The 56071-nt window shown below is 58.3% G+C and carries 55 protein-coding genes and 1 pseudogene (1 of these 56 cut by a window edge); 22 read left to right on the top strand and 34 right to left on the bottom strand.

All coding sequences use genetic code 11. The features are described 5' to 3' along the window. Window positions 1–108: 108 nt before the first annotated feature. Window positions 109–999, bottom strand: a complete 891-nt coding sequence (locus KF707C_RS14300; RefSeq protein ID WP_003452286.1) for a LysR family transcriptional regulator — start codon at window positions 997–999, stop codon at window positions 109–111. 108 nt (window positions 1000–1107) lie between these two features. Here KF707C_RS14300 and KF707C_RS14295 point away from each other — a divergent pair, with 108 nt between their 5' ends. Both KF707C_RS14295 and KF707C_RS14290 read left to right on the top strand, forming a co-directional pair. Then, entirely contained in the window at window positions 1108–1878 is a 771-nt protein-coding gene (locus KF707C_RS14295; RefSeq protein ID WP_003452289.1) for an SDR family NAD(P)-dependent oxidoreductase, read from the top strand. 16 nt (window positions 1879–1894) lie between these two features. Then, complete coding sequence (locus KF707C_RS14290; RefSeq protein WP_003452290.1) at window positions 1895–2653, top strand: SDR family NAD(P)-dependent oxidoreductase; 759 nt, start codon at window positions 1895–1897, stop codon at window positions 2651–2653. A gap of 217 nt (window positions 2654–2870) precedes the next feature. Here KF707C_RS14290 and KF707C_RS14285 read toward each other — a convergent pair whose 3' ends face one another. Then, a complete protein-coding gene (locus KF707C_RS14285; RefSeq protein WP_003452292.1) occupies window positions 2871–3404 on the bottom strand; it encodes an RrF2 family transcriptional regulator in 534 nt (177 codons plus the stop codon). A 329-nt stretch (window positions 3405–3733) separates the two neighbouring features. On the opposite strand from KF707C_RS14285, the gene KF707C_RS14280 reads away from it, so the two are divergent. Further along, window positions 3734–4936: an NAD(P)/FAD-dependent oxidoreductase gene (locus KF707C_RS14280; protein ID WP_003452294.1), complete on the top strand. Its 1203-nt coding sequence runs from the start codon at window positions 3734–3736 to the stop codon at window positions 4934–4936. Between the two features lie 65 nt (window positions 4937–5001). Continuing rightward, window positions 5002–5238: a hypothetical protein gene (locus KF707C_RS14275; protein ID WP_003452295.1), complete on the top strand. Its 237-nt coding sequence runs from the start codon at window positions 5002–5004 to the stop codon at window positions 5236–5238. Window positions 5239–5294: 56 nt separating this feature from the next. On the opposite strand, the gene KF707C_RS14270 is transcribed toward KF707C_RS14275, so the two are convergent. The 4 genes from KF707C_RS14270 to KF707C_RS14255 form a co-directional block, all read right to left on the bottom strand. Further along, entirely contained in the window at window positions 5295–7775 is a 2481-nt protein-coding gene (locus tag KF707C_RS14270; protein ID WP_036992908.1) for a putative bifunctional diguanylate cyclase/phosphodiesterase, read from the bottom strand. Window positions 7776–7960: 185 nt separating this feature from the next. Further along, complete coding sequence (locus tag KF707C_RS14265) at window positions 7961–9253, bottom strand: tyrosine-type recombinase/integrase (RefSeq protein WP_003452297.1); 1293 nt, start codon at window positions 9251–9253, stop codon at window positions 7961–7963. Between the two features lie 1038 nt (window positions 9254–10291). Continuing rightward, entirely contained in the window at window positions 10292–11188 is an 897-nt protein-coding gene (locus KF707C_RS14260; protein ID WP_228846183.1) for a sterol desaturase family protein, read from the bottom strand. A gap of 71 nt (window positions 11189–11259) precedes the next feature. After that, on the bottom strand, window positions 11260–11988 hold the full coding sequence (locus tag KF707C_RS14255; RefSeq protein ID WP_036992910.1) for an AraC family transcriptional regulator: 729 nt from the start codon (window positions 11986–11988) through the stop codon (window positions 11260–11262). Between the two features lie 583 nt (window positions 11989–12571). On the opposite strand from KF707C_RS14255, the gene KF707C_RS14245 reads away from it, so the two are divergent. The 5 genes from KF707C_RS14245 to KF707C_RS14225 all read left to right on the top strand — a co-directional run bounded on the left by KF707C_RS14245 (window position 12572) and on the right by KF707C_RS14225 (window position 20397). Beyond that, the gene (locus KF707C_RS14245) at window positions 12572–13834 is read left to right on the top strand and encodes a TolC family protein (protein ID WP_003139513.1); all 1263 of its coding nucleotides are present in this window, start codon (window positions 12572–12574) and stop codon (window positions 13832–13834) included. Further along, window positions 13831–15291 carry an efflux RND transporter periplasmic adaptor subunit gene (locus KF707C_RS14240; protein WP_003452298.1) on the top strand — a complete coding sequence of 487 codons (1461 nt, stop codon included), beginning with the start codon at window positions 13831–13833 and terminating at the stop codon, window positions 15289–15291. The genes KF707C_RS14245 and KF707C_RS14240 overlap by 4 nt, the downstream gene beginning before the upstream one ends. After that, window positions 15288–18437, top strand: a complete 3150-nt coding sequence (locus tag KF707C_RS14235) for an efflux RND transporter permease subunit (RefSeq protein ID WP_003452300.1) — start codon at window positions 15288–15290, stop codon at window positions 18435–18437. Before KF707C_RS14240 ends, KF707C_RS14235 begins: the two co-directional genes overlap by 4 nt. A 145-nt stretch (window positions 18438–18582) precedes the next feature. Continuing rightward, window positions 18583–18915: a DUF2790 domain-containing protein gene (locus KF707C_RS14230; RefSeq protein WP_003452302.1), complete on the top strand. Its 333-nt coding sequence runs from the start codon at window positions 18583–18585 to the stop codon at window positions 18913–18915. Between the two features lie 156 nt (window positions 18916–19071). Next, window positions 19072–20397, top strand: a complete 1326-nt coding sequence (locus tag KF707C_RS14225) for an OprD family porin (protein ID WP_003452303.1) — start codon at window positions 19072–19074, stop codon at window positions 20395–20397. Between the two features lie 177 nt (window positions 20398–20574). Here the strand turns inward: KF707C_RS14225 and KF707C_RS14220 are convergent, their stop codons facing one another. The 6 genes from KF707C_RS14220 to KF707C_RS14195 all read right to left on the bottom strand — a co-directional run bounded on the left by KF707C_RS14220 (window position 20575) and on the right by KF707C_RS14195 (window position 25590). Further along, on the bottom strand, window positions 20575–21018 hold the full coding sequence (locus tag KF707C_RS14220; RefSeq protein ID WP_009686151.1) for a DUF411 domain-containing protein: 444 nt from the start codon (window positions 21016–21018) through the stop codon (window positions 20575–20577). Continuing rightward, the gene (locus KF707C_RS14215) at window positions 21008–21850 is read right to left on the bottom strand and encodes a c-type cytochrome (RefSeq protein ID WP_003139525.1); all 843 of its coding nucleotides are present in this window, start codon (window positions 21848–21850) and stop codon (window positions 21008–21010) included. The genes KF707C_RS14220 and KF707C_RS14215 overlap by 11 nt, the downstream gene beginning before the upstream one ends. Before the next feature lie 9 nt (window positions 21851–21859). Next, window positions 21860–23059, bottom strand: coding sequence for a copper resistance protein B (locus KF707C_RS14210; protein ID WP_047149788.1), 1200 nt, complete (start codon window positions 23057–23059; stop codon window positions 21860–21862). Beyond that, on the bottom strand, window positions 23049–23363 hold the full coding sequence (locus tag KF707C_RS14205) for a hypothetical protein (RefSeq protein WP_009686150.1): 315 nt from the start codon (window positions 23361–23363) through the stop codon (window positions 23049–23051). The genes KF707C_RS14210 and KF707C_RS14205 overlap by 11 nt, the downstream gene beginning before the upstream one ends. 12 nt (window positions 23364–23375) lie before the next feature. Continuing rightward, the gene (locus tag KF707C_RS14200; protein ID WP_003452314.1) at window positions 23376–25190 is read right to left on the bottom strand and encodes a copper resistance system multicopper oxidase; all 1815 of its coding nucleotides are present in this window, start codon (window positions 25188–25190) and stop codon (window positions 23376–23378) included. Between the two features lie 193 nt (window positions 25191–25383). After that, window positions 25384–25590, bottom strand: a complete 207-nt coding sequence (locus KF707C_RS14195; protein WP_003139535.1) for a co-regulatory protein PtrA N-terminal domain-containing protein — start codon at window positions 25588–25590, stop codon at window positions 25384–25386. 290 nt (window positions 25591–25880) lie between these two features. Between KF707C_RS14195 and bufA2 the strand changes: the two genes are divergently transcribed. The 4 genes from bufA2 to KF707C_RS14175 are packed head-to-tail and all read left to right on the top strand — an operon-like array spanning window position 25881 to window position 28178. Next, window positions 25881–26141 (top strand): BufA2 family periplasmic bufferin-type metallophore, encoded by a 261-nt coding sequence (bufA2, locus tag KF707C_RS14190; RefSeq protein ID WP_004577564.1) that lies wholly within the window; start codon window positions 25881–25883, stop codon window positions 26139–26141. Window positions 26142–26185: 44 nt separating this feature from the next. Next, the gene (gene bufB / locus KF707C_RS14185) at window positions 26186–27022 is read left to right on the top strand and encodes an MNIO family bufferin maturase (RefSeq protein ID WP_003452318.1); all 837 of its coding nucleotides are present in this window, start codon (window positions 26186–26188) and stop codon (window positions 27020–27022) included. Next, window positions 27019–27813, top strand: coding sequence for an HvfC/BufC N-terminal domain-containing protein (locus tag KF707C_RS14180; RefSeq protein WP_009686147.1), 795 nt, complete (start codon window positions 27019–27021; stop codon window positions 27811–27813). The genes bufB and KF707C_RS14180 overlap by 4 nt, the downstream gene beginning before the upstream one ends. 50 nt (window positions 27814–27863) lie before the next feature. Continuing rightward, entirely contained in the window at window positions 27864–28178 is a 315-nt protein-coding gene (locus tag KF707C_RS14175; protein ID WP_036992927.1) for a hypothetical protein, read from the top strand. A gap of 19 nt (window positions 28179–28197) precedes the next feature. On the opposite strand, the gene KF707C_RS14170 is transcribed toward KF707C_RS14175, so the two are convergent. From KF707C_RS14170 to cadR, 8 genes are all read right to left on the bottom strand, one after another. After that, window positions 28198–28398 (bottom strand): heavy-metal-associated domain-containing protein, encoded by a 201-nt coding sequence (locus KF707C_RS14170; protein WP_003246756.1) that lies wholly within the window; start codon window positions 28396–28398, stop codon window positions 28198–28200. Window positions 28399–28495: 97 nt separating this feature from the next. Next, window positions 28496–29923 carry a UvrD-helicase domain-containing protein gene (locus KF707C_RS14165; protein ID WP_003452322.1) on the bottom strand — a complete coding sequence of 476 codons (1428 nt, stop codon included), beginning with the start codon at window positions 29921–29923 and terminating at the stop codon, window positions 28496–28498. Further along, the gene (locus KF707C_RS14160; RefSeq protein WP_003452323.1) at window positions 29913–31640 is read right to left on the bottom strand and encodes an ATP-dependent nuclease; all 1728 of its coding nucleotides are present in this window, start codon (window positions 31638–31640) and stop codon (window positions 29913–29915) included. The genes KF707C_RS14165 and KF707C_RS14160 overlap by 11 nt, the downstream gene beginning before the upstream one ends. Before the next feature lie 346 nt (window positions 31641–31986). Then, complete coding sequence (locus tag KF707C_RS14155; RefSeq protein WP_036992931.1) at window positions 31987–32853, bottom strand: sterol desaturase family protein; 867 nt, start codon at window positions 32851–32853, stop codon at window positions 31987–31989. 68 nt (window positions 32854–32921) lie between these two features. Further along, window positions 32922–33668: a helix-turn-helix transcriptional regulator gene (locus KF707C_RS14150; RefSeq protein WP_036992934.1), complete on the bottom strand. Its 747-nt coding sequence runs from the start codon at window positions 33666–33668 to the stop codon at window positions 32922–32924. Then, window positions 33668–34177 (bottom strand): signal peptidase II, encoded by a 510-nt coding sequence (gene lspA, locus KF707C_RS14145; protein WP_003452327.1) that lies wholly within the window; start codon window positions 34175–34177, stop codon window positions 33668–33670. Before lspA ends, KF707C_RS14150 begins: the two co-directional genes overlap by 1 nt. Further along, complete coding sequence (locus KF707C_RS14140; protein ID WP_024015047.1) at window positions 34174–34521, bottom strand: DUF3703 domain-containing protein; 348 nt, start codon at window positions 34519–34521, stop codon at window positions 34174–34176. Before KF707C_RS14140 ends, lspA begins: the two co-directional genes overlap by 4 nt. Window positions 34522–34651: 130 nt before the next feature. Further along, window positions 34652–35059 (bottom strand): Cd(II)/Pb(II)-responsive transcriptional regulator, encoded by a 408-nt coding sequence (cadR, locus tag KF707C_RS14135; protein ID WP_024015046.1) that lies wholly within the window; start codon window positions 35057–35059, stop codon window positions 34652–34654. Window positions 35060–35159: 100 nt separating this feature from the next. Between cadR and KF707C_RS14130 the strand changes: the two genes are divergently transcribed. Continuing rightward, window positions 35160–36053 carry a cation transporter gene (locus KF707C_RS14130; protein WP_033902376.1) on the top strand — a complete coding sequence of 298 codons (894 nt, stop codon included), beginning with the start codon at window positions 35160–35162 and terminating at the stop codon, window positions 36051–36053. A gap of 279 nt (window positions 36054–36332) precedes the next feature. Here the strand turns inward: KF707C_RS14130 and KF707C_RS14125 are convergent, their stop codons facing one another. The 5 genes from KF707C_RS14125 to KF707C_RS14105 all read right to left on the bottom strand — a co-directional run bounded on the left by KF707C_RS14125 (window position 36333) and on the right by KF707C_RS14105 (window position 40794). After that, window positions 36333–38702: a heavy metal translocating P-type ATPase gene (locus KF707C_RS14125; protein WP_081608086.1), complete on the bottom strand. Its 2370-nt coding sequence runs from the start codon at window positions 38700–38702 to the stop codon at window positions 36333–36335. A 5-nt stretch (window positions 38703–38707) separates the two neighbouring features. Next, entirely contained in the window at window positions 38708–38956 is a 249-nt protein-coding gene (locus KF707C_RS14120) for a DUF2933 domain-containing protein (RefSeq protein WP_009686142.1), read from the bottom strand. Between the two features lie 79 nt (window positions 38957–39035). After that, the gene (locus KF707C_RS14115; protein WP_003452333.1) at window positions 39036–39569 is read right to left on the bottom strand and encodes a cupredoxin domain-containing protein; all 534 of its coding nucleotides are present in this window, start codon (window positions 39567–39569) and stop codon (window positions 39036–39038) included. 147 nt (window positions 39570–39716) lie between these two features. Further along, window positions 39717–40268 (bottom strand): cupredoxin domain-containing protein, encoded by a 552-nt coding sequence (locus tag KF707C_RS14110; RefSeq protein WP_003452336.1) that lies wholly within the window; start codon window positions 40266–40268, stop codon window positions 39717–39719. Window positions 40269–40434: 166 nt separating this feature from the next. Continuing rightward, complete coding sequence (locus KF707C_RS14105; RefSeq protein WP_003452338.1) at window positions 40435–40794, bottom strand: co-regulatory protein PtrA N-terminal domain-containing protein; 360 nt, start codon at window positions 40792–40794, stop codon at window positions 40435–40437. Window positions 40795–41001: 207 nt separating this feature from the next. On the opposite strand from KF707C_RS14105, the gene KF707C_RS14100 reads away from it, so the two are divergent. Further along, window positions 41002–41679 (top strand): heavy metal response regulator transcription factor, encoded by a 678-nt coding sequence (locus KF707C_RS14100; protein WP_003452340.1) that lies wholly within the window; start codon window positions 41002–41004, stop codon window positions 41677–41679. Window positions 41680–41681: 2 nt separating this feature from the next. Further along, window positions 41682–43058: a heavy metal sensor histidine kinase gene (locus tag KF707C_RS14095; RefSeq protein WP_192817701.1), complete on the top strand. Its 1377-nt coding sequence runs from the start codon at window positions 41682–41684 to the stop codon at window positions 43056–43058. Window positions 43059–43117: 59 nt separating this feature from the next. On the opposite strand, the gene KF707C_RS29775 is transcribed toward KF707C_RS14095, so the two are convergent. Continuing rightward, window positions 43118–43474, bottom strand: a complete 357-nt coding sequence (locus KF707C_RS29775) for a DUF6088 family protein (RefSeq protein WP_228846182.1) — start codon at window positions 43472–43474, stop codon at window positions 43118–43120. Between the two features lie 29 nt (window positions 43475–43503). Continuing rightward, a complete protein-coding gene (locus KF707C_RS14085) occupies window positions 43504–43800 on the bottom strand; it encodes a BPSL0761 family protein (protein ID WP_074971673.1) in 297 nt (98 codons plus the stop codon). Between the two features lie 211 nt (window positions 43801–44011). On the opposite strand from KF707C_RS14085, the pseudogene KF707C_RS14080 reads away from it, so the two are divergent. Then, window positions 44012–45162 (top strand): annotated as a pseudogene (locus KF707C_RS14080) (IS3 family transposase). An 85-nt stretch (window positions 45163–45247) separates the two neighbouring features. Then, a complete protein-coding gene (locus KF707C_RS29770; RefSeq protein WP_074971674.1) occupies window positions 45248–45895 on the top strand; it encodes a DUF6088 family protein in 648 nt (215 codons plus the stop codon). Between the two features lie 81 nt (window positions 45896–45976). Here the strand turns inward: KF707C_RS29770 and KF707C_RS14070 are convergent, their stop codons facing one another. Further along, window positions 45977–46267 (bottom strand): helix-turn-helix domain-containing protein, encoded by a 291-nt coding sequence (locus KF707C_RS14070; protein ID WP_003452348.1) that lies wholly within the window; start codon window positions 46265–46267, stop codon window positions 45977–45979. Window positions 46268–46387: 120 nt separating this feature from the next. Here KF707C_RS14070 and KF707C_RS14065 point away from each other — a divergent pair, with 120 nt between their 5' ends. After that, the gene (locus KF707C_RS14065; RefSeq protein ID WP_228846181.1) at window positions 46388–46813 is read left to right on the top strand and encodes a hypothetical protein; all 426 of its coding nucleotides are present in this window, start codon (window positions 46388–46390) and stop codon (window positions 46811–46813) included. 71 nt (window positions 46814–46884) lie between these two features. Further along, window positions 46885–47112 (top strand): AbrB/MazE/SpoVT family DNA-binding domain-containing protein, encoded by a 228-nt coding sequence (locus KF707C_RS29765; protein WP_036992951.1) that lies wholly within the window; start codon window positions 46885–46887, stop codon window positions 47110–47112. Between the two features lie 35 nt (window positions 47113–47147). Here the strand turns inward: KF707C_RS29765 and KF707C_RS14055 are convergent, their stop codons facing one another. Next, window positions 47148–48038, bottom strand: a complete 891-nt coding sequence (locus tag KF707C_RS14055) for a DNA-binding protein (protein WP_036992954.1) — start codon at window positions 48036–48038, stop codon at window positions 47148–47150. 78 nt (window positions 48039–48116) lie between these two features. On the opposite strand from KF707C_RS14055, the gene KF707C_RS14050 reads away from it, so the two are divergent. Beyond that, window positions 48117–49250 carry a site-specific integrase gene (locus KF707C_RS14050; RefSeq protein ID WP_003452352.1) on the top strand — a complete coding sequence of 378 codons (1134 nt, stop codon included), beginning with the start codon at window positions 48117–48119 and terminating at the stop codon, window positions 49248–49250. Between the two features lie 262 nt (window positions 49251–49512). On the opposite strand, the gene KF707C_RS14045 is transcribed toward KF707C_RS14050, so the two are convergent. The 5 genes from KF707C_RS14045 to KF707C_RS29105 form a co-directional block, all read right to left on the bottom strand. Beyond that, window positions 49513–50016: a DNA-binding protein gene (locus tag KF707C_RS14045; RefSeq protein WP_081608087.1), complete on the bottom strand. Its 504-nt coding sequence runs from the start codon at window positions 50014–50016 to the stop codon at window positions 49513–49515. Between the two features lie 34 nt (window positions 50017–50050). Then, window positions 50051–50965 (bottom strand): hypothetical protein, encoded by a 915-nt coding sequence (locus KF707C_RS29115; RefSeq protein ID WP_131679677.1) that lies wholly within the window; start codon window positions 50963–50965, stop codon window positions 50051–50053. Between the two features lie 380 nt (window positions 50966–51345). Further along, entirely contained in the window at window positions 51346–52335 is a 990-nt protein-coding gene (locus KF707C_RS14035) for an ATP-binding protein (RefSeq protein ID WP_036992958.1), read from the bottom strand. Beyond that, the gene (locus KF707C_RS29110) at window positions 52292–54250 is read right to left on the bottom strand and encodes a hypothetical protein (protein ID WP_145959069.1); all 1959 of its coding nucleotides are present in this window, start codon (window positions 54248–54250) and stop codon (window positions 52292–52294) included. Before KF707C_RS29110 ends, KF707C_RS14035 begins: the two co-directional genes overlap by 44 nt. Then, window positions 54235–54885 carry a hypothetical protein gene (locus tag KF707C_RS29105; RefSeq protein WP_131679678.1) on the bottom strand — a complete coding sequence of 217 codons (651 nt, stop codon included), beginning with the start codon at window positions 54883–54885 and terminating at the stop codon, window positions 54235–54237. Before KF707C_RS29105 ends, KF707C_RS29110 begins: the two co-directional genes overlap by 16 nt. A 762-nt stretch (window positions 54886–55647) precedes the next feature. Between KF707C_RS29105 and KF707C_RS14030 the strand changes: the two genes are divergently transcribed. Beyond that, on the top strand, window positions 55648–56071 hold the 5' end (the start) of the coding sequence (locus KF707C_RS14030; protein WP_003452359.1) for a multiheme c-type cytochrome. 1091 nt of this gene lie beyond the right edge of the window; only the first 424 of its 1515 coding nucleotides appear in the window; it begins with the start codon at window positions 55648–55650; the stop codon falls past the right edge of the window.

Raw genomic sequence — 56071 nt, 5'->3', positions numbered from 1 at the left:
TACCCGTGGTGGGTTACCCCATCGACGTGATTACCTGCCGTTCTGCGGCTCGCCATACGTCGACTCGTCGCCTCATTTCGGTCGGCGCGTGGGCAGCCCCCATTCTGGTCATCCGCGCCGGGGTTCCTCGGGATTCCAGGCCCGGATCAGTTCCAGGTAGCGCCGTGCCGCCAACCCCGGCGGCCGGCTTTTCAGCCAGAGGATGTCCACCCAGAGACGCAGGCGGCTGGCCATGTTGTCGAAGCGCACCTCCGCCAGGGCACCAGAGGCCATCAGCGGCTGGACCAGGGGAGCGGGCAGGTAGGCCCAGCCAAGTCCGGCCTGCACCAGGTCCAGGGTCGCCAGGTAGCTGTCGGTGAGCCAGATTCGGTGGGACAGCACCATTTGCGGGTCGGAGCCGGTCGCTTCGCCGCTGGCGACGATGATCTGGCGGACCTCCGCACGCAGCCGCTCATCCAGCAGGCGGTTCCCCAGCACCGGGCTGGCCACCGCCACCAGCAACTGGCTGCCGGCTTCGAGGAAGCTTTCCCGTTCGTCGATGCCCGGGCGCTCGAACACCAGCGCCAATTGCACCTCGCCGTCGTGGAGCTGGCGTACCGCTTCCGCCTGGGTCGCGGATCGCAGCTCGATTTCCAGAGTGGGGAACTCGTCCGCGAGGGTCGCCAGCGGCCGGCTCCAGGGCCCGGCCTGAAGCTCAGGCGCCATGGCCAGGACCAGCCGGGGCTCCAACCCCTGGTGCAGTTGCAGGGCTTGGGCGTCGAGCAGGTTGAACTGCGCCGCCACCTGCCGGGCCTGGGGCTCCAGGGCGCGGGCGGCGGCGGTGGGGAGCGCATTGCGGCTGCTGCGATCGAAGAGGGTCAGGTCCAGCTCGGCTTCGAGCTGGGCGATGGCCATGCTGACGGCCGAAGGCACTCGGCCCAGGCGCCGCGCGGCGGCCGAGAAGGAGCCGCACTCCAGTACGGCGAGAAACATCTGCAGGGAATCACGGGAGAAGCTCATGGGCTGGTTTTCAATTTTTCTGATAGCTGTCGTCTTTTTCTATCAGCGATCAAGGTCTAGTTTCCACTCCATCGATGAACAACGGGGGGGTCAGTGGAAATGTCCAGCATGTCGTGGGAGGGCCAGGTGGCCCTGGTCAGCGGCGCCGGCAGCGAGGCGGGCATCGGCATGGCGATCGCGCGTCGCCTGGGCGCGAACGGCGTCAGGCTCATCGTCACCGCCAGCAGCGCGCGTATCACGGAACGGGTCGCGGAATTGCGCGCCATGGGTTTTGCAGCGGAGGGCAGGGCGGTCGACCTGACCGATGAGGCGCAGGTGCGCAGCTTCGCCGCCTGGGCCGAGTCGCTCTGGGGACGCGTCGACATCCTGGTGAACAACGCCGGCATGGCCATGCAGGGCAGTCCGGAGCCTTTCGCCGACGTGGCGGATATGGACCTGGCCACCTGGGAGCTGTCCATCGCCCGCAACCTGACCACCGCCTTCCTGCTCACCCGGGCACTGCTGCCCGGCATGAAGACGCGGGGCTATGGCCGCATCGTGCAGATCAGTTCCACCACCGGCACCCGAGGCGGCAACCCCGGGGAGGCGGCCTACAGCGCGGCCAAGGCGGGCATGGTGGGCCTGAACATGGGCCTGGCGCCGGAGGTGGCCAAGCAGGGCATCACCGTCAACTCGGTGGCGCCGGGCTGGATCGCCACCGGCTCCAGCACGCCGGAGGAAGTGGAAGCGGCGCGCTACGTGCCCGTCGGCCGGGCAGGGCGGCCGGAGGAGGTGGCCAGTGCCGTGGCCTTCCTCGCATCGCCGGAAGCCAGCTACATCACCGGCGAGTTGCTGGTGGTGGACGGTGGCAATTGCCTGGTGGAAAACAAGGCCCCCTGAGGCAAGGAGCAGGAGCATGAACGAATCCGTGGTACTGATCACCGGCGCCGCAGGTGGCCTGGGACGGGCGCTGGTGCGCCGCTTCAGCGAAGGGGGCTGGCGCGTCCTGGCCACCGATCTGGATGCCGCCGGACTGGCGGAGGTGCAGGCAATTCACCCCGCCTGCGCCATTTACGCCGGGGATATCCGCCAGCCCGCTACCTGCCGGGCGGCGGTGGCGGCGGCCGTCTCGGCCTACGGGCGCCTGGACGCCCTGGTCAACGCCGCAGGGGTCTGGCGCGAGGGGCCGGTGGAGCGCTTCAGCGAGGAGGATTTCGACCTGGTGCTGGGGGTGAACCTCAAGGCGGCCTTCTTCATGTGTTCCGCCGCCATCCCTCACCTGAAGGCCAGCGCGGGCGCCATCGTCAATATCTCCAGCGATGCGGGGCGCCAGGGCAACCGCAATGCGGCGGCCTATTGCGCGAGCAAGGGCGGGCTGGCCCTGCTGACCCGGACGCTGGCCCTGGACCTGGCCCCGGACGGGGTGCGCTGCAATGCCGTTTCCCCCGGCGATATCGAGACTCCGATGCTGAAGTTCCAGGCCGAGCGCTATGGCAACGGCGACCCGCAAGGCTACTACCGAGACCTGCTGGCGAAGTACCCGCAGCAGCAGCGCGCCCGCTTCATCCAGCCGGAAGAGGTGGCCGAACTGGCGTACTTCCTCTGCCAGCCGAGCGCCCGTTCCATCACCGGCGCGGACATGGCCATCGACTGCGGGCTGTCGGCGGGGATCTGAGCCGGCCGGCTTTGCGTGGGCACGGTGATGGGTTTCGCTGCGCTCTACGCCATCCTACGGGCGCTCGTCGGCACGCTATGGGTGGGTCACGCTTCACCGACCCACCATCGGGGCCGGGCGTGGGCACGGTGATGGGTTTCGCTGCGCGCTACGCCATCCTACGGGCGCGGGCTGGCTCTCGTAGCTTCACCGACCGATAGATGAATTCCCTGGTCCCCTACAGCGGGCCGACTTCCGCCTTGCCGTCGTGGCGCTCGTTCATCCAGCGCAGGACCTGCTCGCCGAACTCCGCTGGCGCCTTGCGCGAGACACGACGCACCAGGTCCAGCACCGTCTGCTGGGCCAGGGCCTCTTCCATGCGCTGCTGGGCCTGGAGCATCACCGCGTGGATGGTGCAGGGGCCGAGCTTGCTCCAGTCCGGCTCCGGGCAGCCTTCCGCGAACAGGGCGCAGCGCTGGCGCACCTCTCGGCATTCGAAGATCTGCTTGTCGCCATCGATGGCGCGCACGATATCCAGCACCGAAATCTCATCGGCCGGACGCGCCAGGCGGAATCCTCCCCGAACACCTTCGGTGGCCGTCACCAGTCCGGCCTTGGCCAGGCGCGTGAAGACCTTGGCCAGCAGTTCCGGGGGAACGCCCTGGAGTTCGGCCAGATTACGCACGCTGGCCTCGCGCCCATCGCCTTTCTCGTCCGCCAGGTAGAGGAGGCAGTGGATTCCGTACTCAACGCCCGCGCTGTACAACGCCATCTTTAACTCCGACTATTAATGTCGCCATTACTTCAGAACCATTGGGGCTGCATTCCACACCATGGAGACGCCCTAACCTCGCTGGAGCCTATCCCCACAGTGCTTATGGTAGAAAGTCGACGCCCTCAATAACAGAGGCTGCGCGCCTTTGTGGGGATAATGGCGACGAGCGGCAGGGGGGAGCAAGCAAAAAAAGCTTGCCTCAAAATACTACGACAAATAAAGTCGCAGTTAGCCGGTTCAGTTCGAAACTACGAGTCTTCGGGTCCGGCACGACACTAGCGGGTGCCGTCACCCATCCCTCGCATCACGACTTTCTGGAGATAGACATGACTCAACGCATCCTGATCCTCGGCGCCGGTTTCGGTGGCATGTGGAGCGCCCTCAGCGCCACTCGACTGCTGGATCTGCACGATCGCTATAACGTTCAGGTGGCGGTGCTCGCCCCCCAGGCCGAACTGCGCATTCGCCCGCGCTTCTATGAACCGGACGTGCAGCGAATGACCGCACCGCTGGGCGAACTGTTCGCCGCCGTCGGCGTGACCTTCATCCAGGGCAGCGCCGAGCGCATCGACGTGGCGAACCGCGTCGTCGGCTACCGGAATGGCGCAGGAGAGCCCGGCGAGCTGTCCTATGACCGACTGATCCTGGCCACTGGAAGCCAGGTGGTGCGACCCTCAGCGGCGGGCATGGAGCACGCCTTCGATGTGGATCAACTGGAAGAAGCCGTGCGCCTGGAGCGTCATCTCCACGCCCTGGCCGAGCGCCCCGCGTCCGCTGGCCGCAACACCGTGGTGGTGGCGGGTGGCGGTTTCACCGGCATCGAGACCGCCACTGAAATGCCGGAGCGCCTGCGCGCCGTGCTCGGCCAGGATGCTCCGGTCCGGGTGATCGTGATCGACCGGGGCAGTGAGATCGGCGCTGCCCTGGGCGCGGGCCCGCGTGCCGCCATAGTCGAAGCCAGCCAGGAGCTGGGGGTGGAATGGCGCCTGAACAGCAGCGTGAGCGCGGTGGACGCCAGCGGCGTGATCCTGGCCAGCGGCGAGCGCATCGAGGCGGATACCGTGATCTGGACGGTCGGCGTGCGGGCCAGCGGCCTGGCCGGCCAGGTGCCCGGCGAGCGCGACGCCCACGGTCGCCTGCATGTGGACGACAACCTGCTGGTGCTGGGGCAGGACTCGGTGTTCGCCACCGGTGATACGGCCTACGCGAAGGTGGACGACGCGGGCAACCATGCGCTGATGTCCTGCCAGCACGCCATCGCCCTGGGACGGTCGGCGGGCAACAACGCGGCCGCGAGCCTGCTCGGCGTCGAGCCCATCCCGTACCGCCAGCCCAAGTACGTGACCTGTCTCGACCTCGGCGCCTGGGGCGCGGTGTTCACCGAGGGCTGGGACCGCCAGGTAAAGCTGGAGCGCGCCGAAGGCAAGGCCCTGAAGCAGCAGATCAACAGCGTCTGGATCTACCCGCCGGCCGCCGAGCGAGCCATTGCCCTGGCCGCCGCCGACCCGCTGATCCCCGTCGTCGCCTGATCCACCCTGCCGGGCCGGGCCCCTCGGGGCGCCGGCCCGGCCCAACGTCCGCCCTGGAGGCCGCCATGTCCCTCACGCTGCTGATCACCACCCGCCCCGTTGCCCAGGCGGTCATCGCCCGCTGTGTAGCGGAGTCGCTACCGGAGCATGGCTGGGCGCTAAGGCCCGGGACTGAAACCGAATGCGGCAGAGACTGGGCCCTGAATCTGCAACTGGCCCCCTGCGGCGAGCCGGTTCAGGGGCTGATCCAGGCGATGCTCGGGCGACGCTGGCTGGTGGCCCTGGACTTCACGGCGGACTGACCGCCTCGAAGGCCACCAATCACCCGGTCTGGCCGTGATCGCCGCCCGATCAGGGCTTAGTGTTCCGCCACCAACCGCTCCCGCACGAACGCCGTGAAGGCCTCGGCGGGCAGGGGAGGGGCGAAGAGGTGCCCCTGGTAGGCCAGGCAGCCATGGCTGGCCAGGAAGGATCGCTGGGCCTCCGTTTCGACGCCCTCGGCGATCACGGTGAGGCCGAGGATCTGGCCGAGGCTGATGATGGCGCAGGTGATGGCCGCGGCGTTGGGGTCGCGCAGCACGTCACGGACGAACGACTGGTCGATCTTCAACTGGTCCAGCGGCAGGCTCTTGAGATAGGACAGCGACGAGTAACCGGTGCCGAAGTCATCCAGGGAGAGGCCGATGCCGATCTCCTTCAGGCGGATCATCTTGGCGATGGTGCCTTCCATGTCCTCCACCAGCAGGCCTTCGGTGAGTTCGAGCTTGAGCCGCCCTGGATCGGCACCGGTGTACCTGAGCACGTCCAGCACTTCGTCGACGAAATCGTTGTGGTGGAACTGACGGGGACTGACGTTGACCGCCATCTCGAATCGCGCGGTCTGCGGGTGCCGGGCCCAGATCGCCAACTGGCTGCAGGCGCTTTGCAGCGCGAAGCGTCCCAGCGGCAGCACCAGGCCGCTTTCCTCCGCCACGGGCACGAAATCGGCCGGCAGCACCAGGCCCCGGTCAGGGTGACGCCAGCGGATCAGGGCCTCGGCGCCGACAATGCGCCCTTCGCTGTTGACCTGGGGCTGGTAGTAGAGCAGCAGCTCCTGGTGTTGCAGGCCCAGCCGCAGGTCCGCCTCCAGCCTGGCGCGGGCGGTGGCCACCGACTGCATCTCCGGGTCGAAGAAGCACAGGGTATTGCGACCGGCCGCCTTGGCCCGGTACATGGCCAGGTCGGCACGCTTGATGATGTCGTCCACGGAATTCAACTGCCCCTGGAACAGGGCGATGCCGAGGCTGGGGGTGCTGTGGTGGTCGTAACCATCCAGCTGGTAGGAAATGTTCAGCGCCGCCAGGATCTTCTCGCCGATGGCCTTGGCCTGGACGGCCGCCTCCGGCGGGTTTTCGCTGAGGTTCTCCAGGAGCACCACGAACTCGTCGCCGCCCAGCCGGGCAACGGTGTCGCTTTCGCGAGTGCAGCCTGACAGGCGCTGGGCCACCTGGCGCAGGAGCATGTCGCCGCGATCGTGGCCGAGGGTGTCGTTCAGCGCCTTGAAGTTGTCGAGGTCGATGAGGATCACGGCATGGGTGTTGAGGCTGCGGGAACTGCCCGCCAGCACATGCTGGAGACGGTCCAGCATCAGCCGGCGGTTGGCCAGTCCGGTCAGTTGGTCGTAGAAGGCGAGACGTTGCACCTCTTTCTCGGCGGCCTTGCGGTGGGTGATATCGGTGTCGATGGAGAGCACGGACTGCGGCCGGCCTTCCTCGTCCCGCACCAGGGTGCGGTGGCTCTCCAGGGTGAGGGTGCAGCCATCCTTGCGCCGGACATTCACCTCGCCGGCCCAGTCTCCGTTCTTGACCAGGCTGCGCACCACCAGGTCGAACGCCTTGTCGCCCTGGTAGAGCAGCTTCTTCGCCGACTGGCCCAAGGCCTCGGACCGGCACATGCCGTACAGTCGTTCAGCGCTCTTGTTCCAGTAGAGGATGCGGTAGTCCATGCCGTAGACCACGATGGCGTCCTGGGCCTTGTCCAGCAGGGAAGCCTGTTGGCGGAATTGCCGCTCACTCTCCCTGAGCACGCTGAGATAGCCTTCCTTTTCCGCCGCCTGGTGTTCCATTTCCCGTTTGATTCGCCGCCCATAGACCATCGCGGCACTGACCATCAGCAGGACGAACAGCATGATGGCGAACTCGACGCGACGCAGCTCTTCCACCGACTCCTGTTCCTCTTCCAGGAGCTTGCTCTGGATCAGGCCGACCCGCTCGCGCACCGTGGACAGCGATAACAGCAGGCGGGCGTACTTGCGGTCCATTGTGGCCATGCGTTTGCCGGCATTCTCCGATTGCCCATCACTGAAGAACGAGAAGATCAGCAGGGCTTCGTCGACCATCTCGATCATGGCCCTGTCGACCGCATTCACGTCGTCCCGCAGGTTCAGGGTCAGGGCGCGGATATCGGCGCTGTGCGCGGTCTGGTCGGCGATGCGCGCCTCCAGCTGTCGCTGGGTGCTGTCCAGGTGCGCGTCGAAAGCCTTCAGGGCGTTCGCCATGTTCTTCGACTCGGCATCGACGTCGAGCGTGTCGAACACGTTGTTGCCGGGGGCGTTGACGGCCGAGGCGAGGTTACCCAGCGTCGAGAAGCTGGACAGCTGCTGGACCCAGGACTGGTTGGCCTGGATGGAGCGGTGGTAGGTCTCGACGATCAGGTGGTTGAGCAGGACGCTGAGCACCACCACCAGGACGTCGAACCCGGCCAGGAAGAAATACATCCGGTGCCATTTGGCTGCGCGGGGCTTCCGTTCCTGTTTGCCCTTGTCCGGCCGGGCGTGGAGCTTGTCGTCGGGGACATCCATTTCGCGATCTCCGGCTACGGGCTTCACGGCGGTTCCTCCAGCAGCGAGGACCGACGCCCGGGTCAGGTTCACTGAAGCATAGCTGTCTCCGGGCCAGTATTCTGGCCGCCGAATGACTTGTCTTGGCCGGCCGTCCGGTGCCATGAACGGACCAGGGAATCGCTCTGGCCTGCACGCCCCAGCCGTCAGCGCTTGAGTTTCAGGCCCTTGACCGAGTGAGCGCGCTGTTCGTCGAGGGAGTTGTAGTAGGTGTTCTGGGTGGTGCTGAGGCTGTTGTGGCGCAGGTCGGCCTGGAGGTCCTTCATGTCGCGATGGGGTGCGTCGAAGGTCGCGGAGGTGTGTCGGAGCCAGTGCAGTGACGCCGAACGCAGCTGATCGATTTCGTCATCGCTCCAGCCTTCCTGGGCCATGCGCGTCAGGGTGATGTCGAACACCTCTTGCAGGAGCAACCGGATATGCCGGTCCGACAATCCACCTCGGCCTTTCAGGGTGCTGATCAGCGGCGTCTTCTCGTGGGCGGAGGGCAGGGGAGAGAGCTGCAGATGCTGGCGATAGCGAACCAGGTAGTTCTGGATATAGTCATCGCGGATGCTGATCTTCGCCGCCTTGTTGCCCTTGCCCACGACGTGAAACCACCAGTTGCCCATGCTGTCGCGGCGAATGTCGCCCATGGTCGGCGTCCAGTTGTCACGCCCAACCAGGTCGGAAACCCGCAGGTACATGGAGAACAGGGTGGCGACGATGAACAGCGTGCGCTCGTGTACCGGATCGTCGGCGGCCATCTGCTCGGCGGTCTCGATCACGTAGCTCCACTGCAACTGGGTCAGCGAGCGGGAGGCGACATCCAGCGTGTTGCGCTGCTTGTAGATGGATTTCTGCTTCACCGCACGGAAGGGATTCACTTCCGTCAGGCCTTCATCGATGGCGTGCTGGAAGAAGCTCCCGCACACCGCGAAGACCTGGGCCACCGAGCCCTGGGACATGCGATAGGGCCGGGAGGGAAGGGTGGTCACGGCTTCCTCGGCGATCTTGCGCTCACGCTTCGCCACCCTGTGGCTGAAGGGACGCCACTGCGCGTTGACGATGTAGCTGTCGGTGTCCAGCTTCTTGCGGCCGCCCACGCGCAGGAAGCGGGACTTCACGACAGGGCCGATCCAGTCGGCGGGCGGGTTGAGACAGAACTCCATGAAGGCCTCCGCATCCCGTCGACGCAGTTCGACCAGGGGTTTGCCCGCGACCAGCAGCGACCAGAGCAACAGCCGCTCGACATGGGTCCGGTAGGAATTGAAGGTGGCCTCATTGCCCGCGTAGGACTTGAGAAATCCCCGAACGGCGCGATAGCCCTCGACGGCCTGGATCTCATCGGCACAGCCTTCGAGGAACCCCCGAACCACTGGAAGCTCGCCATTGAGGTGCAGAAAGTTGAGTTCGTGGAAGCGATCAAAGGTCTCGAAAAGCGGCTGGGGATGCTGCGGCATGCGGGGATTCAACCTGGAGGAATGCGTCTAGATCGGTGCTTTCAGCGCAGTATAAAGCAATATCCGGGTCTGGTGATTATCGGATATTGAATCTCATTCGAAGCGGTCGCGCCCTGCTGGGGCACATCCCGCGAACCGGGTTCCAGCCGTGTTCTCGGTCTTGCCATGGTCAATCGAAAGAGCAGGCCGGAGTCAGCAGGCCCACTCCCGGGATCAACCGTGCATGCGCTGGCAATCCGCTCCCTGGACAAGGCCTCGAGGATAGTCCGCCCCCGGAACGCCCTGAAGGTTCCTTGCCGGACTGAAACCATTGCCGACTCGATGAGCTAACCGCTTCGAGGCCAGGGTGCCTTGCCGGCAGCCGAAGCAAACTCCAGTGGCGAACCTCAAGCTCATCCTGGTTGAAATCTGGTGATGATCACGGGCCCAGGTACTGCAGATTTCGCCTACGGACGCGCCAACGGCAGCCAGGCGATATCCGTTGCCACTCACCAGAGCGCAAACGTCACGTCACCGAGATGACGGTCTCCCATGACGCTGCACGCACCGAGCGCGGAAGTTGGTCGATGCACCCAGGCGATCTCCCAGCCAATCCGTATCCGGACGGCGTGAGCGAACAATGAATGGCTGCGGAAGCAAGGTGGCGAGTTCCGGCGACCAAGTAGTAAACCGGAGCGGCATCCGTGGCGATCTGAAGGACCGTGCTGATGCAGCATCCCGAATTGCCTTACCGATACTGGTCCTTCCTCTGACCAAGCCGTAGGAAATATCCCATAATGTATATTATGGTAAATGCTATATTCATTTTTCCCCTCCAAGTACTACTCGTACAGTACACCGAACTAAAAATAGAAAATTCCCAGCACTAATCTTCAAAAATGGAGAACGCTTTACCTGTTTTGTTCTTCAGCATCCGGAAGTGAAGATCCAAAAACCTGTGTCCCGCTGGCTCAGGCCTTCCCGCTAGGCATGCTGTTTGACCTGGGCTCCAACACCCACTTTGGGCTCGACTGAACGGCCAGCGAGGTCGGTCCTGTGCTAGCCCGCCGAGTGGGTACGGCGAATCCTATTAGCTTGTGAAACCCGCTTAAACGGAGCTACCAGTTGAGCCCGATACCCAGTCGGGTAGTCACCTTCTTGCAGTCCTACCTGGGCATCGCCGAGCTTTTCTGCCGCGTCATAGAAGGTTCTAAACAGGTGATCCCACAGCAGTAAGAACTCGCCGAAATTGACCTGGGCATCTTCGAACTCCCGTTTGTGGTGCCAGCGGTGTGTCTCCGCGACGCCAATCACATTGCGCATCCAGCCTAGCGAGTAGTCCAGGTTGGAATGTTGAAATGCGAGATGCACTGTCAGGATGCCAAACCAGGTTGCGACGAGAGCTGAAGGTGTCCCCATCGCGAAGAGCACCAAGAGTCCAGGGCCCGCCATGATCGCCGCGTGTAGTGGATGTCGACGCTCGCCATTCATCCAATAGAGGCGCTCTGCACTGTGATGGGGCTCATGTAAGCGCCATAGCCACGGCACATAGTGGCTGAGTCGGTGCATGGCATAGAGACTGAGATCCAAAACCATGGCTACGATGAGCAACTGGATCCAGAGCGGCCAAGTCGTTGGAAAGGTGCGAGCGGCATCAGGCACCCAATCGCCCAGTCGAGCCAGAATCGCAGCGGTGAACTGGATGACGGACAGATTCACGATCAGGTGAAGCAGATCGGTCAGTGTGTCGCCGTGGTCGGTAAGCCAGCTCTGACGGCACGGTTGTAGACGCTCCAGCATGGCGACCGGAATAATTCCGACTACTGCAATCAGGGCTGTGCTGGGCCAATATGGCACGCCCTCGTAAAGCTGCCAGATCATCCAGCCAGCCGTACCGCCAAATATGACGGGATAGCTGAACCAGCGGATCAGAAACCTGAAGCAATTGCTCATCATGCAGCCCCCTCTTCTTGATGCCCCTACGTTAGGCGGTCCCCAGGGTTCTGGCTTGAACAAAAAAGCTGACCTCAGCTGCTGAGACTGACCTGGCTCAGAGCTGACGAAGGATCGAGGCCAAATAGGCTGCGAAAGGTGCGGGAAAAGTGCGCGGAATCCGAGAATCCTGCAGCATGGGCGGCCCCTGTCAGACTTTGGCCAGCCGTAATGAGCTGTAACGCAGCGACTAGGCGAAGCCACTTACGGTAGCTGCGCAATGGCAAGCCAGTCTGTTCAACAAACCAATGAGAAAAACGAGTCGTCGACAGGTGCATCAGGTCTGCCAGTTCTTGTCTGCCATTGGCGGGCTCGTTCAAGGCTTCAAGGACAAGTTGCAGCCGTGGATCGATGATCGGCAGATCGGTGAGATTAAGAAATTGGCGAACCGCTCCCCGCATTTGCTGTGCGGTGATACAGGGAGTTGCCAACAGTCTCTGCAGAGACACAATGCTTTGCACATCGATAGGCAAGATGCTCGTAGAGGCATTGAATGCCCGTGCCTCCTCAGAAAGTGCATCAAGGTAAATCGAAATAACCTCAACTGCTTCGATTCGATGAGTGACGCCCGCGTGAATGCAAATGGCTCGGGCCGTGACGTGGCTGTCAGATGTAGTCACCGTCAAGTCGCGGTTGATACCAATGGTGATCTGGTGAGCCATGTGGCGATGCCAATCATGATTGCCTACCTGCCCTAAAAACACCCCGAAACCTGGAGATACCCAGGCTTTGCCGTGCCAGCTGGCACTCTGTGATGCAATCACCTGACAGTTCCTCTGCTTTTGGCACCCTACCCTGCATGACACTCTATTTGATCCAAATCAACGAAGTGCTGTTATCGCCAAAACGAGCGTTCATGCCCCGGGGCAATCTGCTATCGTCGCCCTATCGCCCCGCCTGGTGAATTGCTGTGCGTCGGATTGGATTGATCCTGGTAATGATTGCTAGCCTCGTGCTGCCGGCCTTCGGCGGTGTGGCTTTCAGCATGCCGGCACAACCTTGCCCGATGCAGAGCGCCGATCATCAGGGCCATGCAATGGCCGATGCTCCGTGCTGCGAGCAAATGGACAAGTCTGATGGGGTGGCCAAGAAGTCCCCTTGCAAACCCGGCCAGGAATGCAAGACCGGAGGACTTCTCCAGACCACCGTGATCAAGAGCATATCCCCTCTCCCCTCACGCCCCGAGATATTGCTGACCCAGTCGGTGATTAAGCGAGAGCCCGCAGGACTCTGGCGCCCTCCTCGTTTCGTCTAATGCAGTGATCATCCCGCGCCTTACAGTCAGGCGCATCGTCGCGGTCACGTTTCGTAGTCGCGACTTCGATCAATCGCATTGGAGGCGAAAGCATGTCCGCTTTCCTTTTTCCACGCCGTGGCTTTCTCGGTGTGTTGGCTGCCGCATTCTGGGCAGCTCCCTGGCTTGCCGCGCAGGCGCAGCCCCTAACTTTCGAACGAGCCCAAGCTCTGGCCGAGCAGAGTGCCCCTGAGAACCTCGCGCGCCAGGCGCAGGTGGCATCGGCACAGCAGGCTGTCGAGCCCGCAGACGCCCTGCCCGATCCCAAGCTGATTCTAGGCATCGACAACCTGCCGATCGAAGGCCCTGACCGTTACACGCTTAATCGTGACTCCATGACCATGCGCCGCATTGGGTTCATGCAGGAAGTCCCCAACAGTGACAAGCGTCAGGCTCGGCGCCAGTTGGCCGAGGCTTCAGTAGGCCGAGCCGAGGCCGAGCAGCGTGCCATGCAGTTGGAGATCAAGCGCCAGACGGCAGTGAGCTGGCTGGATGTGTACTACGCCGAACGCAGTGTTGGCCTCTTCGATCAACTGGACCGTCAGATCGAGATGCTCCGCTCGACCGTGCAATCGCTGATTGCCGGCGGTAGTGCTCAGCCTGGCGAGCTGTTGCAGGCCGACCAGGAAGCTTTGGCGTTACAAGATCGGCGAGATGAACTGAATCGCGATGTGGCAGTAGCTCGTGCCAAGCTGCGCCGCTGGATAGGCAACGAGGCTGACCAGCCTTTGCAAGGAGGTGTTCCCAGTCTGAACCTGGTGGCACCGCACCTGCAGCAACGCATTGCCTCACACCCTGAGTTGCGCGCTGCCTCCGCCCGAGTCGGCGAGGCTAGCGCCGAGCTGAACGAGGCCATCGCCGAGAAGACCCCCGACTGGGGTGTTGAGTTTGCCTACAACAATCGCGACAACCAGTTCGGCGATATGGTGATGGTGCAATTTACCTTCGACCTGCCGTTGTTCGTAGGCACACGTCAGGGGCCCAAGATCAACGCCAGACAACAAAGCGTGTCGCAGATGGAAGCCGAGCAGGAAGCATTACTGCGCGCCCATCAGGCTGAGCTGGAAGGCGGTATTGCCGAGCTTGAGCAACTGCGCAGGACCTTGTCACGCACCGAAAAAACCTTGATCCCGCTTGCAAGCAAACGTGCCGATCTCGAACTGGCCGCCTACCAAGCCGGTAACAGCCAGCTCACATCCGTTATTACTGCCCAGCGCGACCTGATTGATGCGCAACTGCGGCAGATTGAACAACAGCGCAAGTTGAGCCAGCTCTCCGCAAGCCTGTACTACGCCTATGTGGAGGGCCTGAAATGAAGATATCGACATTTGGTTTTGCGGTCGCCGTGCTGACCGTGGGCATTGGCGCGGCGGGCGGTGGCTACTGGCTGGCCCAGCGGCAAGCCAAACACGAGCTACTGCCTAGCTCCGCACCGACGGACGAGCGCAAGGTGCTCTATTGGTACGACCCGATGCAGCCTGAGCAGCGCTTCGATAAACCGGGCAAGTCACCTTTCATGGATATGGAGCTTGTCCCTAAATACGCAGGATCCGAGCAAGATCCGTCTGTCCTGAGCGTCCCCGCTCAAGCCGTGCAGAACCTCGGAATGCGGACCTCGACGGTGATCCGCGGTGTACTGCCCTCGGATATCGAGGTGGTCGGCTCCCTGGCCTATAACCAGCGAGAGGTAGCGAACCTCCAGGCCCGCGCTGGCGGATTCGTCGAGCGGGTTTACGGGCGTGCCCCTGGCGATGTACTGCCAGCTGGAACACCCCTGGTCGACCTGCTGATTCCCGAGTGGTCCGCCGCGCAGTTGGAGTTCCTCGCGGTACTGCGTACCGGTGACGCCCGCTTGATCACTGCGGCCCAAGAGCGCCTCCGCCTGCTCGGCATGCCACAAGCGTTGATAGAGCAGGTTCGCCGCAGCGGCAAACCGCGGGCAGTGCAAACCCTCACCACACCTATCAGCGGCGAGCTCCAAGCCTTGCAGGTACGCGCCGGGATGACCGTTGAAGCCGGGCAGGATCTGGCGTTGATCAACGGGCTGTCCAGTGTCTGGCTCGATGCGGCGATACCCGAGGCCATGGCCGGAAGTATCCAGGTCGGGGACGAGATCCGCGCCAACCTGACGGCCTTTCCTGATCGACCGCTGCTGGGCCGCGTCATAGCCTTGCTGCCGAGTGCCGATCCGCAAACGCGCACGCTCACGGTACGCAGCGAGCTACCCAACCCTGCCGGTAAGTTGCGCCCCGGCATGTTCGCCGCCGTACGCCTGAACAGTGCCGTCGAACAATCCACGCTTCTTGTGCCGAGTGAAGCCGTGATTCGCACCGGGAAGCGTGCATTGGTGATGCTGGCCGAAGGCGACGGACGCTACCGTCCCCAGGAAATCACCTTGGGCCGCGAGGCCGATGGGCGTCTGGAGGTGTTTTCCGGTCTTGAGGAAGGTCAGGCGGTCGTTACCTCCGGCCAGTTCCTCATCGATTCGGAAGCCAGCCTGCAGGGCATCCTGGCCGGCAATGCAGAACAGGACAGCACGGAGGGGCTGCATGTGTCTCACGGCGTTATTCGCGCACTGGACGGGAAACAAGTCACCCTGGAGCATGGCCCCTTCGAGAGCCTGAATATGCCAGGTATGACCATGGCTTTTCCTCTGGTCAGCTCCGAAGTAGCTGTGGGACTTAAGCCAGGAGATCACGTACGCATCGCCGCACGTCAGACAAACTCCGGCCTGCTGATCGAGCAGCTCCGCAAGGAAGGAGACCAGCCATGATCGCGCGCCTGATCCATTGGTCGATCGGCAACCGCTTCCTGGTACTGCTGGCCACCCTGTTCATCACCGCCCTGGGCCTCTGGTCGCTGCGCAACACGCCGTTGGATGCACTGCCGGACCTATCTGACACCCAGGTCATCATCAGAACCAGCTTTCCCGGACAGGCACCGCAGATCGTCGAGAACCAGGTGACCTACCCACTGGCCACAACCATGCTCTCGGTACCGGGGGCGAAGACGGTGCGCGGCTACTCGTTCTTCGGCGACTCCTTCGTCTACGTGCTGTTCGAGGACGACACCGACCTCTACTGGGCGCGCTCGCGGGTGCTGGAGTACCTCAACCAGGCGCAGGAACGCCTGCCCGAGGGTGTTACCACCACCCTTGGGCCGGATGCCACCGGCGTGGGCTGGATCTACCAGTACGCCTTGGTCGACCGCAGCGGCCAGCATGATCTTGCCCAGCTGCGGGCACTGCAGGACTGGTTCCTCAAGTACGAACTCAAGAGCCTGCCCAACGTAGCCGAAGTGGCCACCCTCGGCGGCATGGTCAAGCAATACCAAGTGCTGCTCGATCCGCAGAAGCTGGTGGCTTATGGGGTAACTCAGCAGGAGGTCGAAGCGGCGCTGAAGAGCGCCAATCAGGAAACCGGCGGCGCCATCCTGGAGCTGGCAGAGCGCGAGTACATGGTGCGGGCTTCAGGCTATCTAGAGAGCCTGGCGGATTTCCGCAATGTGCCGCTGCGGGCTTCGGCCAGCGGAGTTCCGGTGCTGCTGGGTCAGGTGGCCACCATTCAGCTGGGGCCAGAGATGCGTCGTGGCATTGCCGAGCTGGATGGCCAGGGTGAAGTGGTAGGCGGCGTGGTCATCTTGCGCTCCGGAAAGAATGCCCGCGATACCATCGCCGCGGTGAAGACCAAGCTGGACAGCCTGAAGGGCAGCTTGCCGGCCGGCGTCGAGGTGGTCACCACCTATGACCGTTCGCAATTGATCGACCGCGCCATCGATAACCTCAGCTACAAGCTGCTGGAAGAGTTCGCGGTGGTTGCCCTGGTTTGCCTGATCTTCCTCTGGCACCTGCGCTCGTCGCTGGTCGCGATCATCACCCTGCCCCTGGGCATCCTGATGGCCTTCATCGTCATGCGCTACCAGGGCGTCAATGCCAACATCATGTCGCTCGGCGGGATCGCAATCGCCATCGGCGCCATGGTCGATGCCGCCGTGGTGATGATCGAGAACGCGCACAAGCACATCGAGGCCTGGAAGGCTCGACACCCCGGTGAACCGCTTCAGGGCGAGGCGCACTGGCGGGTGATCGGCGAAGCTGCGGCCGAGGTCGGGCCGGCGCTGTTCTTCAGCCTTTTGATCATCACCCTGTCTTTCCTCCCGGTCTTCACCCTGGAGGCCCAGGAGGGTCGCCTGTTTGGCCCGCTGGCATTCACCAAGACCTATGCCATGGCTGCCGCCGCTGGCCTCTCGATCACCTTGGTACCGGTGCTGATGGGCTATTGGATTCGTGGGCATATCCCCAGCGAACAACAGAACCCCTTGAATCGTTGGCTGATCGGTGCATACCGGCCGGTGCTGGAGTGGGTGCTGGCTTGGCCTAAGGTGACCCTAGCGCTGGCCTTGCTAGTGTTTTTGTCCAGTCTCTGGCCCCTCAGCAGACTCGGAGGAGAGTTTCTACCGCCGATGGACGAGGGCGACTTGTTGTACATGCCATCAGCCCTGCCCGGCTTGCCGGCCAGCAAGGCCACCCAGCTGCTGCAGCAAACCAACCGGATGATCCTCACGGTGCCCGAAGTGGCACGGGTATTCGGCAAGGCCGGGCGAGCAGAGACCGCCACCGATCCAGCACCGCTGGAAATGTTCGAGACCACGGTGCAGTTCAAACCACGCGATCAATGGCGCGCGGGGATGACACCCGAAAAGCTGATCGAGGAACTGGATCGCGCGGTAAAAGTTCCGGGGCTGTCCAATATCTGGGTGCCGCCCATCCGCAACCGCATCGACATGCTGGCGACGGGGATCAAGAGCCCCATTGGGGTGAAAGTATCCGGAACCTCCTTGGTCGACATCGAGCGCATAACGCGCGATATCGAGGCCGTGGCCAAAGAGGTGCCTGGGGTGAGTTCGGCCTTGGCAGAACGCCTTACTGGCGGCCGTTACGTGGACATCCAGATCGATCGACTGGCCGCGGCGCGCTATGGCCTGAGCATCGCCGATGTGCAGGCGGTGGTATCGGGCGCCATCGGCGGCAGCAATATTGGTGAGACGGTTGAAGGACTGGCCCGCTTCCCGATCAACCTGCGCTATCCCAAGGAGTGGCGAGACAGTCCGCAGGCACTACGGCGTATGCCGATCCTCACGCAAGCCGGCCAGCAGATCACCTTGGGCACCGTCGCCCAGGTTAGTCTGACCGAAGGGCCGCCAATGCTGCGCAGCGAGAACGGGCGTCTGTCCGGTTGGGTCTATGTCGATGTCCGTGGGCGCGACCTGGCATCGACCGTGCGCGAGTTGCAGCAACGCGTAGCTGAGCAGGTACAACTCGATGCTGGCATGACCGTCTCCTACTCCGGTCAGTTCGAGTTCCTGGAGCGCGCCAATGCACGGCTGGCCTGGGTGGTACCGGCGACCTTGTTGATCATCTTCGTGCTGCTTTACCTGACCTTCAGCCGCTTCGGTGAGGCCCTACTGATCATGGCAACCCTGCCCTTCGCCCTATCGGGCGGCATCTGGCTGCTCTACTGGTTCGGCTTCAACCTGTCGGTTGCCACTGGGGTCGGCTTTATCGCCTTGGCCGGCGTCTCGGCGGAATTTGGGGTGATCATGCTGCTGTACCTGAAGAATGCCTGGCATGCACGTATGGATGCCGGGCGCAGCGGTGACCCGGCACTACTGGAGGCAATTCGTGAAGGCGCAGTGCTGCGCGTGCGGCCCAAGGTGATGACGGTGGCCGTGATCATCGCCGGCCTGTTGCCAATCCTCTGGGGCGGAGGTGCCGGATCTGAAGTGATGAAGCGCATCGCCGCGCCCATGGTCGGCGGCATGATTACCGCGCCGCTGATGTCCATGTTGGTTTTGCCGGCCGCGTACTGGCTGATGCGAAGGCAGCGTACACAGAAGGTTCGCGCACCGCAGGAGCTATAGCTTTACAAACCCGGGCAAGCCACGCGCCAAGCTGACTCGCCCGGGTAACGCGGCAGGAAGCATTACGGCGATGTAACTTTGACTTCATTTTTATGACAGGTTGAGCGGATATATTTTAATCACCACCTTGAAGGAGTGATTAAACATGAAAAGCCTCAAAGTTATTGCAGCCCTTGCCGCTATGGTTGTTTCCTCTGCCACTCTGGCAGAAGGCGGCGCTGATCGTGTTTATGGTCGGATGATTCAGGCCAATGAGCAGGCCATGCAAGAGTATGCTGCCGCTAACGGAAAGAATCCGCCTGAAGTTATTCATTACCGCTACGGCATGAAGCTCGATATCGCCAGGGTCGTGGCCACTACCTCAACGGACTCTAGCTGCAATGTGATGCCAGCCCAGATGACCTACGAGGACTCCAACGGCGATCTGAATATTCTTGAATACCGTGCAGCCGGAACAGGTTGCCGGAACCAAAACTAATAAATGACATCGCGCTGACTGAAAAGTAATTTTCAAGTCACCCTGACGTTATTTGGCATGTGGAAATATGGCCAAGGCGCGCCTGGTTATGCACGGCGCGCTTGGCACATATATGCGACCACACAATGACAACTGCCAATAACATCAGGAGCATTTATGAATAACAGAACCCTGTTAGGACTTTCTCTACTCGCTCTGAGCATCAGTACCGGGCAAGCTGCAATGGCCGCCGACGAGAAAGGCGAGGGATTTATCGAAGGCAGCAGCCTGACCATCCTCAATCGAAATCTCTACTTCAACCGTGACTTCCGCAAAGGCCAGTCCAGCAGCTCGGGTAATGGCTATTCGGAAGAGTGGGCGCATGGCGTGATAGGCCGATTCGAGTCTGGCTTCACCGAGGGCACCATAGGCTTCGGTGTCGATGCCTTTGCCATGCTAGGACTCAAACTTGACACCGGCGACGGCCGTTCAGGAGCCGGTGGCTCAGTCGATGTGCTGCCTTACAACAGCCTCGGGCAGGCTGAGGATAACTACTCCAAACTGGGTGGCGCGGTGAAAGCTCGGTTCATGGATACCGAGATCAAGGTAGGCGACGTCTTTCCTGTCAGCCCTGTCGTCCAATACGGTGATGCGCGGCTTTTACCGGAGAGTTTCCGAGGTATCACCGTGCTCAACAGCAGCGTGGAAGGACTGTCGCTTCAAGGTGGTCGCCTCCACTCGATGAGCCAACCCAATACCAGCAGCATGCGCGACGGCTTCGCTACCTTCTACGCAGGCGAAGTGGACTCGCCATGGATCGCCTATTTCGGTGGTGATTACACGCTTAATGACAACGTCGGCTTTAGTCTCTACACCAGCCGCCTCAAGGATGCCTGGAATCAATATTACGCGGGCACCACGCTGAGCTACCCGCTTGCGGACGATGTCGCCTTGATCGGCGGGCTGAACTACTACAAGGCGGTCGATGAAGGGAAGCAGCTCCTCGGGAGCTTCGATAACAACATCTGGAGCGGCAAGGTCGGCATCCAATTCGGCGCTCACACAGTGCTGGTGGGTCTCCAGCGCAACAATGGCGATGATGACTTCGACTACTTGCGCCAATCGGACTCCATCTACCTCGACAACTCCATCCAGTACAGCGACTTCAACTCGCCGAAGGAGAAGTCATGGCAAGTGCGCTATGACCTGGATATGGAGCCTTTCGGTGTGCCTGGGTTGAGCTTCATGACTCGATATGCCCAAGGCTGGGATGCCGACTACAGCAAGGCCAACGAAGTCTATATGCGCCGTGATGACAACGGCGATCCGTTGACCAACCAGAAGCGCTGGGAGCGGGACATCGAGGCCAAGTACGTTGTGCAGACTGGATCACTGAAGGATATGTCTTTCCGTGTTCGCCAAATGACCACTCGCGCGACCGATTACGAGTCGGATCTGGATGAAGTCCGCCTGATTGTCGAGTACCCGCTGGAAGTTCTCTAACCCTGGCAAGCGGGCGGGTTGATTGCCCGCTCGCGCCTTGGTCCTGCTGTCCCCTCGTAGTGCTCCTTTGGTTTGGAGACAGCCCTTGGCGCCCTCGGGCGCCTTTTTTACTTAGGTTAAAGGGCGTATGAAAAAGAGTCGGCCACTACACACAAGCGGCCGTGCTGGCAGGCAGTACTACTGAGCGGGATATTCTGCAACGACCTGATCAGACCCCGCCTTGGTCAAGCCAATGACCTGGTAGGCATGCTGTACGCCATCGACTTCCATACCGGGGGAGCCCGCCGGCATCCCGGGAACAGCGATGCCCACGAGATCATCGCGCTTGGTGAGCTCGATGACCTGAGCCGCCGGCACATGACCTTCGACGAACTTGCCGTCAATCACCGCGGTGTGACAAGACGCCAACCGCGGCGCAACGCCCAGACTTTGCTTCACTGCCGACATGTTGCTTTCGACATGGTCGACGACTTTGAAGCCATTCGCTTCGAGGTGTGAAATCCACTTCTTGCAACATCCGCAATTGGCATCACGATGGACATCAATCGTCAGGGCATCAGCTGCTTGAACTGCAGATGTGACGGAGAGAGCGGCCAGCAAGGCCAGATATTTAGCTTTCATGCACGTGCTCTTTGCCATCGGCGTGGGTGTGGGTCTTGGGCGAGGCGTTCGGAGCCTGCTCGGCGTGATGATCACCTCCGTTGGACGACGCCTCATCCCCAGCATGGTGGTCATCGCCACTCATATCCGAATGGTGACCTGCCTTAGGTGCGGAGCCACCCTCGCTATCCGTAGCCGCGGCATCGTGATGACCAGGCTCTCCAGCATCACCTGATCCATGATGGTCATCGCCACCGCCACTATTGTCATGATGGCCAGGCTTGTTGTCGCCGTGCTGTCCTTCATGGTTATGCATCTGCGTTTCCCCACCACCGTGCTGATGGCCGCCACTGGATGCGACGAGTGTTTGGTATTGCTTGGCATCCATCGTCGGCAGTTGGTTGAGGAAGGCAACCATGCCCCAGATGTACTCGTCTCCCATGCTCTTGCCCCACGCAGGCATACCCGTTGCCTTGATGCCATGCTTGATCACCCAGAACGCTGCTGACGGATTGCCATCGACACCGATCTTGGCGAGGTTGGGGGGCGCAGGATAAAGCGATTGGCTTAGCTCGGTCTCCGCCACACCTGGCGCCAAATGACAGCCGATACACATGGAGTTGTAGTTGCCCGCACCGGCGCGAATAAGAGCTTGATCATCCAGGTTGGGAACCTCGATGTCCCGCGAACGGACTTCGATAGAGCGGTCACGGGCCATCGTGAGAAACGCATGCACTGCAGGAAAATGGGGATCGTCGGCCCCCACGTTGACCACGCCAAAGTAGGCGCCGGCCAGGACAGCTGTGCTACCGACCACGCCGGCCGCCACCAAAGTTTTAATTGTTCTTTTCATGTCAGGTTCTCAAAACCACATCCGGATACCGGCGACAAAACGCGCCTCGTCTACATCACCGCCCTCGTCGCGCACCATGTCTGCCGTGTTGCCATAGGAGCGGCTCCAGGAAACCCCGATATAGGGGGCAAACTGCCTGACAATCTCGTAACGCAGACGCAAGCCGAGCTCGGTATTTGCCAACCCAGACCCCACACCTCGCTCAGGATCGTTCTTGCCGTAGAAGTTCATTTCGGCAGTTGGCTGGAGAATCAGCCGGTTGGTCAGCAGAATGTCGTACTCGCCCTCCAGTCGGGCAGCAGTTTGGCCATTCTCGCCGACGAAGGCCGTGGCTTCGGCCTCAAAGGCGTAAAGCGCCATGCCCTGGATACCGAAGGCGGCCCAAGTCTGCGGCGACTCCGGTTTGAAGTCCTGGCGAACGCCCGCGACGACATCCCACCAAGGGCCGATCGAGCGGCCGTACAGCAGCTGTAATTCAGCATCCTCGGTCACGCCGTTGGTACGCTCGCCTTCGGAGCGGAACCAGACCCGGTTGATATCACCGCCTACCCAGCCCGACGCATCCCAGGCCAGGGTGCTGCCCTCATCTGCGTCCTGGTATTCGAGCTGATCGAGCAGGAAAAAACTGTTGATGGCGCTGTCGTGAACCTTGTGGCCAGGTAATGGCGGGAAAGCCGCTTGGCGATCAGCATCCGTCAGAACGGGAATCGGCGTACGGCTGGTGGTTCTCGGGGCTTCAGCGGAGCCATGGTTCATCTTTGAATGATCCATGCCCTCCATCTGTCCTTGCATGGCGCCATGCCCCATCTTGCTGTGATCCATAGCCTGGGCCTTCTCTTGGCTCTGGCCGTGGCCCATCTGGCTATGATCCATGCTGCCCGAAGCACCCTGCATGGCGCCGTGATCCATCTTGCTGTGGTCCATGGCTGGAGCCTTTTCTTGGCTCTGGCTCTGGCTGTGGCCCATCTGGCTATGATCCATGCTGCCCGAAGCACCCTGCATGGCACCATGGTCCATCTTGCTGTGATCCATGCCCTCCATCTGCGCTTTGGTAGCGCCGTGGCTCATCTGGCTATGGTCCATCGACATGGTGCCGTGCCCCATTGCCGAATGATCCATTTCTTCCGCAGCCAAAGTAACGCCGCCGCTGAACGCACTCAGCGACACAGCCAGCGCCAAGAGAGATGGACGTGAAAACCTAGTGGTCATGGTTCGAACCTGCTTCGGCTTCGGTGCCGCCATGCTTATCCATCATGTTTTCGTGATTCATGCCGTCATGCTTCATGTCTCCGTGATCCATGGCGCCATGATCCATATGCTGGCCAGCCGCCTTATCCTTCGACTGATCTGCGTGATTGCCACTGGCGGTCTTGGGCACAGCCGACTCGGCAGCATGTTGTTCGTGCTCACTGTGCCCCTCACCTGCCAACGAAACCGGTGCGTGCAGGGCAGCCAATAGGCTGAACATGACTGCGCTGCCAGCCAGGGCATTTCGCTTCATAAAAGTGCTCATCAGAAATCTCCTTTACTCATCCACACGAACTTCACGGAACATGCCCATTTCCATGTGGAGCAACAGGTGGCAGTGATAGGCCCAACGACCCAACGCATCGGCAGTCACTCGATAGCTGCGCTTGGAACCTGGCGGCATGTCGATGGTGTGTTTACGCACCAGGAAATTGCCGTTCGCATCCTCCAGGTCGCTCCACATGCCATGAAGATGGATCGGATGAGTCATCATGGTGTCGTTGACCAGCGTGATGCGAACACGCTCGCCGTACTTGAGGCGCAGAGGCTCGGCGTCAGAGAACTTGATGCCATCGAAGGACCAGGAGAATTTCTCCATGTGCCCGGTAAGGTGCAGCTCGATGGTGCGACTTGGTTCGCGACCATCCGGGTCGAGGAAGGTGCTGCGCAGGTCAGAGTACGTGAGGACGCGTCGGCCGTTGTCTCGCAAACCAATACCTGGGTCGTCCAACTTATGCGTTGGTGTCATGGTTTGCATATCGACCAGCGGGTTGTTGGTCTCTGAGGCTGGGTGTGCCTGCATGGCACCTGCCATGCCTGCCATGCCTGCCATGCCCGAATGATCCATTCCAGCCATCTGGCTGTGATCCATGCCGGCCATGCCACCCTGCATGCTGCCATGATCCATTCCCGCCATATTGCCCTGATCCATCCCGGCCATGTTCCCGTGATCCATACCGCCCATGCTGCCGTGATCCATACCCATGTCGCCCATGGCAATCAGCGGACGCGGGTCGGGGCTGGGTACTGGTGCACTCAACCCCTCCTGTACAGCAAGGGTGCCGCGCGCATAGCCAGTGCGATCCATGGATTGTGCAAACACGGTATACGCCTGTTCGCTGTCTGGTTCGACGATCACGTCGTAGGTCTCGGCCACGGCGATACGGAACTCGTCGACGCTGACCGGTTTGACGTGCAGACCATCGGCCGCAACCACAGTCATCTTCAGGCCCGGGATGCGCACATCGAAATAGGTCATCGCCGAGGCGTTGATGAAGCGCAGGCGGATCTTTTCGCCTGGTTTGAATATGCCGGTCCAGTTGCCATTGGGTGCCTGGCCATTCATCAGGTAGGTGTAGGTGTAGCCACTGACGTCAGCGAGATCCGTCGGGCTCATCTTCATCTCGGCCCACATCTTGCGATCGGCTACGGCGGCGGACCAACCCATCTCGCTTACGTCATCGATGAAGTCACCAACGGTGCGTTTGTGCTGGTTGTAGTAGTCCGACTGTTTCTTGAGCTTGGCCAGTACCCGCGTTGGATTTTCATCCGTCCAGTCGCTCAGCAACACGACGTAATCACGGTCGTAACTGAAGGGCTCGGGCTCCTTGGCATCGATGACCAGCGCGCCGTATACGCCGACCTGCTCCTGCAGCCCCGAGTGACTGTGATACCAGTAGGTACCGTTCTGGTTGACCTTGAACTTGTACTCATACATGCCGTCAGGGGCGATGCCATGGAAGCTCAGGCCAGGAACACCATCCATGTTCGCCGGCAGGATGATGCCGTGCCAATGGATGGAGGTGTCCTCCTTGAGGCGGTTGCGCACGCGCAATGTGACGGTATCGCCTTCGCGCCAACGAAGAATCGGCCCAGGGAGCGAGCCGTTGATGGTCATGGCCGTGCGCGCTGCGCCGGTGATGTTCACCGGGGTTTCACCGATGAATAGGTCGAATTCGTTACCAGTCAGTACGTTGGGCTGGCCGGGGCTGTTCACCGCCCAGACCGGCGTGCGCCACAGGCCAAGTCCGCCGATAATACCGGTGGCTGCCAGGCCTTTGACGAAGGTGCGCCTTGTGGTTTTGCTTTGCATGCCGTTTTGTCCAATCCGTCAAATGAGCCGGTGATGGTGTGCCCGGTCTCGGGTTCATGGCTGCTTCAATGTCGGGGATTTACCCCTCAACTTTCCACGTCGGTGCATTGCACAAGCCTTACCGACGATGAGCAGTATGAAACTGCCATATCCCAACCATCCGGGTGATTACATTTCTGTAAGGTAGATGACTTCAGCAGTTGGTGTGCTCTGCTTGCTCGGTTGGACTGCTGGCTACAGGAGCCTCAACTTTCTGCTGCTGGGCCACCCGGTAGGCCTCCAGAGACGTCTGGCGTGCCTGCTCCATGCGCGCGAAGGTTCGGTCAGCACCACCTTCAGCCATTGCCAAGCTGGAGATGCTCAGAGCAGTAACTACAAGCAGAGCTTTGATCGATTTCATTTTGGGTATTCCTCGTAAGTTAAGTGGTCCCTGCAACTGCAGAGGCCGAGCTTTAGGCTCGATGTCACGTTAACTAAGAGGGCCTGTCAGCAACCTGAGCCGAACATTACAGTTCTGTCAGGTTGCTATTTCTTTCTTGTAGCCCATCCAGAAGGCTCGGTACTGTCTTTCATGCCCTCATAAAGCCTTGCGAATTTCTTGAGAGGGCATGCTCGGCAGCGATGCCTAAGCTACTCAGGGTCATTCGCACCCGCGGATAAGACCACCAACAATTAAGAGAGATTGTCACTATGTCGAATAAATCCAACGTCGCTACCGGTGCCGCTCTGGCTCTCGTGGCCGCCAGCCTGTTTGCTACCCTGCCTGTCCAGGCCGCCCAGGACACCAAAGCAGCTGAAGTGAAGTGCTTCGGCGTCAACGGTTGCAAGGGCCAGAACGACTGCATGACCGCCAAAAATGCCTGCAAAGGCCAGGGAGAATGCAAAGGCCAGGGCTTCAAGCTGATGACTCAGGCCAAGTGCGATGAGGCCGGTGGCAAGACCAGCGAATAATGCCGTTGCGGGGAGTGCCTGCCACTCCCCTGCTGGAGTCTTGAATGAGTAAGCGCAAAACACTGGGTTTCGGTCTTGGCCTTCGCAGTGAGTATTACCAGCAGATTCTTGAACAGCGACCTGCGGTCGACTGGTTTGAGATCATTTCCGAGAATTACCTGGTGGGCGGTGGCAAGGCCCTCTACTTTCTCGATGCGATTGGCGAGCAATACCCGTTGGTGATGCACGGAGTATCGCTGTCGATCGGCGGTTCGCATAACCTGGACATGGGCTACCTACGACAGCTCAAGCAACTGGCGGACCGGATACAGCCCCAGTGGGTTTCCGACCACTTGTGCTGGAGTCGCGGCAACGCCCATCAACTCCACGACCTGCTGCCGCTGCCGTTTACCCAAGAAAGCCTGCTGCATGTCGCCGCGCGGGTGCGTCTAGTGCAGGATGTTCTGGAACGTCCCATTGTGCTGGAGAACGTTTCTTCTTACGTGCAGTGGAAGACGTCCAGCATGAGCGAATCGCAGTTTCTCTCGGAACTGAGTTTCCTGACCGGTTGCGAATTGCTCCTTGACGTGAACAACGTCTACGTCAGCGCACGAAATCAGGATTTCGACCCATGGCAGTTCATCTTGGAATTGCCGCACGAGCGGATTCGTCAAATTCATCTGGCCGGGCACAGCGATTACGGGCAGTACCTCATCGACACCCATGACCAGCCCATCGCTGATCCGGTTTGGTCTCTCTACAGCAAGACTTTGAGCTACTTGGGCCCGACATCGACCTTGATCGAGCGGGATGACCAGTTTCCGCCGCTGGAAGAGCTGTTGTCCGAATTAGCACATGCCCGTGCTATCGCCAAATCTGTGATATCGGGGGCCACCCCTTGAGCCTGATCGCCCTACAGACTGCATTTGAAACTTACCTGACAGGTGACAGTGCCCTGCCCTCCAACGAGCTTTTGGAGCAGATCCGAGGTAGCACAGCGCTGAGTGCTCTCGAAGGCCTGCAGATCTACCACAACGCTTACCGTTCGCGCCTGCTTGCGGTCTTGCGAGAAGACTTCCCTGCCCTGCTTCACTGGATCGGCAACGAATCATTCGAGCAGCTCGCACTGGCCTACTTGGCCGCCTGGCCACCACGACATTTCAGCATTCGCTGGCTGGGCGAGAAGCTGCCCGAGTTCATTAGCAGCTACGTCGAAGAACCCCAACTATCGCCGATGCGCGAACTCGCGGAGCTTGAGTGGGCTTTTACACTGGCTTTCGATGCTCAGGACGTCGAAGTGCTTTCACTGCAGGCCATCAGTGATTTTTCGGCTGAAGACTGGATTTCACTCAGGGTTTCCCTGACTGCATCTGCCCGGTGGTTGCAGCTGCAGTACAACACGCTGGAGTTGTGGAAAGCCGCCAAGTCCGGCAGCTTGCTGCCTGATATTACCCGCCTGCCAACGAACCTAGCCTGTCTTGTTTGGCGTCATGAACTCGTCTGCCAGTACCGGAGCCTGGAGCCAGCGGAGGCTTCGGCATTGCAGTTTCTCATCGAGGGCGGATCGTTCGCTGAACTCTGCGAGTCGTTGAGCGCCACGCATGGCGAGCAAGCTCCCTTGCAAGCCGCGACCTGGTTGAAGTTGTGGGTCAACGACGGTTTGCTAAAGCGCGGCCAGCTATTACACGAATGACCCGGAACCTTTAGGCTAGCGCTCTCTCTTTGGCCACTCCGAGCGCTTCTATGACTCACCGCATCATTCATTTCAAACAGCAAGCCTTGCTTGACCCGGAGACCTATCAGGCAATGCTGGCCGACGGCGTTGGTCACTGGGAGCGGCTTGCAGGAGAAGTCGTCGGCATAGAAGACGAAAAAAGCCACGAGTTCGCTGCATTGAAAAGCCTGTTCAAGCGCAAGCGGTACTCCTATGACACGCTGGAAATGCGCGAGCCAGGCGATCACTCAAACTGGCTTCGCGGCCGAGATGGTTCAGAAGGTATGACCAACGAGGTCACCAGTATCCCAGGGCTAAAAGAGCTCTCAGAACTGGATATTTAGTGGGATAGCAGGTCAGCGCTCAAGCGCTGACCTGGGCCGAATAGCCAAGCTCCTGGATGAGTTCGCGGATCGATTCGGCACTTTCTGTGCTCTCAACGGTGACCTTGCCGGCCGCTCGATCCACTTCTACTCGTGCATCCTGATCCAGAGCTTGAATGGCCTTCGTGATTTTGCTCACGCAACTGCCACAGCCCATCCCCGCAACACTCAGACTAAACATGTCTTTCACCTCATTTCGTCCGCGGCTCAAGTTACCGCACGGACAGCATCGACCTTGACACGATGGCAAGGTCAAGCCCGTAAGCGCTACAAAAGGATCAGCCGTTTACCACGGGCGTAAGGATGGGGGTTGGTGAACACACCACGACATGCCTTGCGCCCCTCGTCAGTGCGACGTATAGATTCTGGGGGGTCATAAGCTCAGGATGCAGGACAACCGAGACATCCGCCTCGAGCCCCTTGAGAAGTAATGTGCTGCCTACAGAGCGTCTTGCGATCGGTCGGGCAAGGTGTCTATTGCGCTCTCGCGCTTGAATGGCTGCACTCAGAAAGTCGGCAGCACCTCCCACCACCGCTTGCATTGCAGACCGGCAGCAGTACAGAACCTCCGGTCGGTATACACGTGCCCCGTGCTGCTCAGCGAGCGTATCGATCACACGGAGCGCTTGCCCCAATGTTGGCGCTGCTACGAAATCGATCGCCGCAGCCTCGGCCGCGGTCGGAGGCGTTCGGGCCCTTCCTGCACGCAGCGACTCCACGCGCGTTCGCAGGTTTGCTGCACCTACCCCCGTCATTACGCTGGAAGCAAACTCCACAAGTTGTGCCAGAGCATTGGCACCCTGCAAGTCAAAGTTCCTGGCGAAGTTGACGAGATCTCTCAGGTCGACGGCTTCTACGGCCATGGCACCGGGTGTCTGGCTCGTGAGCTGATGGCGACCTTGCACGTTGATGGAGTCCCCGATGATGAGGACGCTACCCTGAGCGTTGGGAGCTTCGGTTCTCGCGGCCACCAGTCGCTGCTGAACTTCGGTTCCGGCGTTTAGCTGCACCCAACGCACTTCTGCTGGAGCCGTGCGCAGATCCACCGGCTGACCAGCTTGAAGTTGTTGCCTTATGGCGAGCAGCCACTGCCCGAGGTTCTCAGCTCCAGCCAGCCGCCAGCGCCACGGTATCCTCAACTCTCCCGCTGCGGGAAACAGGGGTTGCACCTCATTCGCCCAATGCACCAGTCGATTGCCACGAAAGTCGAAGATGGCTTGCATCGGGTCACCGAGCACGCAGGTCGGAAGCACCTGGGCCAAACCAGACACGATGGCGTGCTGGACGACGTTGCAGTCTTGGTACTCGTCGACAAGCAACCGTGCATAGGTGGCGCGAAGGGGCTGAGCGAGGTGACCGGCCTGCAACAACTGCATGGCGGCCTCCCGAATTGCCGGGTAGTCAGTATTGGGTTGATGCAGCTGTAGGATCTGCGGGTTATGGCCGCTTCGCGCTGGGAACTTAGCGATCAGGCGCATCGAGAATCCGTCAATGGTGGAGACTCGATATGCGGAGTTAGGAACACCGGCTCGTCTCAGGCGCGCCCGTATGGCCGCAACGCCGGCGTTCGTATGTGTCAAGACGAGGATGGGTTTGCTCTGCCTATGCGCGATGAGCGTCTCGGCAATCAATTGCGTTTTTCCACAACCTGCGGGGGCCGTTATGGAGCCACGCTCGATAGCGAAAAGATCAATCTCAGGGGGCACTTGTAAACGTCCAGAGCTGATTCGTGACTGCCATGAAGCCCGGTTCGGCGTTCTGTAAAGACGGACCGACGATGTCCCTTGCAACCTCCTGATAGGTTGTCAGCGACTTGAACCAGCCGCTGTTGCGGATACGGGATGCGGTTCCCAGCAGCTCTCGTCTCTCAGGTGAGTACCCATCCACGAGTCGCTCGGCTCGGATATCGTTCAGCGTCACGCGGCCTTGGGACTTCGTCTGAATGTGTGCGTTCATCAGCTCTGCACCCACTATTGTTTCGGCTTTCGCCAGAAGTGCATCGAGTGCTTGGTCACTGAGATGGCGGAAGATCTCGTCCTCCAGAGTGAGACCTGGTCGCCATGTAAGAATTTGCCCGCCGGCGGCCAAGAATGCTTCAGCGAGCCCCGCGGTCGAAGGCTTGTCGGCATCTACAAAAACCATCACGCGGTAACCCAAGTTCAGAAGTGCTGTTCCCCGGATAAGACTGTTATCGGGGCTTCCCCCGCCGGCGTCCACATACGCGCCGCCATGGGCCAGGAATGAGGTAGCGCCAAGACTGACCCACCATTGGTCAAGGCCACGCGCGAAGCCAACCTCGCTGGCCCCCTCGCAAACGATGATGGATTTGGCGAGGAATGCTTCGGGGTCCTTCCGAAGGGTACTTTGTACCTCGTTGGCTTCCCCAGCTGGCATAACACTGTGGCGCTGAGGTGCTGACCGAACAACGAATAACTGGCTGCCGGACAGCTCGCGCAGCGCGACCGGCGAGTGCGTCGTCATGAACACTTGCAACGGAGCGGCAGCGTCCTTTGCACCCAGCGAGTCCAGGAATCGCATGAGCCGATGAGGTTCAAGCCCGTATTCCACCTCATCAACCAGGGCAATTGGCGCGGCGCTGGCCGCAGCCCTTTGAAGCCCTGCCACTAGCAAGCGTGACGAGCCCGTGCCAAGGGAGCGCAGCGGAATACCTGTTTCACTGTGCAGCGCGATCGCCCCCTCGCCAATCGACACAGAATGTGCGTCAAGGAGCGCCTGAGGCATAGCCCCGACCGAAACGCCAAGATGCTGTGCTGTGCGTTGCACGACCTCAAGCGTCTGGGTCAGATGTTCGGCTGCTTGATTGCCAAAGTTCGCTCTTGCTTGCCTAGCGGCGCGCGCCAGTTCAGCACCAAGCTCGGCGCGCTCATCGGTAAGTCGATTGAGCACTGAGCCACGACTCCACGACAGGTTCGAGCTCGCAAAGCTGCCGATACGGGCGGGCGCTAGTGCCGCTCGTTCTTTCCAGGGAAGAGTGCGTTCAAGTTGCTGCTGCTCCGCGCGCTCGGAGAAAAGTGTCCAAACAGGCTCCAAATCGGCACCAACTTGCAGACGCAAGGTGATGACGGTCTCCAGCCCCGCTCGCGGTTCGTCTTCGACTTCCCCCGTACCGGGATGGAATCCACGCAAGAACTCGCCGTAGACATCGATATCCATCAGCGATACCGGCAAATCGCCAAGCGCCACGCTGATGGTGATGGGTACATCGACGTTTAATGCGAAGAAGTCCATGTCGCCGAACGTGCCGCCTCGGCGGGCGCCGACGCAAAGGTCAATCGCGTCCAGGATGCTGGACTTCCCACTGTCACCCGGACCAATGAGGCAGTTAATTCCGGGGGCCGGCACCCAGTCGAGCGCCTGGATAGACCGGAAGTTGCTAATTTGCAGTCGGCGAATGCGGGCCACGGAGAATCCTCATGGGGTAACGACTGTCAGTCTCCTACTTGTAACGGCTTGCAAACGAAAACGTCCCGACCTGCAATCAATACGATTTTCGACCGGAATTAACTGCGACTGACCGGCCCGGCAAACCAGTATTAGCTGCGAATGAACCTGCATTTATCCGCGCTGACCTGCATTCCATGGCTACCAACCAGCATTAATTGCAAATGACGGGGCTTATAGGTAGTGAATCGATTGCCTCGTTAGAGCGCATGTCTGCTTGGCATGCGGGAACATCTAGTCTCTTCCGCCCACGAGCCAGATCATTCCAGGCAAACACATGGGGCCTACAGCTTTGAGGCCCACTACGCTATGTGCGGGCTCGGTCTCGCCCAAAGGGTTCGGTCAACTGACCAAGGTAACCCTTGGGATAGTCCCTCTCACGCAAGCCGACATTGGCGTCGCCCTGCTTTCCTGTACTGTCGTAGAACGTCCCGAATAGCCGATCCCACACCATCAGAAATTCGCCGAAGTTCACCTGGGCATCTTCGAAGTCGCGCTTGTGGTGCCAACGATGAATTTCAGCCACCCCGATGACATGGCGCAGCCAACCCAGCCGGTAATCCAGGTTCGAGTGCTGAAAGCCCAAGTGAACGGTCAGAATGCCGAACCAGGTGGCAACCACTGCCGAAGGCGCGCCGGATGCAAACAGCAGCACCAATCCCGGGCCAGCCATGAGCATCGCATGTAGGGGATGCCGGCGCTCCCCATTCATCCAGTACAAGCGCTCGGCGCTGTGGTGAATCATGTGAAAACGCCACAGCCAGGGTACGTGGTGGCTGATGCGGTGCATGGCATACAGGCTCAGATCGAGCACGACGGCGACCAGCAGCAGCTGAACCCAAAGTGGACTCTCGACTGGGAAGAGACGAACTGTAGCCGGCACTGCATCGCCCAGCCTGGCCAGGATTTCGGCGGTGAACTGGATGACGGAAAGATTCACCAGCATATGCACCAGGTCGGTCAGGGTGTCCTGGTGATCCTCCAGCCAGCCCTCCCGGAAAGGCTGGATACGCTCCAGCCCCGCGACGGCCAATAGACCGACTGCGGCTACCAAGGGTGTGCTGGGCCAGTACGGCACCCCGGCGTACAAGGCCCAGACCATGAAGGCGGCGCTGCCACCAAACACGAGCGGATAGCTCAACCAGCGTAGGGCGAATCGAAGAGAAGTGGACATCGCTCAGCTCCTATGTAGAGAGCCTTCACGGTAGGTGCAGAGGACGACGTTCGACTTGAACGAAAGAGCTATGACTTCTGGAGATCGACCGCAGCCAGGGCGGAGGACGGATCGATGCCCAGCAGCGCCCTGAATGTCCGGGAGAAATGCGCCGAGTCGGAAAAACCCGCCGCATGCGCGGCTTCGGTCAGCCGTCCCCCTTTGGCCAGGTGTTGCAGGGCTTGGGTGAGGCGCAGCCATTTGACATAGCTGCGCAACGGCAGGCCGGTTTGCTCCACGAACCAATGGGAAAAACGCGTGGGTGACAAATGCACCAACGCGGCCATTGCCTCACGCCCCATTTGGCCTTCGCGCAGCGCTGCGGTGACCTTGGTCAAGCGCGGATCAGGGATTGGTGGATCGGCAAGCCGCAACAGCCGACGTACCTGCGCCTGCAACTGGACAGGCGAATGCCCCGACGCCCTCAGTGCCTCGACCATCGCAGCAATATCGGCCGCTACGATCTCCATCAGCCTCACGGCTCCGCTCACCCGCAAGGCACGCGCCTCATCGGACAGCACATCCAGGTAGATCGACAGGACCTGCCCAGCACTGAGCCGGTGCTTCAAGCCTGCCGGAATCAAGATGGCAGCCCCAGATTGCCCACCCAACGGCGTTTCAACCGTTATCGCGGCGTCGAGCCCCACTGCAATTTGATGTGCTTGATGATGGTGCCAATCCTGGTGGGCGGCATGGCCGAGAAAGACGCCGATACCGGGGCCGACCCAGGCATGGCCTGACCAGCGAGCCACTTCTGCGGCATCCGAGCTTCGCATTATCTGCCCCGGTCCAGTTCCGCGCTGGGACTCAGCACACTGCTCAGGAGCAACATGGCGGCACCGCCCACGATGCCGATGTCCGCCAAGTTGAATGCAGGCCAATGCCAGGATTGCCAGAAAAAATCCAGATAGTCGATCACATGGCCTCGGAAGCTGCGATCGATCAGATTCCCCACTGCCCCTCCCAGTATGAGGCTATAGCCCAGCGCTTCGAGCTTGGCCCTGGGCTTACGCAAGAGCAACGCGAGCCCAATCGAAACAACCAGTGCGAGGAGAATGAAGAAGTAGCGCTGCCAACCGCCCGCGTCAGCTAGGAAGCTGAACGCTGCGCCGGTATTCCAGAAATGGACCAGATTGAAGACTGGGGTCAGAGGAACCACGGCGCCGACCGAGAGCGAACCCTCAATTACATATTTGATCGCCTGGTCGGCCAGGGCAACGGCTAGCGATAGCGTCCACCAGAGCCCGGGAGTGATACGGTGCGCCATTCCAAGTGGCGATTTCATTGTTTCGCTCCCTGAAACAGTCGCTGCAATCCGGGTGAGACGGGCATCGGCGCGAATGCACTGATCCTCGCGCGTCCGGTATTGCCGAGCGGTACCCAGATCTTCGAGAACAACACGGCAGCGATGATCCGTGGTGCTTGGCCGAACATTTCCCGGTAGTCGCGCAACTGCCAGCCAGCCCTTAGCATCAACCAATGGCTCCGCGCATGCAGGACGGGCATGTGCTGGCTCAAGATGTGGGCGCGCTCGAGCCAGGGGAATGCCTCGGTTGGCGCCTTTTCACGGAGTGCTGTCCTTGCCTGGAAAAAGGCTTCATCGATGGCATTGCGGAGGGCGGTATTCATCTGGAACTCACTTGCGCAGCAGTTGGAAGGCCATGATTCTGGGCCGATCGTGCAAGTGAACACCCTGTAGCCGCTATAGGGTCAAGCTCTACGCTTTGAGCAGAAGCGAATGGCACTTTTCTAGCGCGCCTTATGGAAGCCGTTTGCCTCCCTCCACTAGACCCGAAAGTATTCCGCAGTCCAGGCTTTGTCGTTCGTCATCGCAGCAGCTGCGTAACGTCACCAACTGGTTTTCCAGGGCTTGCAAGGATGCGATCTGGGCCCTGACCTGGGCGATATGGCTATCAAGCAGCGTATTGACCGCCGCGCACGGTTGCTGCGGCTGTGCTTGAACGCTCTGCAAAACACCAATTTCGTCCAACGACATGCCAAAGGACCGGCAACGGCGGATGAACAGCAGTTTCTCCACATGATCCGCTTCGTAGGCTCGGTAGCCATTTGCCTGGCGATTGGGCGATGCAAGCAGGCCCTGGCGCTCATAGAAACGAATGGTCTGAATGTCCGCTCCCGTCAGCTGTGCAAGTTGACCAATGCGCATAGGCTGCTCCTCGATAAACAGCCAGTATATCCAGGCTTGACCCTATACCTGCTATATGGTTTTCAATTGCCAGAATTGAACCTGATAGGAGAGGCGGATCATGAGCTCGTGTGAAAAATCCTGTGGCTGCGGTTCAGTGTCAGCGCCTGCTGAAGCAGCGAGCGCGCCCTCGACCGAAGGAGCCTGGGTCAGCCATTTTTCTGTACCCAAGATGGATTGCCCTTCGGAAGAGCGAATGATTCGGCTCGCGCTGAATAGCTTGCCTGAGCTTCGTTCGTTGTCCTTTGATCTGAGCAGCAGGCAGGTACTCGCTTTCCATGACGGGGCGGTTGACCCAATCACTACCAAGCTGGAGTCCCTGGGTCTAGGGGCAGCGCTACTGGGGACTCAACCAGCTAGTCAGGAAGCAGCCTCGACCAATCGCGCTGATGAGGAATTAGCGGCGTCGAAAGAGGCGAGCACCCTGAAAATTTTGCTCGGCATCAACGCTGCCATGTTTGTTATCGAGATGGGCGCAGGGTTGATCGCTCAGTCGACGGGCCTTATTGCCGACTCGCTGGACATGTTTGCGGATGCTGCCGTCTATGGCTTGGCTCTCTTTGCCGTCGGCCGCAGTGCACAGCTGCAAGTTCGCGCTGCGCACCTGGCGGGTTTCTTTCAGATCCTGTTGGCACTGGGCGTACTCGTGGAGGTGGCTAGACGCTTCCACTATGGCAGCGAACCTGAGTCGATGCTGATGATGGGGATTGGCTTAGTTGCACTCGTCGCAAACGCCAGCTGTCTCTTGATGATCTATGGCCATCGCGAAGGCGGTGCACACATGAAAGCGAGCTGGATTTTTTCGGCCAACGATGTGCTCGCGAACATTGGCGTTATCGTCGCCGGCGCGCTGGTTGCGTGGACGGGCTCTCCCTACCCAGACTTGGTGATTGGTACGGTCGTTGGCCTCATCGTATTGAACGGTGCGCGCCGAATCCTGGCATTGAAAGCCTGACCAACCGATCCTGTATTCCATCGCGATGGGCTCACTTTCTACAAGTGAACATCAATGGTACGGACAGTCCAATAAACCTTGGTTTATTGGACGGTCTGAGCGAGGGGCGTTCAGTTGCAGAAAGCGTGAGCCCATTGAGATTAAATGCAAGCCGGCGCGGCTGAATGCAAGCTCGCTCGCAGCTAATGTGAGCCCGAGGGCTTCGTCAGCCGCAGTTAATCTGAGCTGGAAATTGCATCGATTGCGAGCCCGGCCGTTTTCAAACGCGAGCCGTTACAACTAGCCAACGTCCGTTGCTTTCAACCTAAGCGCATTGAAAACCACCGAGGCTGAACTGACGCTCATTGCCAGAGCAGCGATCAAGGGCGACAGAAGATGCCCTGTCAGCGGATACAGCAGCCCGGCCGCTAGCGGGATACCCATCGCGTTGTAGAGGAATGCAAAGGCAAGGTTCTGCCTCATGTTCTTCACCGTGGCCACCGACAAGGTGCGCGCTCGCAGGATGCCCATCAGGTCTCCCTTGACCAGGGTCACTTGGGCGCTGTTCATCGCCACGTCGGTGCCCGTGCCCATGGCGATGCCTACGTCGGCCCTGGCCAAGGCCGGCGCATCGTTGATGCCGTCGCCTGCCATGGCAACACGCCGGCTATAGCTCTGCAGTTCGGCGACTAATTTCTCCTTGTCCTGCGGTTTCACCTCGCCATGCACCTCCTCGATGCCTAACTGCTTCGCCACGGCTCTTGCTGTGGTGAGACCGTCGCCAGTGGCCATGATGACCTTCACGTCAGAGTTCTGGAGTTGAGCAACAGCCTGTTGGGAGGTCGGTTTGATTGGATCGGAAACGGCCAGGAGACCCGCCAGGCGACCATCGACGGCCAGATAGATGATGCTGATGCCCTCCAGGCGCAGTTGCTCTGCACGGTTACGCAGCGGTGTAATATCGACACCCGCCTCCTCCATCAGCGCTGTGTTCCCAAGCTGCAGTTGATGGCCATCGACCTGTCCGCGCACACCAATACCTGAGCCAGACTCGAAGGTCTCCGGTTTCACCAAGGCAAGGCCCTGTTCACGCGCATGATCGACAATGGCATGCGCCAGCGGATGCTCGCTGCCCTGGTCGAGGCTTGCGGCCAAGCGCAGAACCTCGACCGAGTCGAACGGCCCGGTTCCCTCTGCACTATGAAAGGCCGGCCGCCCCTGGGTCAGTGTCCCGGTCTTGTCGACGATCAAGGTGTCGATTTTGCAGAGGTTCTCGATAGCGCTGGCATCGCGGAATAGCACACCGCTGCTGGCGGCCTTGCCGGTCGCGACCATGACCGACATCGGCGTTGCCAAGCCCAGGGCGCATGGGCAGGCAATGATCAGTACGGCCACAGCGTTGATCAGGCCAAATACCCAACCTGATTCCGGCCCGAACAACCCCCAGCCAAAAAATGTCAGGATCGCGATCAGGATCACCCCCACCACGAAATACCCTGCCACGGCATCGGCCATACGCTGCATGGGCGCCTTGGAACGCTGGGCCTTAGCCACCATCTGGACGATCTGCGACAACATGGTTTCGGCGCCCACCTTCTGCGCTTCCATCACCAGGCTGCCGTGGGTGTTCAGGGTGGCACCGATAAGGGTATCCCCTGCCAGCTTGGTGACGGGCACCGGCTCGCCGGTGAGCATCGACTCGTCGACAGCGCTCTCGCCCTCCAGCACGGTGCCATCCACCGGGACTTTTTCGCCCGGCCGGACACGCAAGTGGTCACCCTGATGGACGTGGGTCAGCGGAATATCTTCTTCCTGGCCGTCAGGCCTGATGCGCCGGGCAGTCTTGGGGGCCAATCCCAGGAGTGACTTAATGGCGGCAGAGGTCTGCGAGCGGGCTTTGAGTTCGAGCATCTGGCCCAACAGCGTGAGCGAGATGATCACCGCGGCGGCCTCAAAGTAGACGCCGATGCGTCCATCCTGAACGAAGGCCGCCGGGAACCACTGCGGCACCAGGGTGGCTGCCACGCTGTAGAGGTAGGCGGCTGCAGTTCCTAATCCGATCAGGGTCCACATATTAGGGCTGCGTTGCCGGATGGAGTCTATTCCGCGAGTGAAAAATACCCAGCCACCCCAAAGCGTCACGGGCGTTGCCAGAACCAGCTCAACCCAGTTCTGGGATGTTCCATGGAACAGCTGCAAGGAATGACCAGCCATCGCCAGCACGGTCACGATGACGGTCAATGGCAGGGTCCACCAGAACCGTCGCGAAAAGTCTTTCAGCTCCGGATTTTCTTCGTCCTCCAGCTCTGGAATGACGGGTTCGAGCGTCATCCCACAGATCGGGCAGTTGCCAGGGCTCGGTTGGCGAATCTCGGGATGCATCGGGCAGGTGTATTCAGCCCCCAGTCCTGCCTGAGTTGAGTACTCTGGCCGAGCGGCATGCTGGTGGTGCCCGGCATGCGATTGATGGCTCATGTACTGATGAGGGGCTGCCTGGAACTTCTCCTGGCATTTTGTACTGCAGAACCGATAGGCCCTTCCCTCAAAGTTCTCCTGGTAAGGACTATCAGATTTGACCTCCATGCCACACACCGGATCGCGTGGGCTCTCTGGATGGCCGTGCGAGTGATGTGCATGGCCCTGGTCATGATGGCAGGAGGTCTTTTGCATTCGAGTTATTTCCTATCCTCGTCCTTGGAAACTGCGGCTCCGCTGGAGTGGGAGTGCCCGCCATGATTGTGGCCAAACAGATGCATCAGCGGGCATAGCAGCAGGATGAGGTATGGCAAAGCCTGCGAAAGATGACCGTAATGCTCGCGCGCGACATAGAAGATGCCGATTACGGCCAGCATGATCAGTGCGATGCCAATCTTGCTCTTCCAAAAAGGTGGTTCCGTAGTGCCAGTGTGGTGCGTGTGATCCATGACAATAGCCTCGGTTCAATGACCATAGAATCAGCATAGGTTGCTCAGGCCAGGCAGAGTTGACGCGTATCAATGGAGTTCAGCGTACGGTCACCTTACCGACCATTCCCGACTGATAATGTCCAGGAACATTGCAGGCGAATTCCAGATCAGTAGCCCTGGAGAAGGTCCAGATCAGCTCTTCGCGTGCACCTGGCTCGACCAGAACGCTGTTGGGATCGTTGTGCTCCATGCCGACCATCTTCATACCGCCCATGGCGTGGTCCATTTTGCTCATGTCATGCGCCGCAGTCGGGGACAGCGTGCCGTTCTGAAACATCGCAGCCATCTCTTTCTGATGCGCAGCATGGGATGCCGCTTTGCCAAGGTTGAACTCGTGCAGCAGGGCTCCCTCGTTCAGCAGTACGAAGCGAACCGTCTCGCCCGCCTTGATTTCCATTGCCTTGGGTTCAAAGAAGATGTCGCCCATCCGTACCTCAATGGTGCGATCTACTGCCTGACTATCTCCCGGCTGGCCGATGCTGTCTTTGTTGTGGCCCGGGCTGGCCATCGCGTTGGCTGCGCTGAGCAGCAAACCCACGGTGGTGATCAAAGAAAGGGATTTGAGTTTCATGGTATGCCTCTGGGGTAGTTAGGAGGTATGCGCCCCTATGCTGATTAAGTGCAGCTGCCGGCACGCTGACGCGAAAACTACATTGCAGTAAGGTTTGTCAGATCGGTGCCACCCAGCCCTCGGCCAATGGGTAGCACCGGTGCCGATCTAACGCAGGGCGAAGTCACCTACCATTCCCGCCTGGTAATGCCCAGGCAACGTGCAGGCAAAACTCAAGGTCCCGGCCTGGGGGAATGTCCAAACGAACTCTTTGGTCGTGCCGGGCTCAACGAGAATGGCGTTCGCGTCTTCATGCTTGGCTTTGATGACTTCCGGATACCCGGGAGGATTGGAGTCTCCCGTGCCATAACGCTCATGCCAGACAATGCTTTCGGCCATACCGGTCGGTGTCAGCGTGCCGTCCTTGAACAAGGCTGCCATCTTGCGCTGGTGTTCCAGTTGGAACGCTGCGTGCCCGATGTTGAACTCGTGCATCAATGCGCCCTCGTTCTTCAGAACGAAGCGCACGGTCTCGCCGGGCTTTACGTTGATCGTCTTCTGGCTGTAGTTGATGTCGTCCATCTTCACCAAGATGGTACGAGTCGCCGGCGTCGCCTGGGCTTGTTGCCCAAAGTCACTTCCACTGGGCTCGGCAATTGCCGGAATAGCAGTGCTGATGAACAGCGTGCTGATCAGCAGCTTAAGGGGGATGCGTTTCATGGTGAGACCTCGCTAGGTAGGCTGGAAATCTCATGCTATTCCACGCTTGCTGCCAGGCCGCTGACCCCAAAACTACAATTGCGTCAGCTGGAAAAAAGCACGGCGCCATTGAGGCGCCGCTAGGCCAAAGGAGCAATCACGGAAGGCCTGGAAGATGGGGAAACTCTTACTTATGGCACTCTTTGTCGGCCATCATCAGTTTGTGCTCGCGAATCATTTGACCCAGCACGTCGTCTACCAGCTTGTCATGCTTTTCCATCCAGGCCAGATGCTCTTCGGTCGACATACCCGGAGCAGGATGTTCGTCGTGCAGCTGACTCATAATGTTTTCGAGCATTTTCATGTGCTCCTGCATGTGCACATGCCGCTCGCTGGCTGGGGCCTTCTCCGCCTGGATCAGCACAGCTTCTGCTTTGTCGCGCATCTGCTGGATGCGCTCGAATACTCGATCGCTGCCCCCTTCGGCCCAAGCCATAGAAGACAGCAGTAGCGAACCAACCAGAAGCAAAGGTTTCAGCGATTTCATGGGGCAGTCTCCATCATTGCAAACTGAGGCCGGCACCTCTGCTTTTGGTCTGTCGAGGGCCGAGAGCACAACCTAGTGCTCATGCTTGCACCCTAGACAAGCCACCCTGTCAGCGACCTGAAACCAGGATTACATTTTCGTAAGCTTCTGGTTGGTGCCGCTGTTTGCCTGCAAACTCAGGCCACCCGTTTTTTGGAGTCTGCTCGCATGAAACTACTGGTAGCTGAAGATGAACCCAAAACCGGTGCATATCTGCAGCAAGGCCTCACCGAAGCGGGATTCAATGTCGACCGGGTTATGACAGGTACGGATGCCCTGCAGCACGCGCTGAGCGAGCCCTATGACCTGCTGATCCTGGATGTGATGATGCCGGGGCTGGACGGCTGGGAAGTGCTGCGCATGGTGCGCGCCGCCGGAAAAGACGTCCCAGTGCTGTTCCTGACCGCACGCGATGGTGTGGAGGATCGCGTTAAAGGGTTGGAACTGGGCGCGGATGACTACCTGATCAAGCCATTTGCTTTCTCAGAGCTTCTGGCCAGGGTCAGAACGCTGCTGCGCCGAGGCAATGGCTCACCCACGCAAACCACCATGAAAATTGCCGATCTCGAAGTCGATCTGATGAAGCGGCGCGCGGTCCGGGGTGGGAAAAGGATTGACCTGACGGCGAAGGAGTTTTCACTGCTGGAACTGCTACTGCGCCGGCGCGGCGAAGTGCTCCCGAAATCGCTGATTGCTTCGCAGGTTTGGGACATGAACTTCGACAGCGACACCAACGTCATTGAGGTCGCTGTACGTCGGCTGCGCGCCAAGATCGATGACGATTTCGATCTCAAGCTGATCCATACCGCCCGCGGCATGGGGTACATGATGGATGCGCCGGAGTGAATATGAAGCACCTCTCGCTGACCGCCCGCATGAGCTTGATGTTCATGTCCGCGGTGATTGCCGTCCTGACAGTAGCGGGGCTGAGCTTCAACATGCTCAGCCAGCACCACTTCAAGATGCTGGACCGGCAGGCCCTGGTGGAAAAACTCGAATCAGCCAAACATATTCTCAACAACGCTCGCAGCGGAGCTAGCCTCTCCGAGGAGTTACCGCAGTTGCGAGCCTTGCTGGGAGCGCATCAGGATCTGGCCGCAACCATCCTGGCCAGCGACGGCGCAGTGCTCTTTTCCGACCCCAGAGCAGTCGAAGTGCCGGAACGCTTCAGGCGTGCCGATGAGCAGAGCATGTGGGAGTGGCAGAAAGACGAGCACATGTACCGGGGCATGACGGCTCAAATCTCTGTGACTGACCAACCCGAACCGCTTACAGCTCTGCTGATTCTCGATGTTACCAATCACACACACTTTTTCGACACGCTGCAGCGATGGTTCTGGATTGGATTGGTCATCAGTGCCTTGGTCAGTGCAGCGCTTGGCTGGGTGGTTGCTCGCAGTGGCCTCAGGCCGCTGCGACAGGTCACTCGTGTGGCCACCGGGATGTCCGCCCGTTCATTGCAGGAACGGATTCCTCTTGAGCCGGTGCCACAGGAACTTCAGCAGTTGGTACTGTCCTTCAACGCGATGCTGGCCCGACTTGAAGAGGCCTTCATTCGACTCTCCAATTTCTCCGCTGACATCGCACACGAACTGCGCACCCCCGTCAGCAACCTGATGACCCACACTGAAGTGGTGCTAAGCAAGAAGCGCGATATCAATGCCTACGAGGAGAATCTGTACTCGAACCTGGAGGAATTGAAGCGCATGTCTCGCATGATCGATGACATGCTGTTCTTGGCCAAGGCTGATAATGGCCTGATCATCCCAGAGCAGGCCAGGATCGAACTGGCTGACGTAGTCTTCAAACTGTTTGACTACTACCACCTCCTGGCCGAAGAGCGCGGCATTGAACTATCGCTCACAGGCAAAGGCCAAGTGCTAGGAGATCGGCTGATGCTTGATCGAGCGCTGTCCAACTTGCTGTCCAATGCGCTGCGTTACACGCCGGCGGGAAAGACAATTTCGGTCCTGATCCGCCAGACAGCGGACTCAACTACCTTCAGCATCGAGAACCCTGGGAACACAATCAGTTCGGAGCATCTAGAGAAACTCTTCGACCGCTTTTACCGGGTAGATCCTGCTCGACGCGAAGGTAGCCCGAGCAATGCCGGGCTCGGGCTTGCCATCACCCGATCCATAATCGAGGCTCACAAAGGCCGCATTTGGTGTACTTCAGCGGCTGGCCTCACGGGCTTTCACATTGAATTCCCCCATTCCAGCTGATGTCGGTCTGCCGGTAAGCAGACTACAGCTGACAGCTAGCCCAGCATGACAAAGCGAGCTCAGGTGCAATTCGACCGAGCGCAGATGGCTTTCGCCATCCAGGCAGGCAACGAGAGGTGAGCTGACACTAGAGCCCGCCATTCGCTCTCGGGTAGTAGTTTATGAAGCTTTGAAACGGCATCACCTACGCTTGCCTTGCCCAGCCAATCCAATGCTCGAATGGCATCCCCCGCTCCAGTAGCGCCAAGAGCCATCAGCCATCGAGGCGCATGCCGAATCGATACCGTGGTCTTGCCAACCTGAAGCACCCTAGAACGTCCGGTGGTTAGGAATACATACCGAACAGGAACCTGTGTTGTCAGCCCCCATTTATTGGCGACGCTAGCCCCAGTGGCGACTATCAGCTCACCCTGCATATGGCGAGAAAGCGCTCAGAACTAACAACTCAAAAATCGTGGACGATACTAATGGAGCCGACCTCGCGGCCACAGAACATGGGGTCACTCAGCAGCCAGCTAACTAGCACTGGATGCATGGGGCCATGCTTGTCTGCCAGCAGCGAGAGTTCTTCCTTTGATCGCTCTTCCACCCGACCAGCCAACCAGATGGCTTCTGCTGTTGGGTAGTGTCTAAGCAGATTTTCTGCCTGACGTCGTATGTTCTCAGGAAGGCTCTTATCTTTGGACAGAGCCTGCAAAAACTCCCGTGTCTGCACGACGCTACGGGTGCGTTCGTATGCCATCGTCACTGTTCTGCTCCCATGTCTCTACAGGTGATTCCCGCTTATTTTTAACATTCTCTACTGCTTGCTACAGGACTTGCCAATTTCTTTAGGCGCTGATTCAGCTCGGGAGCTTGAGCTGTCGCCTGGACATATAGCGGAATTGAATATTGTATCGCCCCGCTTCCCTAGAGGCCTCCGGGCCTCATAATTGAGGCCTTTAGGAGGTACCATGAGCAACCAGTGTTACCCTGAGGACTCAAAATCGAAGCGGTCAAGCAAGTGACCCAATGCGACCTCCCTGCTGCCGAGGTTGCGGCTCGGCTGGGCGTATCCACACAAAGCCTGTATGTGTGGACTAAGCACTACAGTAAGTGGACTACCCCCGCTCCAGTAGACATCCCCGGCCTATACCGGACCCAGCGCAAGCGCGAAGATGATCAGCAGGCCGAACTGCGCCGCCTACGTGCTGAGCTCAGCGAGTGACCTAGGAGCGCGACATCCTGAAATGGCCGCCGCGTACTTTGCCAAGGAGTCCGGCTGAAGTACGCTTTTGTCCGCCAGCTCTCGGCGGACTACGCCGTTCAACGCCTCTGTCAGGTGCTGAAAGTGCATCCCAGCGGCTACTAAGGCTGGCTGAGCGGGCCTAAGTCTGCGCGAGCCAAGGACGATCATGACCAAGCATTCATGGCTGGAAAGCGGTGGTGTCTACGGCTGCCGCAAGATCCATGCGGATTTGCGTGAACTGAGTGAGCGCTGCGGACGACATCGTGTTGCCAGGCTGATGCGTGTGGAAGGATTGCGCTCGCAGACGTGCTATCGTCGTTGGCCTGGCCGTTACGATGGCAAGCCAGCTACGCCGACACCGAATCGACTGGAACGCCAGTTCAATGTCAGTGAGCCGAACAAGGTTTGGGGCACCGACATCGCCTACATACGCACCTATGAAGGCTGGCTCTACCTGGCAGTAGCGCTCGACCTGTTCTCTCGTCGGGTCATCGGCTGGTCGATGGAGCCCCGCATGAGCAGCGATCTGGCTATCTACGCGCTGCTGATGGCGGTATGGCGACGCAAGCCGCGACAAGAGGTGATGATTCACTCCGACCAAGGCAGTCAGTTCAGTAGTGCGGACTGGCAGCGCTTTATCCGAGCCAACAATCTGACGAGCAGCATGAGTCACCCAGCAAACATCATGCCAACGCAATCACCGAGAGCTTTTTCCAAGTGCTCAAGCGCGAGCAGATCAAGCGCAGAATCTACGAGAGCCGCGGCAAAGCATGGAGCGATGTATTCGACAACCCCAAGCGACGACATAGTTTCACCGAGAAGCTATCGCCGATAGAGTTCGAGCGTCGTTATTTTCTGAGGCAGGACGGTTTATAAAAAAACCGAGACCTATTTAGATCGCTGTTCTTCCTCAGTCGCAGGAAGCAGCGATAGAGTTCATATCCTAGGCGTGGAAACCGCAATGCCGAATGATAAATCTCAATCGACATCTATCCGCATTGCACAGCGGGTCAAGCGCCTACCGAAAGGACAGCCCTTCTCTATCAGGAACTTTGCGGAGTTTGGCACCCGCAATGCCGTTTACAAGGCAATAGCACTGCTGGTCAACAGAGGCGACTTAGAGAGGCTACATCGAGGCATCTACATGCGCCCCAAACCTAGTCGGTATGTAGCGCGGTACCGGCCTAGTGCTTGGGAGGTCGTGAGGTTGATTGCCAGGCAGAACCGTCAAACCCTCCAAATGCATGGCGCCAATGCTGTACGAATGTTTGGTCTCAGCACCCAGATGCCATTGGTCCCGATTTACTACACTAGCGGGCCAAGTCGATCATTCCATTTCGGGAAAGGTGAGGTACGTCTGATACATGCTCCGCCATCGGTTATGCAGCATGCCGGAACCGAAGTTGGGACAGCAATCAGTGCTCTCTTTTATCTAGGCAAAGAAGGTGCAAACGCAGGATGCATTACAGCCATCCAAAACGCGCTCAAGCCTGCAGACCAAATCACCCTGATGACCTGCAAAATGCCTCAGTGGATGCGCAGAGCACTTGAGCTTAGCTGCGAACGTAACCTTCCACCCGAGCACTCTGGCAGTAGATCTCACAAGTAATGCCCGGAAGGCCTCATTGGGCTCAGGGATTGCGCTCCATTTCAAATCCTATCGCGTGACTGATAGATCATAGTCGTATTATCAATAATGCGCATTCTCAAGGCGACTGAGCTCCTCCTCAATCCGCAGAACGAGGTCACGGCGCGCTACTCCGCTTTCTTTGATCAGATAGGCGGCGGCCAGAATGGTAGCCGGGTGGACATCCAGCACGCTGGCGAGTTGCTCGACCTTCTCGATGGTCGGCCCCTTAATGCCACGCTCCAGGCTGCTCAGGTAGGTTCGGCTACTGACGTTGGAAAAGTCTTCCTGGGTAAGGCCCTGCTGCTTGCGCAGCCTTTTAAGCGCCAGCCCGAATGCTGTGTTCAGCTCCATTTTGCCGATCCTTAAAAAGGGATCGATGAAGCCTTCACGTACACTATAGGGCTACAATCTATAGGTTTCATTTTCAGGTGCAGGGCTATGTTCACGACTTACCGGAGTGCGGAGATCCACTTGGATACCGCAAAGGGCACCACCGCCCAACTGTGGAGCTATGTTGAGCAGGAGATCAGCTGGCCCTGGTTCTACCTGCAAATCGCCCGACGCCACGGCCGTCAGGCCTATCGAAGCATGCTGATGCTTAATCACGCCCATGATCTAAAAAAGATCATTGATGATCAGTCGAATCTGGCCTGGGTGGAGGAAGTGCAGCTGGTCACACCGGCACACGTCAATGGCCACTCAACGTGGTTGATGGAGCCACTGAAAGAAATTTGCATCGTTCGAGATGGGCCCGCCGGAGATCCGGGCTACCTCTATAAAGTCGCCGATGGCGTCAGCTACTCAATGCATCACCGGAAAAACTTGGAGGCACTGATTGTCACCGACGTTATTTTTTCGGCCGAAATGCATCTGCGACGGAATGACATCAATGCTTAGAGGGCATTTCGCAACGACAGAAGTAGTCCGTCATTGTAGGGCGCCAGCTCTACCATCAGAGGTTTCGAAAGATGGCTGCAACTCGGGTAGTGATTCAAGACTGGGACGGCGATGGCGCCATCCGGATTCCTGATGAAATTCTCCAAGTAATGGGCGTTGAGGTCGGGGACAGTCTCTATCTCATCGAAGAGTATGTCGGCACTACTCGCTGTATTGTGCTGAGCAAGACCCCCCTCGTTCCAGACCGAACGGACGAATTAGTTGAGCACATGGACTCCGCGACAAAGTTAAACGCTTAGCCACTAGGCGAATCAGCGTCCTCAAGGAACCAGAACTAACACCCAGAGCCGGGAGTCTCCGCTTGAGCAGCCGCTTTGGATTTCGACTTGGTCGGCTTAGCCTTTGTGCGCCTGGCTCGGGTAGGTCTCACCAGTTGCTGCTCAAGGGTGCTGGCCCGTGCCTTCTCAGCGGCAGCGACCTGTTGTGCCTCGAGAAGTTGGGATAACACTGTGTCTAGCCGCTGGCGCAACTGGCCGTGTTGCCTTGTCACGATCTTGAGTTGAGCGGCGGCTAGCCTACTCTCCTCACGAGCTCGATCGACCTCGCGGTGGGCGCGATCTTCGATACCGCGCAGGTAGGCCGTCGCGGTATCACGCTCGTGGATCAACTGCTGCTGTGCGACCTGCAACTCTTGGCGCAACACAGTCACCTCCTGCACAGCTACTCTGCGCTCCTCGGCAAGCTCCGTACAGCGGCTTTTCTGGTCCGCCAGCTGTGTCTGGTGCTGTACCAGCAGCAGCTCCAAGTCGGCTAGACGAGTCTCGGCAGTGTGCTGAGCTGCTTGTGCGGCAGCTACCTGCTGCCGGGCCTTGGCTATCAACTGTCGTGCCTCATCCTCGACTGCGGCCACTTGTAACCGCTCGGCTTCTATCACGGCGCGTCGCTCGGCCAGCGCCTGCTCGGCAACGCCCTCCGCCAATAGCATGGCCTGCTGCCAGATCGCGACAAAGGACTGCGAAACCTCTGCCGGTAGTGTTGGCAGCCGTGTTTCACCGCGAAGCCGCTCGGCCAGATGCCCCCACCACTGATCCAGTAGTGCACCGACGCGCGCCGGGCTGCCACGCCCGAGCTCCAGCCGAACTCGTTCCACCGTCGGCCGTTCGCCGCGGGCCAAGACCGCATCCGCAGCCGCGAATACATCGGTTTCCGGCACGCCTACCGCCATACCCTGTCTCCTGTTAAATTAGATCTGATAAACAAATGTTATCCGACCTTATTTGTTTGAATTTGGAAATATAATACGTTGAACGTATTAAATATTACAGAACACCTATCGCTGGCCAACGAAACGCAGCTGGACCTACATTCTCTGGCGATCAACGCCCAGGAAGCGGCAGCGGCGTTCATCGCCGCTGGTACCGCAGCCAACACCCTGCGCAGCTACCGCAGCGCTCTCGCCTACTGGTCGGCGTGGCTGCAACTGCGCTACGGCCAGGCGCTGGGCGATGCGGCATTGCCCTCCTCGGTAGCCATACAGTTTGTGGTTGACCACCTGGCTCGTCCGACGGCTGGCGGTGGCTGGGTGCACCTTTTGCCACCTACCATCGACGCCGCGCTGGTGGCTGCGCGAGTCAAGGCCAAACTCGGCCCATTGGCCTACAACACCGTCAGCCATCGCCTGGCGGTACTCGGTAAATGGCATCGGATTAACGGCTGGGGCAGTCCAACCGAGACGGCGGCGTTGAAGGCCTTGCTGCGCGAAGCGCGCAAAGCCCAGTCGCGCCATGGCGTGTCGGTGCGCAAGAAAACCGCCATCATCCTCGAGCCGTTGCAAGCGCTACTTGCCACTTGCACCGACGGCGTGCGCGGGATACGTGATCGCGCCCTCCTCCTGCTGGCATGGAGTGGCGGTGGCCGCCGTCGCTCCGAAGTGGTCGGCTTGCAGATCGGTGATGTACGCCGACTGGATGCTGACACCTGGCTCTACGCACTGGGCACGACTAAAACCGACACCGGCGGGCTGCGCCGCGAGAAACCGCTACGTGGGCCGGCAGCACTAGCCCTCGCCGCCTGGCTGGAAGTCGCGCCTGCCGAATCCGGACCGCTGTTCCGTCGAATTTATAGGGGTGGCAAGGTCGGCACCCAAGGCCTGTCAGCCGACCAGGTGGCGCGAATTGTCCAGCGCCGTGCGCAGTTGGCGGGCCTGGACGGCGATTGGGCCGCGCACAGCCTGCGCTCAGGTTTCGTCACCGAGGCAGGGCGTCAGAGCGTACCGCTCGGCGAAGTGATGGCTATGACTGAGCACCGCAGCGTCACCACGGTGATGAACTACTTCCAGGCGGGGTCGCTGCTATCCAGTCAGGCGAGCCAGTTGCTAGGCCCGGCCGTGGGTGCCACTGCTTCGGAAGAAAGATCTGACAGCGACAGAAGTCCCTGAGAAAACGCCAAACATTCGCTTTTACGAAATCGCTGCCCCACAAGTCGGAGCATGGTTACTGAGGGCATTTTCGATGAAGGGCTTTGTCGGATCAGTCGGCGCTCCGCGATTAATAGCCTTCGTGATCCTGAACCATGCAGAACAGAAAGCCACGGTTAACCTGCAGCCCAAAGCAATATGCTGAAGGCTGGTCTCGCCGCCTCAAGGCGAATAGCTCGACAGCGCTCGAGCCGAAACCAGTGAAGTCGGGGCTTGATACAAGCTACTGCTGATTCTTGAATTGAATATGCCCCTTGAGCGCCGCGAGTTCAGCCCGCAATTTACGAACCTCATGAATAAGCGCGTGCTTTTCGTGCGTTAGTCTGTCCGCGTTTGAGATGGATCTCTGAAGCTTTTCTCGCGCAGTAATTATTTCAATTTCAGCCTTGCGGATGACCTCATCGCATTGAAAAAAAATCTCTCGTAACTCTCCTGCAAGGCCATCAAGCACTGAGGTTGTACGGCAGTCCACCCTTGCAGAGCTTTTCAGTAGCGGAGCCAGCTCTTTTTTGGGCAATTTACGCTCAGCGACTTCATCCGTCTCATGCGTACCAACACCGTCCAAGTGCACCGCAGACTCATGAAGATATTTGCTGATTGTAGTAAAGCTGCCGGCTCCGATAGTATTTCTCACTGCCCTAATCGTCACCTGCTCACCTGCTCCAATCAAAAAATTAACCGCGCGCGCTACATCCAAGCGTGTAATGGAAGGTCCTTTAGGTACCATATTGAACTCCTAAATAGCTGTTTCGTTTACAGCACTATAAATCCATAATGACTTGCTGAGTTCCACTGCAAGCCAAGGACAAAGTCCAACTAGAGTCGCTGTCGCGACAGATGTAGAGATGAGGAGTATTAACGACGCGACGCACATGTGGGCACCGCAACATTGTTTCAGAAACGACCCCCAATACTGTTTCCCGCCTCATCGAGATGCCGGCGGGCGCCGCCAACTCATGGAGCAGCCCTTGCCACATTCTAACTCTAAATCTTATGACATAACCAAGCTCGAGATAAATGCTAGCATCGTATAACAACTTCAAATAATATACTTTCACCAAAACCACTGGAATCTCTTGATCAATGAATGTCGATTGTTGAAGCGCATCAATGTATCCAAAACCTAAGCAATCCAACTTGCTAGGCAGCCACGGCACACTGGAGGTTATGGCTAGCCGCAACCGAATGAGCAGGTAAATAGCAGTTTTGAGGCATGTTGGTCTAGGTGTCTTTACTCCATCCCAATACCCTAGCAACCCTTCGCAATGCGCAAGACAATACTCATGTCTCTGCAAATGGACTGTCTCTATATTTCGGCATGCGCCTTGCCAATCTTTCCAATGACGGCGATTGGACGGCACTTCCCAGTTCACGATCTTGGTTTGACGCCGTACGACGCCCTCATTCTTAGCAATCGGGCAACCGAGGGAAGTGATGAGTACTTTATCAATGGGGTCTTCAGTGTAGCTACCGAGTTTGTCCAGTTTTATAAAGAAAGGTGATCCTGATTGTGCACCGCTCCGGACAAATTTAAACCACGCCGCTAGTGCTTTTCCCGCTCTATATGTTTTTAACGCGATCGTTGGGGAACAGCGGTATTTAACTTGGTTTAATGCTTGGCAAACATAGAAACCACACTGTGAGCATGGTGCATCAAGCAGATCACGACTCAACATGCTGTGACACCACTTGCACAGCGGCTTGAGGGGGGCATTGTGAATCAGGCATGTTTCAACCTGAGGCAGGCAAAAAAAGGTAGAGTGATATCCCCAGACTAAGCACTCCGGACAGTACCGTACAACCATTGTCGCTGAGAACGGTGCCAGTCGGAACGCTGAGGGGAAATGCATCCTGTAGTCATGCGCCCGACTTGAGGGCAGAGCGCTGGCAACCCTCTCGGGTAGATAGAAAAGCTTATGAACACTCCCAGCGCTTCTTATTTCCAGCCACCGCATTACATCGACAGGATTGACCCCATTGAATCGCGCCAGGCTGGCAATGATTCCGACAGTAGACTCGAATGGATAGGCACGTCGAATAAAAAATGGCAGTTGCTTCACCCCTGCCCTCCTCCATTGAGCATACAAAATTGCGGAAGATTCGATTTCTGCACCACCTCATCGAGCAACTTATCTGGAATGACAATCCTGGAATAGTCATTTTGCGACAGATACCTTAGCAGGTAGCGAATTGATAAAAATAGATGTTCAAGAGGTACGTTGTTCTTATAGCCTCCGGCAGAGGCGGAGTTAAGAGCTTTCCAGAATGAGCCGTGAAGTGGCTCCAGCCTGAACCCCGTTGCGAATGCTTGAGGTGCGAAACCATTGGTATAGGTGATACCTGATTTAGGAGGATATTCCGATTTTTCGTCAAAAGTCTGCAATATTACCGCGAGATCCTGAGCGCTGGTGCAGCCTTTAAACTCGATGAGCTCACTCATGAATCGCGCGATTAGTTGCTCGCTGTTTCCAGCATACATGAGATCTTCACGTTGTTTGAAAACAGCTGGCATCGCAAACGATAGTATGGTCATAGTAATACCTTTACGATCCAGCCTGTTAAACAAATCAAAAAGCACATGCAGATCATGAGGTCGAAGTCTTTGAAACTCGTCAAGAAGCAGCACCCAATGATTGCAAAATTTTTCGGCGCAACGATTAATGACGTGCTCTGATATCCTATCTAACTTACCTACCGGAGTTTCTCGACTTCGAAACTTCACACCTTCCTCCGTGGCTAGCTGATCGAGTATATTGTTTGTGAAGGAACCCTCTTTCTTGACCACCTCAATTTGGATTACATAAGCGCGCGGCATAAACCCGCGAAGCTTGGAGTTGATGGTCTTGATGCACGAAGTTTTTCCCACTCTTGAAAGGCCGTGAAAAATCAGGCCAGTTTGCCGCATGAATATGGCTTCCAATGCCGTGCTGCTTGCTTTTGCTATTGCATTGGTTATTACCGTGAAATCCTTTCTGAACACGGCATGCGCATCCATCTGATCTCTATTCATCAGCAACGCCCCCTGCGGACTGATCAAAGAAATCATCCAGAAACTCCAACTTAGTCACTCCACCGTCAGTGAGCTGAAATGCAGTTCGTTCAATGCTCTCTGAATCGTCACCTGACGAGCTTTGCCCTAATGATGAAAGCTCCCTTTCCATTCGCTGCCATTCCAGTAAGCTTCGCTTATTCCGCTTCCTCAAGAGGTTATCTACAAAGGACATTACAATGTCGTCTTTTCGCGTTATTTCCAGCGTTCTGTCCCTGAGTGCACGATTGATCAGCTTCCGTGTGATTCGACTGTGGGCAGTCTTAGACCAGTAGCCCAATACGCTCAGGCAACCCAGCGATTGCCCATTGGGAAGAATCGCTTCCACTTGCCGAAGGTCTTTGGGGTCAATTTTGACGAGCAGTCGCTGCCCTACTAACTCCAGCGACCTTGATAGAACCTTGTTGGTATACCGAGCCTTATCGATAGTGATGTGCGGGGCCACTCCTGACTCGGCACTTCCTCTGACAATACAGTATTCAACATCCAGGCTTAGCTTGGTTTTGTTAAGGCTCTCTTCCCGCGCCGTCGGAAGGTAAATTGGCACTTTATAATTATTCAAATGCGCTCGAATCAATTCAACAGGACTCATTGAGAAGGTAGAGCCGGACCTGGGGGTTACATTTAAGTTAGCCAACCAAACGTCGAGCAGACATTCAGCCTCGTCCACAAATATCTCATATTTTTCTGCATTACTTTCGGCGTCAGTTGCTCGGCCAAATCCGGGTCCACTCCCAGTTGTTGACGGGCTCCGATGCATAACTTGTTCTGCAATCTGCTTAAAAGTGTTTTCAATTATGGATCGCCGTTCAGGTCGTTTAAGTTGACCATAGCTTACGGAGAAGCCAATCAATTCCTTTAGCTTAATCTTGATCCTGTCCGCGTGATGCGCCATCGCATTGTCTAGAAAAAGCGCCCCCCACAGCGCTCCCTTCGTTTCCGGAAGCACATAGCCAATCATTCCACTACCTGGAACATAGGATAAGTTCTGCAACTCAGCTTCGTCGCGTGGTTTCCAATTTCCCAGAAAAGCGCTGATCAAAACATCCTCTACGTCTTGAGCCCTTACCTCGCTGCTAAACACGAATCTCGCAGCAAGCACTCCCGTTGACACGGTATCCACAGCGGCCAACAGCCAAAAACGATCTATAACTCTTGATGTGTGAATTCCGGGCAGTGGCTCCGCTTTAACTATGCACATTTGGTCGACCTTGTAGGCATCCAGTTGCACTACGTCAAATGGTAGACTGGGGCTGATCAACCCTTGCTCCCCACTACCTATTTGTGCATGTGTTACGCCAAACTCTCCAAGCGTCGAAGCAGCACACATGAAATCGCTGCGCAGGATTTCATTAATATATTTCTCAATCGTCCTTTGACCTAACCCTTTATGGTTAAATGGCCACTCATCTTCCGTAACACCGGACTCCCTAAGTATCGATCTGAATTTGGCTGCAATGAACTTTCGATCAAATTTCTGACCAGAAAAGTTACTGTGATATCGGAGAATGAAATTGGAAATTTCAGTCGCTACTGTAGGATACCTTTCTAAGGTCAGCTTAAGAACTCCGCTCAAACCACCCTGCTGCTGGCTTCTCATTGGCTGTATAGGCGCATTTCTCCGATACTCTGTTGTACGCACCTGGGGAATCAGCGCGCGATCGCCAAAATATCTACCTTCAGGGTCACGCTGGAGAAATCTATTAGCTAGTCGAGTTTGCTCGGAGTTGGAGATGCCACATCGACGATAGATGAAGCTTCCTGTTCTGCCCTGGTTAATTAACCGAATAACAGTCAATCTATTGGCAAACACCTCTCTAATATTTTCTTGAAGTGCCTCCGGATTAACATGCATCAGTTCTTCTAGATTGATACCCTTTAAGCGCCCACGAACATTCATGCGCTCACCCATTCGGTGCTGGGACTGAAAAAATACGGGGACAACTCAACTTTAAGGCGACCCTCGACAAACATTCTTGCAACAAGATAGTGCACCGTTGCCGTGTCAAAATCTCGTAGTTGCTCGTAGAGATCGCTCATGCAACCTCTGACGCGCTGCCTGATGTAAAACTGAGCCTTGCTTACTATTTCTGGCGGAAGAGAATATTCTTTTCCAGCTGCCAAGCATGCACATACCTTCAGCAGAGGCATTATTTTATATTTGTGCGGAATGATAGTCGCTGGTGTAAATTCTCGCAGCGTTGCCCCGCAACTGTTGGCGTACTCTCTCAGTTCGGCCAGATAGTCAAAATTGATTTTTTCTGGAGAAAAAAGTAAATGCCACTCTAACGCTCCGTCTACGAGAGTAGCTTCGGATGTCAGTAGGATTTTTCGTGGCGTTTTGGTGGGTAATATACGGAATGCGGGATGAAGGTTAAACTTAAGTACGTCTGGCTGAAACTCCAAAAATGTAAGCCAGTAGCATAGCTCAATGTCGTTAACAATCGTAAGGCTTCTTCGAGCTTTATGGCTATAGACTACCCATGAATTCCCAAAGTGCTGACCACGATTGGTAAAGTTTGAAATCTTAGAATTGCGCCTAACCACAACCCACCCTCCCTAGTACAAGGAATAGATGGGTCCATGGTGATCTCTCTTATAGGTACTGTTTCGTACAGGCGGAGATGGCCCTCTAGCAAGATATCAGATGATAACAAGACCCCTAGACTATTTCCCAATAAAAAGCTTTTTGTTTATTTCGGATTGGTTATGCATATGGCGCTTCGCTATATACGTTAGTCGATCGGGTCATCTACCATTTTTGATCTTTAGTTCATAACAGAGCCATTACAGCGCTACCGCATAGCATTTACTCTTCTCCAGCAGTTTTGAAAGATGAAAAAATTTATATTTTGCAAAAAAATCAAAGCCTTAATATCCCGATCTTTTCGTATTTTTAGTTCGTCCTACTCGTACTCCTGTCGAGTTCTTGCAATCGGCATCGCAGCTTCCACACGCCCCAGCCGCAGTCGTCGACGCCCTCAGCTACCGAACTGCTCGTTCGGTAGCTCTTTTGTAGTGCTTCGTCGCTTCTCACGAGCTCGTTAGATTTCTTGAAAAACGTTTTAAATCAATAAGACGCGAACCCTATCAGCAAGATACACGGCTATGCCGCTTTCTTGACGACTACCAGGTGCAAACCTACTACTTCGAGCAACCTCAGCGACAACGCACAGCGGCCTGGCCTGCACGGTCGGCTGTCAGTCCCAGGTCCCTGAACTACCAATCGTTCAGGCTGACGGGTTCGCCGGGGCCGGGCTCTGCTGCCGACCAAGGCGGCCGTTTGGACTGACTCATCAAGGGCGCACCATGGACAGCTTGATTGCTTCGAGTCAGGCCTTGGCCACTCCATCGACGACCGGCTACTGGTGCCCCGAGAGCTGGCGCCCCACGCAGGTCGCAGCCTGGCTGATCCTGATCCTGCTGCTCTCGCCCCTGACGCATGCAGAACTCCGCGAGCGCAATACCAAATGGCTGGAACCTGCGCGCTCGCAGTTGACCCAGGACAAGGGCAGCATGCCGTTCTTTCCGCATCGAGCGAACACACCCGACAACCTGCTGCTGAGGCCCCAGGACTTCGACGACGCGCAGGTCTGCGGCGCCTGTCATACAGAGATCTACCGCCAGTGGCGGACGTCGATGATGGCCCACTCCTGGGAGGAGCCGATTTACCGCGCACTGCTCCGGCATGCGAGCGAAGCGACCGATGGACAGGTGGATAATTTCTGCACCG

Origin of the sequence: Pseudomonas furukawaii, assembly GCF_002355475.1 — a bacterium.
GTDB lineage: Bacteria > Pseudomonadota > Gammaproteobacteria > Pseudomonadales > Pseudomonadaceae > Metapseudomonas > Metapseudomonas furukawaii.
The sequence above is the reverse complement of the archived record's forward strand: the minus strand, read 5'-3'. Positions and strand labels throughout refer to the sequence as shown.

What these genes read in the sequence shown, in the direction of transcription:
- KF707C_RS14300 (WP_003452286.1), bottom strand. Translation starts at nt 999, where the DNA reads ATGAGCTTCTCCCGTGATTCCCTGCAGATGTTTCTCGCCGTACTGGAG.
- KF707C_RS14295 (WP_003452289.1), top strand. Translation starts at nt 1,108, where the DNA reads ATGTCGTGGGAGGGCCAGGTGGCCCTGGTCAGCGGCGCCGGCAGCGAG.
- KF707C_RS14290 (WP_003452290.1), top strand. Translation starts at nt 1,895, where the DNA reads ATGAACGAATCCGTGGTACTGATCACCGGCGCCGCAGGTGGCCTGGGA.
- KF707C_RS14285 (WP_003452292.1), bottom strand. Translation starts at nt 3,404, where the DNA reads ATGGCGTTGTACAGCGCGGGCGTTGAGTACGGAATCCACTGCCTCCTC.
- KF707C_RS14280 (WP_003452294.1), top strand. Translation starts at nt 3,734, where the DNA reads ATGACTCAACGCATCCTGATCCTCGGCGCCGGTTTCGGTGGCATGTGG.
- KF707C_RS14275 (WP_003452295.1), top strand. Translation starts at nt 5,002, where the DNA reads ATGTCCCTCACGCTGCTGATCACCACCCGCCCCGTTGCCCAGGCGGTC.
- KF707C_RS14270 (WP_036992908.1), bottom strand. Translation starts at nt 7,775, where the DNA reads ATGGATGTCCCCGACGACAAGCTCCACGCCCGGCCGGACAAGGGCAAA.
- KF707C_RS14265 (WP_003452297.1), bottom strand. Translation starts at nt 9,253, where the DNA reads ATGCCGCAGCATCCCCAGCCGCTTTTCGAGACCTTTGATCGCTTCCAC.
- KF707C_RS14260 (WP_228846183.1), bottom strand. Translation starts at nt 11,188, where the DNA reads ATGATGAGCAATTGCTTCAGGTTTCTGATCCGCTGGTTCAGCTATCCC.
- KF707C_RS14245 (WP_003139513.1), top strand. Translation starts at nt 12,572, where the DNA reads ATGTCCGCTTTCCTTTTTCCACGCCGTGGCTTTCTCGGTGTGTTGGCT.
- KF707C_RS14240 (WP_003452298.1), top strand. Translation starts at nt 13,831, where the DNA reads ATGAAGATATCGACATTTGGTTTTGCGGTCGCCGTGCTGACCGTGGGC.
- KF707C_RS14235 (WP_003452300.1), top strand. Translation starts at nt 15,288, where the DNA reads ATGATCGCGCGCCTGATCCATTGGTCGATCGGCAACCGCTTCCTGGTA.
- KF707C_RS14230 (WP_003452302.1), top strand. Translation starts at nt 18,583, where the DNA reads ATGAAAAGCCTCAAAGTTATTGCAGCCCTTGCCGCTATGGTTGTTTCC.
- KF707C_RS14225 (WP_003452303.1), top strand. Translation starts at nt 19,072, where the DNA reads ATGAATAACAGAACCCTGTTAGGACTTTCTCTACTCGCTCTGAGCATC.
- KF707C_RS14220 (WP_009686151.1), bottom strand. Translation starts at nt 21,018, where the DNA reads ATGAAAGCTAAATATCTGGCCTTGCTGGCCGCTCTCTCCGTCACATCT.
- KF707C_RS14215 (WP_003139525.1), bottom strand. Translation starts at nt 21,850, where the DNA reads ATGAAAAGAACAATTAAAACTTTGGTGGCGGCCGGCGTGGTCGGTAGC.
- KF707C_RS14210 (WP_047149788.1), bottom strand. Translation starts at nt 23,059, where the DNA reads ATGACCACTAGGTTTTCACGTCCATCTCTCTTGGCGCTGGCTGTGTCG.
- KF707C_RS14205 (WP_009686150.1), bottom strand. Translation starts at nt 23,363, where the DNA reads ATGAGCACTTTTATGAAGCGAAATGCCCTGGCTGGCAGCGCAGTCATG.
- KF707C_RS14200 (WP_003452314.1), bottom strand. Translation starts at nt 25,190, where the DNA reads ATGCAAAGCAAAACCACAAGGCGCACCTTCGTCAAAGGCCTGGCAGCC.
- KF707C_RS14195 (WP_003139535.1), bottom strand. Translation starts at nt 25,590, where the DNA reads ATGAAATCGATCAAAGCTCTGCTTGTAGTTACTGCTCTGAGCATCTCC.
- bufA2 (WP_004577564.1), top strand. Translation starts at nt 25,881, where the DNA reads ATGTCGAATAAATCCAACGTCGCTACCGGTGCCGCTCTGGCTCTCGTG.
- bufB (WP_003452318.1), top strand. Translation starts at nt 26,186, where the DNA reads ATGAGTAAGCGCAAAACACTGGGTTTCGGTCTTGGCCTTCGCAGTGAG.
- KF707C_RS14175 (WP_036992927.1), top strand. Translation starts at nt 27,864, where the DNA reads ATGACTCACCGCATCATTCATTTCAAACAGCAAGCCTTGCTTGACCCG.
- KF707C_RS14170 (WP_003246756.1), bottom strand. Translation starts at nt 28,398, where the DNA reads ATGTTTAGTCTGAGTGTTGCGGGGATGGGCTGTGGCAGTTGCGTGAGC.
- KF707C_RS14155 (WP_036992931.1), bottom strand. Translation starts at nt 32,853, where the DNA reads ATGTCCACTTCTCTTCGATTCGCCCTACGCTGGTTGAGCTATCCGCTC.
- KF707C_RS14150 (WP_036992934.1), bottom strand. Translation starts at nt 33,668, where the DNA reads ATGCGAAGCTCGGATGCCGCAGAAGTGGCTCGCTGGTCAGGCCATGCC.
- lspA (WP_003452327.1), bottom strand. Translation starts at nt 34,177, where the DNA reads ATGAAATCGCCACTTGGAATGGCGCACCGTATCACTCCCGGGCTCTGG.
- KF707C_RS14140 (WP_024015047.1), bottom strand. Translation starts at nt 34,521, where the DNA reads ATGAATACCGCCCTCCGCAATGCCATCGATGAAGCCTTTTTCCAGGCA.
- cadR (WP_024015046.1), bottom strand. Translation starts at nt 35,059, where the DNA reads ATGCGCATTGGTCAACTTGCACAGCTGACGGGAGCGGACATTCAGACC.
- KF707C_RS14130 (WP_033902376.1), top strand. Translation starts at nt 35,160, where the DNA reads ATGAGCTCGTGTGAAAAATCCTGTGGCTGCGGTTCAGTGTCAGCGCCT.
- KF707C_RS14125 (WP_081608086.1), bottom strand. Translation starts at nt 38,702, where the DNA reads ATGCAAAAGACCTCCTGCCATCATGACCAGGGCCATGCACATCACTCG.
- KF707C_RS14120 (WP_009686142.1), bottom strand. Translation starts at nt 38,956, where the DNA reads ATGGATCACACGCACCACACTGGCACTACGGAACCACCTTTTTGGAAG.
- KF707C_RS14115 (WP_003452333.1), bottom strand. Translation starts at nt 39,569, where the DNA reads ATGAAACTCAAATCCCTTTCTTTGATCACCACCGTGGGTTTGCTGCTC.
- KF707C_RS14110 (WP_003452336.1), bottom strand. Translation starts at nt 40,268, where the DNA reads ATGAAACGCATCCCCCTTAAGCTGCTGATCAGCACGCTGTTCATCAGC.
- KF707C_RS14105 (WP_003452338.1), bottom strand. Translation starts at nt 40,794, where the DNA reads ATGAAATCGCTGAAACCTTTGCTTCTGGTTGGTTCGCTACTGCTGTCT.
- KF707C_RS14100 (WP_003452340.1), top strand. Translation starts at nt 41,002, where the DNA reads ATGAAACTACTGGTAGCTGAAGATGAACCCAAAACCGGTGCATATCTG.
- KF707C_RS14095 (WP_192817701.1), top strand. Translation starts at nt 41,682, where the DNA reads ATGAAGCACCTCTCGCTGACCGCCCGCATGAGCTTGATGTTCATGTCC.
- KF707C_RS29775 (WP_228846182.1), bottom strand. Translation starts at nt 43,474, where the DNA reads ATGCAGGGTGAGCTGATAGTCGCCACTGGGGCTAGCGTCGCCAATAAA.
- KF707C_RS14085 (WP_074971673.1), bottom strand. Translation starts at nt 43,800, where the DNA reads ATGGCATACGAACGCACCCGTAGCGTCGTGCAGACACGGGAGTTTTTG.
- KF707C_RS29770 (WP_074971674.1), top strand. Translation starts at nt 45,248, where the DNA reads ATGCCGAATGATAAATCTCAATCGACATCTATCCGCATTGCACAGCGG.
- KF707C_RS14070 (WP_003452348.1), bottom strand. Translation starts at nt 46,267, where the DNA reads ATGGAGCTGAACACAGCATTCGGGCTGGCGCTTAAAAGGCTGCGCAAG.
- KF707C_RS29765 (WP_036992951.1), top strand. Translation starts at nt 46,885, where the DNA reads ATGGCTGCAACTCGGGTAGTGATTCAAGACTGGGACGGCGATGGCGCC.
- KF707C_RS14055 (WP_036992954.1), bottom strand. Translation starts at nt 48,038, where the DNA reads ATGGCGGTAGGCGTGCCGGAAACCGATGTATTCGCGGCTGCGGATGCG.
- KF707C_RS14045 (WP_081608087.1), bottom strand. Translation starts at nt 50,016, where the DNA reads ATGGTACCTAAAGGACCTTCCATTACACGCTTGGATGTAGCGCGCGCG.
- KF707C_RS29115 (WP_131679677.1), bottom strand. Translation starts at nt 50,965, where the DNA reads ATGTTGAGTCGTGATCTGCTTGATGCACCATGCTCACAGTGTGGTTTC.
- KF707C_RS14035 (WP_036992958.1), bottom strand. Translation starts at nt 52,335, where the DNA reads ATGATTTCTTTGATCAGTCCGCAGGGGGCGTTGCTGATGAATAGAGAT.
- KF707C_RS29110 (WP_145959069.1), bottom strand. Translation starts at nt 54,250, where the DNA reads ATGGGTGAGCGCATGAATGTTCGTGGGCGCTTAAAGGGTATCAATCTA.